The organism is Bradyrhizobium sp. 154, assembly GCF_023073875.1.
GTDB lineage: Bacteria > Pseudomonadota > Alphaproteobacteria > Rhizobiales > Xanthobacteraceae > Bradyrhizobium.
Genome location: NZ_JADPKG010000043.1, coordinates 57224 through 112467 on the forward strand (window position 1 = coordinate 57224; position 55244 = coordinate 112467).

The 55244-nt window shown below is 64.9% G+C and carries 55 protein-coding genes and 1 pseudogene (1 of these 56 cut by a window edge); 30 read left to right on the forward strand and 26 right to left on the reverse strand.

The annotated features are described in order from the left end of the window. Positions 1 to 362 precede the first annotated feature (362 nt). The 3 genes from IVA92_RS09655 to IVA92_RS09665 all read left to right on the forward strand — a co-directional run bounded on the left by IVA92_RS09655 (position 363) and on the right by IVA92_RS09665 (position 1287). Positions 363 to 569 carry a hypothetical protein gene (locus IVA92_RS09655; protein ID WP_247280809.1) on the forward strand — a complete coding sequence of 69 codons (207 nt, stop codon included), beginning with the start codon at positions 363 to 365 and terminating at the stop codon, positions 567 to 569. 90 nt (positions 570 to 659) lie between these two features. After that, complete coding sequence (locus tag IVA92_RS09660) at positions 660 to 839, forward strand: hypothetical protein (RefSeq protein WP_247280810.1); 180 nt, start codon at positions 660 to 662, stop codon at positions 837 to 839. Positions 840 to 999: 160 nt separating this feature from the next. Next, a complete protein-coding gene (locus IVA92_RS09665) occupies positions 1000 to 1287 on the forward strand; it encodes a hypothetical protein (protein ID WP_247280811.1) in 288 nt (95 codons plus the stop codon). A 38-nt stretch (positions 1288 to 1325) separates the two neighbouring features. Here the strand turns inward: IVA92_RS09665 and IVA92_RS09670 are convergent, their stop codons facing one another. The 3 genes from IVA92_RS09670 to IVA92_RS09680 form a co-directional block, all read right to left on the reverse strand. Continuing rightward, positions 1326 to 2519, reverse strand: a complete 1194-nt coding sequence (locus tag IVA92_RS09670; RefSeq protein ID WP_247280812.1) for an adenylate/guanylate cyclase domain-containing protein — start codon at positions 2517 to 2519, stop codon at positions 1326 to 1328. A 60-nt stretch (positions 2520 to 2579) separates the two neighbouring features. Continuing rightward, complete coding sequence (locus tag IVA92_RS09675) at positions 2580 to 3218, reverse strand: HutD family protein (RefSeq protein ID WP_247280813.1); 639 nt, start codon at positions 3216 to 3218, stop codon at positions 2580 to 2582. A 67-nt stretch (positions 3219 to 3285) separates the two neighbouring features. Further along, positions 3286 to 3468, reverse strand: coding sequence for a hypothetical protein (locus IVA92_RS09680; protein WP_247416072.1), 183 nt, complete (start codon positions 3466 to 3468; stop codon positions 3286 to 3288). Positions 3469 to 3776: 308 nt separating this feature from the next. On the opposite strand from IVA92_RS09680, the gene IVA92_RS09685 reads away from it, so the two are divergent. The 5 genes from IVA92_RS09685 to IVA92_RS09705 all read left to right on the forward strand — a co-directional run bounded on the left by IVA92_RS09685 (position 3777) and on the right by IVA92_RS09705 (position 7358). Continuing rightward, positions 3777 to 4082 carry a DUF2282 domain-containing protein gene (locus IVA92_RS09685; RefSeq protein ID WP_247280814.1) on the forward strand — a complete coding sequence of 102 codons (306 nt, stop codon included), beginning with the start codon at positions 3777 to 3779 and terminating at the stop codon, positions 4080 to 4082. A 45-nt stretch (positions 4083 to 4127) separates the two neighbouring features. Further along, positions 4128 to 5042, forward strand: coding sequence for a DUF692 domain-containing protein (locus IVA92_RS09690; protein ID WP_247280815.1), 915 nt, complete (start codon positions 4128 to 4130; stop codon positions 5040 to 5042). Next, entirely contained in the window at positions 5032 to 5811 is a 780-nt protein-coding gene (locus tag IVA92_RS09695) for a DNA-binding domain-containing protein (RefSeq protein ID WP_247280816.1), read from the forward strand. The genes IVA92_RS09690 and IVA92_RS09695 overlap by 11 nt, the downstream gene beginning before the upstream one ends. After that, complete coding sequence (locus IVA92_RS09700; RefSeq protein ID WP_247280860.1) at positions 5811 to 6320, forward strand: DoxX family protein; 510 nt, start codon at positions 5811 to 5813, stop codon at positions 6318 to 6320. The genes IVA92_RS09695 and IVA92_RS09700 overlap by 1 nt, the downstream gene beginning before the upstream one ends. A 225-nt stretch (positions 6321 to 6545) precedes the next feature. Beyond that, positions 6546 to 7358, forward strand: a complete 813-nt coding sequence (locus IVA92_RS09705) for a class I SAM-dependent methyltransferase (protein ID WP_247280817.1) — start codon at positions 6546 to 6548, stop codon at positions 7356 to 7358. A 28-nt stretch (positions 7359 to 7386) separates the two neighbouring features. On the opposite strand, the gene IVA92_RS09710 is transcribed toward IVA92_RS09705, so the two are convergent. After that, positions 7387 to 8940, reverse strand: a complete 1554-nt coding sequence (locus IVA92_RS09710; RefSeq protein WP_247280818.1) for a L,D-transpeptidase — start codon at positions 8938 to 8940, stop codon at positions 7387 to 7389. A 276-nt stretch (positions 8941 to 9216) separates the two neighbouring features. Next, entirely contained in the window at positions 9217 to 10653 is a 1437-nt protein-coding gene (locus tag IVA92_RS09715; protein ID WP_247280819.1) for an oligosaccharide flippase family protein, read from the reverse strand. 262 nt (positions 10654 to 10915) lie between these two features. On the opposite strand from IVA92_RS09715, the gene IVA92_RS09720 reads away from it, so the two are divergent. After that, positions 10916 to 12004 carry a glycosyltransferase family 1 protein gene (locus tag IVA92_RS09720; protein ID WP_247280820.1) on the forward strand — a complete coding sequence of 363 codons (1089 nt, stop codon included), beginning with the start codon at positions 10916 to 10918 and terminating at the stop codon, positions 12002 to 12004. Beyond that, the gene (locus tag IVA92_RS09725) at positions 12001 to 13068 is read left to right on the forward strand and encodes an endo-1,4-beta-xylanase (protein ID WP_247280821.1); all 1068 of its coding nucleotides are present in this window, start codon (positions 12001 to 12003) and stop codon (positions 13066 to 13068) included. The genes IVA92_RS09720 and IVA92_RS09725 overlap by 4 nt, the downstream gene beginning before the upstream one ends. A gap of 83 nt (positions 13069 to 13151) precedes the next feature. Here the strand turns inward: IVA92_RS09725 and IVA92_RS09730 are convergent, their stop codons facing one another. Both IVA92_RS09730 and IVA92_RS09735 read right to left on the reverse strand, forming a co-directional pair. After that, complete coding sequence (locus IVA92_RS09730; protein WP_247280822.1) at positions 13152 to 14102, reverse strand: DUF6492 family protein; 951 nt, start codon at positions 14100 to 14102, stop codon at positions 13152 to 13154. A gap of 263 nt (positions 14103 to 14365) precedes the next feature. Beyond that, on the reverse strand, positions 14366 to 17830 hold the full coding sequence (locus tag IVA92_RS09735; protein ID WP_247280823.1) for an AAA family ATPase: 3465 nt from the start codon (positions 17828 to 17830) through the stop codon (positions 14366 to 14368). A gap of 208 nt (positions 17831 to 18038) precedes the next feature. Here IVA92_RS09735 and IVA92_RS09740 point away from each other — a divergent pair. Then, positions 18039 to 18155 (forward strand): annotated as a pseudogene (locus IVA92_RS09740) (LLM class flavin-dependent oxidoreductase); the annotation flags it as partial. Positions 18156 to 18185: 30 nt separating this feature from the next. Here IVA92_RS09740 and IVA92_RS09745 read toward each other — a convergent pair. Next, positions 18186 to 19211, reverse strand: a complete 1026-nt coding sequence (locus IVA92_RS09745; RefSeq protein WP_247280824.1) for a histone deacetylase family protein — start codon at positions 19209 to 19211, stop codon at positions 18186 to 18188. 377 nt (positions 19212 to 19588) lie between these two features. On the opposite strand from IVA92_RS09745, the gene IVA92_RS09750 reads away from it, so the two are divergent. The 4 genes from IVA92_RS09750 (at position 19589) to IVA92_RS09765 (ending at position 22213) form a co-directional block, all read left to right on the forward strand. Beyond that, entirely contained in the window at positions 19589 to 19822 is a 234-nt protein-coding gene (locus IVA92_RS09750; RefSeq protein ID WP_091884042.1) for a hypothetical protein, read from the forward strand. A gap of 10 nt (positions 19823 to 19832) precedes the next feature. After that, entirely contained in the window at positions 19833 to 20009 is a 177-nt protein-coding gene (locus tag IVA92_RS09755) for a hypothetical protein (RefSeq protein WP_247280825.1), read from the forward strand. 265 nt (positions 20010 to 20274) lie between these two features. Beyond that, complete coding sequence (locus IVA92_RS09760) at positions 20275 to 21825, forward strand: gamma-glutamyltransferase (protein ID WP_247534210.1); 1551 nt, start codon at positions 20275 to 20277, stop codon at positions 21823 to 21825. Between the two features lie 148 nt (positions 21826 to 21973). Next, complete coding sequence (locus IVA92_RS09765; RefSeq protein WP_247280827.1) at positions 21974 to 22213, forward strand: hypothetical protein; 240 nt, start codon at positions 21974 to 21976, stop codon at positions 22211 to 22213. A 57-nt stretch (positions 22214 to 22270) separates the two neighbouring features. Here IVA92_RS09765 and IVA92_RS09770 read toward each other — a convergent pair whose 3' ends face one another. The 4 genes from IVA92_RS09770 to IVA92_RS09785 are packed head-to-tail and all read right to left on the reverse strand — an operon-like array spanning position 22271 to position 25727. Next, positions 22271 to 23557: an FAD-binding oxidoreductase gene (locus IVA92_RS09770; protein ID WP_247280828.1), complete on the reverse strand. Its 1287-nt coding sequence runs from the start codon at positions 23555 to 23557 to the stop codon at positions 22271 to 22273. A gap of 12 nt (positions 23558 to 23569) precedes the next feature. Beyond that, positions 23570 to 24301, reverse strand: a complete 732-nt coding sequence (locus IVA92_RS09775) for an amino acid ABC transporter ATP-binding protein (RefSeq protein ID WP_247280829.1) — start codon at positions 24299 to 24301, stop codon at positions 23570 to 23572. After that, the gene (locus tag IVA92_RS09780) at positions 24298 to 24951 is read right to left on the reverse strand and encodes an amino acid ABC transporter permease (RefSeq protein ID WP_247280830.1); all 654 of its coding nucleotides are present in this window, start codon (positions 24949 to 24951) and stop codon (positions 24298 to 24300) included. The genes IVA92_RS09775 and IVA92_RS09780 overlap by 4 nt, the downstream gene beginning before the upstream one ends. Before the next feature lie 17 nt (positions 24952 to 24968). Beyond that, complete coding sequence (locus tag IVA92_RS09785; RefSeq protein ID WP_247280831.1) at positions 24969 to 25727, reverse strand: ABC transporter substrate-binding protein; 759 nt, start codon at positions 25725 to 25727, stop codon at positions 24969 to 24971. Between the two features lie 191 nt (positions 25728 to 25918). Between IVA92_RS09785 and IVA92_RS09790 the strand changes: the two genes are divergently transcribed. After that, the gene (locus IVA92_RS09790) at positions 25919 to 26572 is read left to right on the forward strand and encodes a cupin domain-containing protein (RefSeq protein WP_247280832.1); all 654 of its coding nucleotides are present in this window, start codon (positions 25919 to 25921) and stop codon (positions 26570 to 26572) included. Positions 26573 to 26737: 165 nt separating this feature from the next. Here the strand turns inward: IVA92_RS09790 and IVA92_RS09795 are convergent, their stop codons facing one another. Together IVA92_RS09795 and IVA92_RS09800 are read right to left on the reverse strand one after the other, a co-directional pair. Continuing rightward, the gene (locus IVA92_RS09795) at positions 26738 to 28003 is read right to left on the reverse strand and encodes a D-amino acid dehydrogenase (protein ID WP_247280833.1); all 1266 of its coding nucleotides are present in this window, start codon (positions 28001 to 28003) and stop codon (positions 26738 to 26740) included. Positions 28004 to 28074: 71 nt separating this feature from the next. Further along, a complete protein-coding gene (locus tag IVA92_RS09800; protein ID WP_247280834.1) occupies positions 28075 to 29403 on the reverse strand; it encodes an aspartate aminotransferase family protein in 1329 nt (442 codons plus the stop codon). A gap of 159 nt (positions 29404 to 29562) precedes the next feature. Here IVA92_RS09800 and IVA92_RS09805 point away from each other — a divergent pair, with 159 nt between their 5' ends. After that, on the forward strand, positions 29563 to 30111 hold the full coding sequence (locus tag IVA92_RS09805) for a cupin domain-containing protein (RefSeq protein ID WP_247280835.1): 549 nt from the start codon (positions 29563 to 29565) through the stop codon (positions 30109 to 30111). 144 nt (positions 30112 to 30255) lie between these two features. Here the strand turns inward: IVA92_RS09805 and IVA92_RS09810 are convergent, their stop codons facing one another. Genes IVA92_RS09810 through IVA92_RS09820 form a run of 3 tightly spaced genes read right to left on the reverse strand, consistent with a single transcriptional unit; the run spans position 30256 to position 34059 of the window. Further along, positions 30256 to 32517: a xanthine dehydrogenase family protein molybdopterin-binding subunit gene (locus tag IVA92_RS09810; protein ID WP_247280836.1), complete on the reverse strand. Its 2262-nt coding sequence runs from the start codon at positions 32515 to 32517 to the stop codon at positions 30256 to 30258. Continuing rightward, positions 32510 to 33565 (reverse strand): xanthine dehydrogenase family protein subunit M, encoded by a 1056-nt coding sequence (locus IVA92_RS09815; protein ID WP_247280837.1) that lies wholly within the window; start codon positions 33563 to 33565, stop codon positions 32510 to 32512. Before IVA92_RS09815 ends, IVA92_RS09810 begins: the two co-directional genes overlap by 8 nt. Next, on the reverse strand, positions 33562 to 34059 hold the full coding sequence (locus IVA92_RS09820; protein WP_247280838.1) for a 2Fe-2S iron-sulfur cluster-binding protein: 498 nt from the start codon (positions 34057 to 34059) through the stop codon (positions 33562 to 33564). The genes IVA92_RS09815 and IVA92_RS09820 overlap by 4 nt, the downstream gene beginning before the upstream one ends. A 238-nt stretch (positions 34060 to 34297) precedes the next feature. Here IVA92_RS09820 and IVA92_RS09825 point away from each other — a divergent pair, with 238 nt between their 5' ends. Then, positions 34298 to 34939 (forward strand): TetR/AcrR family transcriptional regulator, encoded by a 642-nt coding sequence (locus IVA92_RS09825; protein WP_247280861.1) that lies wholly within the window; start codon positions 34298 to 34300, stop codon positions 34937 to 34939. Positions 34940 to 34994: 55 nt separating this feature from the next. Here IVA92_RS09825 and IVA92_RS09830 read toward each other — a convergent pair whose 3' ends face one another. Next, a complete protein-coding gene (locus IVA92_RS09830) occupies positions 34995 to 36260 on the reverse strand; it encodes an MFS transporter (protein WP_247280839.1) in 1266 nt (421 codons plus the stop codon). Between the two features lie 176 nt (positions 36261 to 36436). Between IVA92_RS09830 and IVA92_RS09835 the strand changes: the two genes are divergently transcribed. The 8 genes from IVA92_RS09835 (at position 36437) to IVA92_RS09870 (ending at position 43785) form a co-directional block, all read left to right on the forward strand. Beyond that, positions 36437 to 36856 (forward strand): hypothetical protein, encoded by a 420-nt coding sequence (locus tag IVA92_RS09835; protein WP_247280840.1) that lies wholly within the window; start codon positions 36437 to 36439, stop codon positions 36854 to 36856. A gap of 73 nt (positions 36857 to 36929) precedes the next feature. Beyond that, the gene (locus IVA92_RS09840) at positions 36930 to 37226 is read left to right on the forward strand and encodes a hypothetical protein (RefSeq protein ID WP_247280841.1); all 297 of its coding nucleotides are present in this window, start codon (positions 36930 to 36932) and stop codon (positions 37224 to 37226) included. A gap of 9 nt (positions 37227 to 37235) precedes the next feature. Next, positions 37236 to 38675 carry a TolC family protein gene (locus tag IVA92_RS09845; protein ID WP_247280842.1) on the forward strand — a complete coding sequence of 480 codons (1440 nt, stop codon included), beginning with the start codon at positions 37236 to 37238 and terminating at the stop codon, positions 38673 to 38675. Positions 38676 to 38688: 13 nt separating this feature from the next. Next, positions 38689 to 40023: a copper oxidase gene (locus IVA92_RS09850; protein WP_247280843.1), complete on the forward strand. Its 1335-nt coding sequence runs from the start codon at positions 38689 to 38691 to the stop codon at positions 40021 to 40023. Between the two features lie 31 nt (positions 40024 to 40054). Beyond that, positions 40055 to 40510 carry a cupredoxin family protein gene (locus IVA92_RS09855; protein ID WP_247280844.1) on the forward strand — a complete coding sequence of 152 codons (456 nt, stop codon included), beginning with the start codon at positions 40055 to 40057 and terminating at the stop codon, positions 40508 to 40510. A gap of 17 nt (positions 40511 to 40527) precedes the next feature. Then, positions 40528 to 40827 carry a copper-binding protein gene (locus IVA92_RS09860; RefSeq protein WP_247280845.1) on the forward strand — a complete coding sequence of 100 codons (300 nt, stop codon included), beginning with the start codon at positions 40528 to 40530 and terminating at the stop codon, positions 40825 to 40827. Between the two features lie 322 nt (positions 40828 to 41149). Further along, positions 41150 to 43291, forward strand: coding sequence for a flagellar biosynthesis protein FlhA (flhA, locus tag IVA92_RS09865; RefSeq protein ID WP_247280846.1), 2142 nt, complete (start codon positions 41150 to 41152; stop codon positions 43289 to 43291). Between the two features lie 293 nt (positions 43292 to 43584). Further along, positions 43585 to 43785 (forward strand): hypothetical protein, encoded by a 201-nt coding sequence (locus tag IVA92_RS09870; RefSeq protein WP_247280847.1) that lies wholly within the window; start codon positions 43585 to 43587, stop codon positions 43783 to 43785. A 307-nt stretch (positions 43786 to 44092) separates the two neighbouring features. On the opposite strand, the gene IVA92_RS09875 is transcribed toward IVA92_RS09870, so the two are convergent. The 6 genes from IVA92_RS09875 to fliI form a co-directional block, all read right to left on the reverse strand. Further along, entirely contained in the window at positions 44093 to 45310 is a 1218-nt protein-coding gene (locus tag IVA92_RS09875) for an NAD(P)/FAD-dependent oxidoreductase (RefSeq protein WP_247280848.1), read from the reverse strand. A 144-nt stretch (positions 45311 to 45454) separates the two neighbouring features. Beyond that, positions 45455 to 46414 (reverse strand): AraC family transcriptional regulator, encoded by a 960-nt coding sequence (locus IVA92_RS09880; protein ID WP_247280849.1) that lies wholly within the window; start codon positions 46412 to 46414, stop codon positions 45455 to 45457. A 255-nt stretch (positions 46415 to 46669) separates the two neighbouring features. Beyond that, positions 46670 to 47710, reverse strand: coding sequence for an anti-sigma factor (locus IVA92_RS09885; protein WP_247280850.1), 1041 nt, complete (start codon positions 47708 to 47710; stop codon positions 46670 to 46672). A gap of 77 nt (positions 47711 to 47787) precedes the next feature. After that, positions 47788 to 48333: a sigma-70 family RNA polymerase sigma factor gene (locus tag IVA92_RS09890; RefSeq protein ID WP_247280851.1), complete on the reverse strand. Its 546-nt coding sequence runs from the start codon at positions 48331 to 48333 to the stop codon at positions 47788 to 47790. Positions 48334 to 48508: 175 nt separating this feature from the next. Continuing rightward, complete coding sequence (fliJ, locus tag IVA92_RS09895; RefSeq protein ID WP_011084990.1) at positions 48509 to 48928, reverse strand: flagellar export protein FliJ; 420 nt, start codon at positions 48926 to 48928, stop codon at positions 48509 to 48511. A gap of 121 nt (positions 48929 to 49049) precedes the next feature. After that, a complete protein-coding gene (fliI, locus tag IVA92_RS09900) occupies positions 49050 to 50375 on the reverse strand; it encodes a flagellar protein export ATPase FliI (protein ID WP_247280852.1) in 1326 nt (441 codons plus the stop codon). A gap of 415 nt (positions 50376 to 50790) precedes the next feature. Here fliI and IVA92_RS09905 point away from each other — a divergent pair, with 415 nt between their 5' ends. From IVA92_RS09905 to IVA92_RS09920, 4 genes are all read left to right on the forward strand, one after another. After that, positions 50791 to 51492, forward strand: coding sequence for a response regulator transcription factor (locus IVA92_RS09905; RefSeq protein WP_016848562.1), 702 nt, complete (start codon positions 50791 to 50793; stop codon positions 51490 to 51492). 166 nt (positions 51493 to 51658) lie between these two features. Beyond that, the gene (locus tag IVA92_RS09910; RefSeq protein WP_100181150.1) at positions 51659 to 52063 is read left to right on the forward strand and encodes a DUF350 domain-containing protein; all 405 of its coding nucleotides are present in this window, start codon (positions 51659 to 51661) and stop codon (positions 52061 to 52063) included. Between the two features lies 1 nt (position 52064). After that, positions 52065 to 52457: a hypothetical protein gene (locus IVA92_RS09915; protein WP_247280853.1), complete on the forward strand. Its 393-nt coding sequence runs from the start codon at positions 52065 to 52067 to the stop codon at positions 52455 to 52457. 3 nt (positions 52458 to 52460) lie between these two features. Continuing rightward, complete coding sequence (locus IVA92_RS09920) at positions 52461 to 53621, forward strand: glutathionylspermidine synthase family protein (protein ID WP_247280854.1); 1161 nt, start codon at positions 52461 to 52463, stop codon at positions 53619 to 53621. Positions 53622 to 53639: 18 nt separating this feature from the next. Here the strand turns inward: IVA92_RS09920 and IVA92_RS09925 are convergent, their stop codons facing one another. Beyond that, positions 53640 to 54512, reverse strand: coding sequence for a protein-glutamate O-methyltransferase CheR (locus IVA92_RS09925; RefSeq protein WP_247280855.1), 873 nt, complete (start codon positions 54510 to 54512; stop codon positions 53640 to 53642). Further along, positions 54509 to 55244, reverse strand: the 3' portion of a protein-coding gene (locus IVA92_RS09930; protein WP_247280856.1) for a chemotaxis response regulator protein-glutamate methylesterase. It continues 452 nt past the right edge of the window; the window shows 736 of its 1188 coding nt (coding positions 453-1188); its start codon lies beyond the right edge, outside the window; it ends in the stop codon at positions 54509 to 54511. Before IVA92_RS09930 ends, IVA92_RS09925 begins: the two co-directional genes overlap by 4 nt.

Here is a 55244-nt window from a genome sequence, read left to right on the forward strand (position 1 = left end):
CGGCGCGCCGCGTGAGCGATCGGCCGTACAGACAATCAATGTCCGAATAGACTAACGCTGCCGCCCTGCGGGGCTCGCCGTTCACAGGTTCGGCGGGCTCCGAAATCGACGTCGTCCCGGCGGCAGGCGCTCAGGATGAGGTCTCGGTTGCGGCCAAATCTTGGGACCCGCATGGCAAGGAGCCGGCCCTCAGCGGGCGTCGCCAACCATGCAGGCCGAGCACGTTCCGTGCCTCGCAGCTGTCATATGCGATCGCGCTGTTCCCGGTGGGGAGAGATATTCCGAGGTCCCGGCTCGCATGGTTTCAGCCAATTGGCACTTCCTGCGGCAAGGCGCGTTGCAGTCCTTTCGAGGAGGTGCAGATGACCAAGGCGAAGGCTTTCGACGTGCAAAGCGCAAAGACGGAGACGCAGCCAACGCTCAATCCCGGTGACGAAGCCCCGCGGGGAACGACCGGGACCGGCGAAGATGTTTGTCCGGATTGTCACGGCAAGGGGCGCATTGACGGCGCTTCCTGCGCCACCTGCGGCGGGAGCGGGACCGTCATCCGGGCAGTTGGCGGCGCCTGACTTTGCTCCGTCAAAAGAGCCTTCTCTTCTTCATAGCAACGATCAGCCTTCACGCGTGTTTTCCGGACTCTGGACACAGCGAGGCGCGCCATGAGCAAGGAAGCCGGACTGACCCCTGACGACTTCCCGATCGAAGCCGACAAGGACAAATTGAAGACACACAAGGGCGACCCCGTCGCCTCGGCCGAGTCGGAGCAGATTGCGGACCAAATCGCCGACCGCCTGAACGAGCATGCTCACCAGGAAGAGCAGGATCGCTGGTCGGCCTAGCGGCATTGCTTCGCAGCCGACCGGGAATAGGAACGCCCGGCGTTCCCACGCATTGGCCTGCCGCCGGGGTTCCACAATTCCGGCAAATGGCGGCCTCGGCTCGACCCCCGCCCCCGGACCGCCGGGCCGGGGCTGCCTGGCTTTGCGCAAAGGAGCGGACATGAAAGCACTCGTCATCGCAGGGCTCATTGCGGCGCTCGCGTCTCAATCCATCGCGCTTGCGCAAGGCGGCGCGGGTGCGTCCAGGACCGGGTCGAGCATCGATTCGACCGGCACAGGCGGCACGACCGGAGCAGGCGCCTCGGGCCTCAATACGTCATCGGATAACAACAGCGGCGGCGCGAGCGCGCCGGCCAAGTCGTCAACGACCCGGCCAGGGGACAACGACCCCAGGCAAACCCAGGGCGGTCAGCAGGCCATGCCGAACTCCGGCTCGAACCGCAAATAGGCGCCGCTGGGTCGAATTCAGCCGGCGCCGTGCGCCGCTCACCCCTGATACGCAAACAGCTCGATCGGGTCGCTGAAGCCGCGCACCTCGTGCTGGCCGACATGCTCCAGCGCGAACTCCTTCTCCACCAGTTCGGCGAAGGCGCGCGACAGCAGCACCGTTCGTCCGAGCTGCTTCGTGAGCGCCTCCAAGCGCGAGGCCATGTTGACGGCGGGGCCGATCACGGTGAAATCGAGCCGGCTGGTTGAACCGATATTGCCGTACATGACGTCCCCGACATGGACGCCGATACCGTAATTGAGCGGCGCGCGGCTGGTCGCACTGTTCCGCTCGTTCAAGGCGGCCATGGCCTTGCGGGCTTCGGTCACGACATGGAGCAGGTTGGCGCAAGCGTCGGGCTGGCTGAGCGGGAAGATGGCGAGCAAGCCGTCGCCGATGAATTTGAGGATTTCGCCGCCATACCGTGCGATGGGTTCGGACATCGCGTCGAAATAGTCGTTGAGGAGATCGATGACGTCATCGCGCGGCCAATTGTCCGAGATCTTTGTGAAATCTCTGAGGTCGCAGATCATGATCGCGGCGCGCACCGTCGTGCCGGTACCGCGCCTGGTGGCGCCGGCCAGGATCAACTCGCCGGCATGGTGGCCGACATAGGTCTCGAGGAGCGTGCGCGCCAGGCGGTTCTTGACGCGGATCTCGCTGACCAGCGCCAACACCGGCAGCAGCTTCTTCAGGCCGGCGATATGCGTATCGTCGAACCCCCCGGGACGATCGGTGGCGAAGGTGACGAGGTGGCGCTTGCCGAGCGTGTGGTAGAGCGGCCAGGCCACATAATCGGTCAGGCCTCGCGCCCGCATCTCGTCGTAGAGCGCGTGCTTGCGGCCGAGCGAACGATCCTGCTCCAGCCGCTCGCGCACCTCGGCGGCGCCGTCAAGGATCTCATTGGCGGCGCTGCCGATGTATTCGGAGCGCTCACGAACGTCGTAGTCGACAAGTGCAATCTCCGCCTCGCGCATCCCGTCGGACCACATCATCCGCGCTCCCAGCCATTGCGGGTGATGGATCAGGATGTGAAGCGTCGACCGCTTGAGCGGGATGCCGGCCTGCTGGAGGCGGACGCACATCTGCGCAAAGATGTTATCGACGAAGCGCTCGTCGCGCGTGCCGTTGGTCAGCCAGTCGACGACTTTGTCGGCTTGCGTGGCGGGGGCGTGAATGTCTGGCGCGTCCATATCCTGCCCCTTTGAGCGGCGGTCTGCATCGGGCAGATATCGTGCTGCGGCGCGACGGCGTCAACCTGGCCAGTTGCCCGGTTTGTGCGCAGCCGCCGTTTGGGGAGGCGCCATCTCACCGACGATCCGGATCGACCCCAACACCGCCAGACCCGATGCGAGCGCGAGGCTCGACGGCTCGGTGAGTTCGACCTTCAGCGTGCCGCCATCGGGAATCGCGAAGCCCTCCCCGCCAAGACGGACGCTGCAATCGCCCCGAACCGCGTAAACCAGATGCGTGCCGGCAAACAACGACCGATCGCCGGGCGGCCCGAGCGCTTCGAGCTCGATCTCGACCGCACCACGCCGCGCCATCAGGTTCACGACCTCGACCGGACCGGCCTCAAGCTTCGTCACGATCTCGAGCTCCCCGGCGAACCGCACGGTCGTGAAAGGTTCTCGTTCATCGAATTCCTGCGCAGGCGACTTCAGCACCAGCCCGCGCCCGCCCACAACCATCTGGAGGCGGTCGATGCCGGGCATGTAGGAGAACGGACCGGGCGTAACGATTGGCGTACTGGCAAAGCGCCAGAGCAGGCTGTCCCAATCCTTCACCGGTGCATCACCGCGATGGGCATCCACGATGTCGGTGAAAACGCCGCCGCCGTTTTTCCACGGCGAGCGGGTGTAGTGTTCGGGCTTGAGCAGCGTGGTTTTCATATCCGCATCATGCCCGTGCTGGGCAGACTTTGCCAACCGGTTTGGCGGCGCGCGCTTCTGCGTCGTGCTATTTCGCGGTCAACGCTGCAACCGGACGGCATGAGACATCGGGCGCCGCGGCTGAATATTGCCGACAGCGGTCGCGCGCGGCTTCGCCGGTGAACTTGTTGGGACCAGGGCCGAGACGGCCAGGCGTGCTGACCGTTAGCCTGGCGATCGCCCGAAGCTGCCGTCCTGGATCGACGTTCATGGTGTTTCCCCTTCGGTCGGACACGGTTCCTGTCATTGCTCTTCGCTGGCTTCCGTCGTTCGTTACCTCTAGCCGGTCCAATCCGACGCGGCCAATGCTCTCCCGCTAATGTCTCAATAGCGCCAACGCATTGGATTTGAACGGCCGCCTGCCCGCTAATCCTGACCCAAGCGCGCCTTCGTGTGCCAGATCCAAGCGGTCTCACGGATTCGTGAGCAGCTTCTTAGTAACGCGGGCTGCGCGCGGAGCGAAGGAGATTATGCGCTTTCGCCTGCCAGGCGATGCCATTTCGAACAGGAGAAACTCCGATGTCTGCCAAGCACGTCGTCACGTCGATCGTTCTCGCCGGCGCGGCGTCAACCGCCCTCGCCACCCTCGCGGCCGCCGGTCCGCTGACCAAGGCGGAGGCCGATGCGGCCGTCGCCGCCAAAAAAGAAAAATGCTTCGGCGTCGCGCTCAAGGGCCAGAACGATTGCGCGGCGGGGCCGGGCACGACCTGCCAGGGCACATCCACCGTCGATTTCCAGGGCAACGCCTGGAAGTTCGTGCAGGGCGGCACCTGCACCAGCATCGAGCTGCCGAACGGCAAGAAGGGTTCGCTCAAGCCGGTCTAATGCACCGCGTCGCGCCCACGACAACAGTGAAGAGCGGAGGAGACCATGACGACGGCAATCGTGCCCGAGGCGTCTGCGGTGCCACTCCGCTACTCCGCTCCCATCGGCGGTGTTGCCGGGACGAGCTTCAAGCCCGAGCACCTCCAGGCCATCCTGAGCACGGGCCGGCAATGCGGCTTCTTCGAGGTGCATGCCGAAAACTATATGGGCGCGGGCGGCCCGCCGCATCGCGCGCTGGAGGCGATCCGCCGCGACCATCCGCTGTCGCTGCACGGCGTCTGCATGTCGATCGGCGGACCCCAGCCGCTCGATAAGGCGCATCTGGCCCGCTTCCGAGGTTTGGTAGCTCGCTACCAACCAGCGCTGGTCTCCGAACACCTTGCCTGGTCAACGCATGAGACCAGCTTCTTCAACGATCTTCTGCCGCTGCCCTACACCGAAGCGACGCTGGCTCGCGTCTGCGACCACATCGACCAGGTGCAGGACGCGATCCGCCGTCCGTTGCTATTGGAAAATCCGTCGACCTATGTCGCCTTTCGCGAATCGTCGATGAGCGAGACCGATTTCATCCGCGCCATTGCCGAACGCACCGGCTGCGGGCTGCTGCTCGACATCAACAACGTCTTCGTATCCGCGACCAATCACGGATTCTCCGCGCTTGAGTACCTCGCGGAATTTCCGCTGGCGCACGTCGGGGAGATCCACCTCGCCGGCCACGCAGAGCAGGCCGATGACGAAGGCGACCTGCTGCTGATCGACAGCCATGACGGCCCGGTCGCAGATGCCGTTTGGAAGCTATTCGAGATCGTCATCCGGCGCCGCGGTGGCGTGCCGACGCTGATCGAATGGGATAGCAAGATTCCGGACTGGCCGGTGCTGCAGGCGGAAGCCGCCGCCGCACAGGCAATCCTCGATCGCTGCAATCAGACTGCGACTGCGGGAGACCGTCATGCCACCTGAGCAGGACCTGTCCTTTGCCGCCGCCTTTACGCCGGGACTGCTGGACCCCACGCGGGCGGCGCCCGCGATCGTGGCGGGTCCGAACGGCAAGGCCGCCGGCAAGCGCTACGCCGTCTACCGCAACAATGTCACGGTGAGCCTGATCGATGCCCTCGCCGCGATCTATCCGGCGGTGCAGCGCATCACCGGTCCTGATTTCTTCCGTGCCATGGCGCGCTTCCACATCCGTAGCAGCCCGCCCACTTCCCCGCTGCTGTTCGAATATGGCCGCGAGTTTGCCGACTTCATCACACGTTATGAGTATGCGCAGACAATGCCCTGGCTTGCGGATGTTGCACGCATCGAGCGGGCGTGGCTCGATGCCTACCATGCGCAGGACGCCGCGCCGTTATCGGCCGCTGCGCTGGCGGCCTTCGCCTCGGAACGGTTGGCCGATCTCGTCTTCATCGCGCATCCGGCGCTGCGCATCGTGCGCTCGTCCTTCTCGGCAGTGACGATCTTTGCCGCCAACCGCGACGACGCACCGGTCGGGCGCATTGACGCGTCGACGCCGGAAGACGCGCTGATCACCCGGCCCGAATTCGACGTTATGGTGCGGCGCCTTCCGCCCGGCGGCGCAGTGTTTGCCGAACGTCTTGCGTCGGGCGAGCCACTTCGCGGGGCCGCCGCGTCGGCGCTGGATGCATGCCCCGATTTCGATCTCGCTTCCAACATCACCGGCCTGATCGAGGCTGGCGCATTCACTTCGCTTGCTCTCGGAGACGCATGATGATCACCGATCAACGCATGACTGCGGGAAGCGCCCTGCCATCACTTGGGTTGCTGCTCGACAAGGCCAACTCTCTGATACGGACGATTGCCGCGCCCTCGCTCGTTCAGCTCGTGCTGCGCGCGGCGCTCGCCGTTCCCTTCTGGCGCTCGGGCATTCTCAAGTGGGACGGCTTCCTCAGGCTCAACGACACCGCGGTGACGCTGTTCAGCGACGAGTTCATGCTGCACCTGCCCGGCGGGCCCTATCACTTTCCTGCGCCGGCGGTAATGGCCTTCCTGTCGGGATGTGGCGAGATCATGTTTCCAATCCTGCTGGTGCTGGGTCTCGGCACACGGTTCGCTGCGCTCGGATTATTGTGCATGACCGTCATCGTCGAGCTCACCGTGCCCGACGGCTGGCCGATTCACCTCACCTGGACGGCCATGGCACTCGCCCTCATGGCTTACGGGCCCGGTTACATCTCGCTCGATCATCTAATCTGTCGCGCGCGATCGTACGCACGATAGGACGCTGGGCGCCTTGCATCCCGCTCAACCCGCTATCGACCGCGGGCGTCTGCGCGGTGCGGCCCGCAGCGGCGGCGCGAAATCGTAGAACGGATGGCCGGCTTGGCCGACATCGCCTGGAGCGCGCCCGATGCGGAAACCGGCCTGGCTCGCATCTTTGCTGGCGCGGTGAGCTAGCGGTCCATGGTAGCTTGATCTCGCGTCTGAACCTTCAGCGAGGCAAGCATGACCGACACCGACAAGGTTTTCGCCGGCTCCGTCCCAAAACTCTACGACGAATATCTCGTCCCGATGATCTTCGCCGCCTATGCCGATGACATCGCAAGACGCGTCGCCGCGCTCTCGCCTTCCGTATTGCTCGAGATCGCGGCCGGTACCGGCGCGGTGACGCGCGCCGTGGCGGCGGCGCTGCCACGCAGCGTCCGCTATGTTGCGACCGATCTCAACGAGCCGATGCTCGCGGTTGCAGCGCAGCGTCAGGCAGACGATGCTCGCATTGTCTGGCGCCAGGCGGATGCGTTGGCTCTTGCGTTCGGCGACGCCGAATTCGACGTGGTCTGCTGCCAGTTCGGCGCCATGTTCTTTCCGGATCGCGTCAAGGGCTATTCCGAAGCAAAGCGCGTTTTGAAGCCGAGCGGCACGTTCCTCTTCAACGTCTGGGACCGCATCGAGGACAACGTGTTCGCCCACGATACAACGATCGCCTTGGCCAAGCTGTTTCCCGATGATCCGCCGCGTTTCATGGCCCGGACACCGCACGGCTATTTCGACCATGCGATCATCAGGGCCGATCTCGAACGGGCAGGTTTTGGCAGCGTCTCGATCGAAACGCGATCCGCAATCAGCCGCGCGCCAACGGCGGAATACGTGGCGATCGCCTACTGCCAGGGCACGCCGCTGCGCGGCGAGATCGAGGCAAGAAGCGGTGGCGACCTTCAAGCTGCGACTGACGCGGTCACTGAGGCGATCCGGATGCGCCATGGCTCCGGACCGGTCGAAGCCAAGATTCAGGCTCTGGTGATCACGGCGCGGCTGTAAGCCTGCGCCGCAGGCGATCTCGGCGTCCCTACCAAAAGCCTCGCTGCACCGGCTGCGTCGATTGGTAATACTGATACTGGCCTCTCCGGCGCGGATTGACCGGTTGCACGTACGGATCGCGCTGAAAGAAGAAGCCGAAGCCGTTGCCGCCATTGTCCCAGCCGTCATCGCTCGCGATCATGGCAGGCGCGGTCGGCTTGCGGGTGATGAAGCCGCCCTGCGGCTGATTGCTCAGCACCGCGACGAACTCGGTGCGATAGTTGGTCTCGCTGCTCAGCGGCTCGTCCGAGATGATGATCGAGGAGCGCGGCAACGCGGTCGGCGCGATACGATCGAGCACGTCCTGCGGGATGGTGATCCGGTCGAGCGCGGCCCTCGCCTCGTCGCCGTTTTCGATCGTGACCACGCTCCAGCGCAGGCCCGTATCGGTCCTCGCCATCGCCGTGAAGATATGCGTGCCGAGCGGCTGGTCTGGATTGCGGATCGTGACGGGGACCTCGATCCTGGTGTCGAATACCTCGCCGCCGCCATCGGGTGCCGGCTTGTGGGTGTTTCGCCGCACGTACAGCTTCTGCGTCGCACGACTGATGTAGACCGAGACCGGCTCGAGCGCGAGCTTTGCATCGGTCGCCGCCTTCACGGCGTCGGCTTTCCTGGCCGCCGCGACCTTGGCGGCCTCCTTGGTGGCGGCGACGGCCTCGCGCTTCGGCTGCGCCGCGGCCTTTGCGGCATCGAGCTGCGTCGCTGCATCCGCAGCCTTGGCGGCGGCCTTCTGCTTCAGCTCCTCGGCCTTGGTCCGGGCCTGATCGGTCTTTGCGTTCGCGAGCATCTTGTCGGCGAAAGCGAGCTCGGCGTCGGCGCGAGCCTTCTGCTGTTCCAGCTTGCGCAGCCCCGCCGGCAGCGAAGCGGCTTCTTTTGCGGCTGCCGATGCGGCCTTCTTGGCCTCGTCGGCGGCCCTGGTGGCCTCCTCCGCCTCGGCGGAGAGCTTGTCGGCACGGCTCGGCGCCGCCGCAATGGCCTCCCGCTTCGGCATGAAAAGCGAAGGGTGGGAGAACTGGGTCGGGACCGTATCGTCCGGCGAGATGATCACGCGCATCCCGATATACGTCTTGTCGAACAGATTCTCGGCAAAGCCGAACGGCATGCGCACGCAGCCATGTGAGGCGGCATAGCCGGGCAGCGGCCCGCCGTGCAGCGCGATGCCATTCCAGGTGATGCGCTGCATGTGCGGCATCCAGGCATCGTCATACATGGTCGAGCGGTGGTCCTTGTCCTTCTCGATGATGGCAAAGACGCCCGCCGGCGTCTCGCGTCCCGTGGTGCCGGTCGACACCGGCGCGCGCAGGATCCAGCCGTCGGAATCGTAGAAGGTGACCTGCTGGCTCTTGATCGACACGATCGCCATGATCGGCTCGCCGGCTACGCGCGGCGCCACCGCCTCGACCGGCTGACGGGCTTGCTTGGCAGCCGTCACCGGCGCCACCGCCGCAAACATGGCCAGCGTCGCAAGCGCAATGATCCCGGCAGGCCCCTGACGCCGCACCGCCCTGGTGGATTGCGCCGTCGTCGATCGGTTTTTCATGCCATCCTCGGTCGAACTGCCAGTCCGCTGGTGTCGGTCAAATGTCAAATTGCGATCTCTGGATTAAGAAATCGCATCCGCCTTACGTTCCGTCTGTGGCGAGATTCGGCACGTTCCCGCGACAAATCTCTCATATACGACGGTTCACATCGGCGGAAGGCGGCCTCCGGCCGAAGCTGGCCCGAAGCCGGCCCTCGATCGCTGCGGCAGAATGTCCGGCTAACATGGTTCAGCTGCACGGGACAATGCCGGGAGCGGTCAGGCTCGCCTTGGTCGCTAAACGCCCAGCGCCTTCCGGTTGAACGTTCGCAGGAGGCGCAGCGACAGCGTTCGCACGTTCGCGACGTTCATCAGCCACGCCGCGGCGGCGTAAGCGAAGCCACCGGCGAGGCTCACGACGATGAGCGACCCGAGACCAGTGCCGCCCGCTTGCGATCGCGCGATCAGGATCGCGGCCGCCATCGCCGCAGCGGAAGCTGCAACAGCGGCGAGGCGATTGAGGTCGAACGGGACCGGGTGGGCGCGATGCATCAAGAGGACAGCCACGAGGAAGCCGATCGCTTCGGTCGCGAAGGTCGCCAGCGCCGCACCGTAAAGGCCATAGCCGGCGACCAGCGCGAACATCAGGACCACACTGACGACCAGCGTGAGGAAGGACTGTGCCGCCAGCATGAAGGGGCGTTCGGCGAGTTGGAAGCTGATCTGGACATAGAACTGATTGGCGATCCCGAATAAGCGGGCGAGCACCAGGGTCGGCAGCAGCGCGGACACGCCCGCGCGGAAGTCGACGCCGACCAGCGTGCCGGCGACCTGGTCCGCCGCCAGCGCAAGCCAGACCGCGACGGGCGCAACGACGACGAGCAGCAGTTCGAGGCTTTCGGTCAGCCGCTCCCGCGTCGTGTCATTGTTTTTCTCCGACAACGACCGGAACACCAGCGGCACCGTCGCCGCGGCAACGCTGGAGGCGATCATGACCATGAACTGGCGCGGCAGGTCCGCAGCGACGCCAAAAATGCCGGCGGCATCCTTGCCGAGCAGATAGGCGACGATGAGCCGGTCGCAGGCCGAGTAGACCGCAACGGAAAGCCCGGCCAGCGTCAACGGAAGACCGTAGCGCGCCAGCTGCATGAACTGGCGGCGCTGGAAGCGTGCGATCTTGGTGCGGTCACCGACCAGATTCAGGATGATGCCGGCGAGCGAGCCGAGGCCGAATGCCGCGAGCAGCCCCAATCCACCCCAGCCGAGCCAGATCCCGGCGAGCCCAAAGCCGACGCTCGACACGCTGCGCACGATCGAGATCGCCGCGAAGCGGTAGGGCCGCAGCTTGGCGCGCTCGAACTCCTGGCCGACATCGACCGCATTGGCCATGATCGCGACGAACATGCTGGCGAGCAGCAGCTCGACGCTGACGTCGCTTCGGAACAGGAAGACCAGCGGAGTGGTCGCGCAGAGAACCGCCGCCGTGAGCGCAAAGGCGACCATCGCGGTGCCGCGAAAATCCACCTCCGCCGACATCGCCTGATAGCGGGATACCGACAGCTTGATCCAGGCGAAAAAGATCGCGCCCAGGATTCCCGCAAGGCTGATGCCGACCACATAGACGCCGTACTCCGCCGGCGTCAGCAGCCGTGTGTAGGCCGTAACCGCGAAGAACCCCACCGCCGCAGGCAGGATGTAGGCGACGAGATAAATGGAGAAATGGCGATTCAGCATGCGGACTTTGGACCGGTAGCGGCCGTGAGGATTAACGAAGCGTTAAAACGCTTGGACTTTGGTGGAGCAATCGGACGGCGCGCTGGCGCCGGCAGGATAGCCGCATAAGTCTGCAAATCGGACCGCGAATGGAGCAATCGCGCGGTTATCGCGCGTTAGCGTTAAATTTGCCCTGTCCTTGAAGGGGCCGGCGCGATCACAGAAAAGAAACAATGATATCGCAACGTCGCCCCGAATCCTCCGATGTGCTGATGTGACTGACATGGACGTTGCCGAACAAGCACGGGCGAAGCCGGCCTCTCGGCCGCATCGCGGCACCGACGCGCCGCTTGCGCCGGCAACCTCCGGCAATGCTGGCGGCGACAGGATGGTCCTCAACCTCTTCTTCGAAGAACGGGACGACCGCTGGTTTCCCGGTGACCGCCATCTCCGGCCGCTGCTGCGGCGCTTGCTGGTTGGCAAGTCCTATATCAGCGGCCAGCGGCGCGTGCTCCTCAATCTGTGCGCGGGCCTCGATCGGCTCGGCATCCGCTACCGCGTCAACGACTATCGCTACATCCAGAAGCACCCCGAGGAACTGGCCTGCATCATCGGCCGGCCGTTCGTGCTCGACTGGTTCAAGTGGAAAAACCCGCTACTGCTCGGCGTCGCCATGTACGACCACCCGATCGATGCGCCGGAGACTCTGAAGGATCTCGACGTGAAGCGCGTGCTGGTGCCATGCGCCTGGTACGCGGACATGTTCCGTCCGCACTGGCCCCATGTCGGCGCCTGGCCCGTCGGCATCGAGACCGATTTGTGGACACCAGCGCCAACCGAGCAGAAGAGCGTCGACGTGCTGCTCTACGACAAGATCCGCTGGGATTATGGGCGCTACGAGGCGGAGCTGATCGAGCCGATCCGCAGGCATCTCGAAGCAAGCGGCCGCACTGTCGAAGTGATCCGCTACGGCCATTACAAGGAACACGACTACAAGGCGGCGCTGGCGCGCTGCCGCAGCATGGTCTTCCTGTGCGAGCACGAGAGCCAGGGCATCGCCTGCCAGCAGGCGCTGTCGAGCGGCGTGCCCGTCTTTGCCTGGGATCGCGGCGGGCCGTGGCAGGATCCGAAGTATTTTCCGCACAAGGTGAGGTACGAGGGCGGCGTGTCCTCGGTCCCTTATTTCGACGCGCGCTGCGGCATGACCTTCACGGATGCGGATGGTTTCACATCCGGCTGGGCCGGCTTCTGGTCGCACGTCGCGGCGGGAGACTTCGCACCGCGCGACTATGTGTTGGACAATCTGACGCTCGAGAAAGGCGCGCTTCACTATTACGAGATCGCCGAAGCGGCGATGCAGCCTCACGCGTGACCAGGCTCGACCGACGCGAATTCTTGCTCGGCGGCGCCGCAACGCTCGCGGCGGCCGCATCGGCGTCCGCAGTGCCGGCGTCGAAACGTGCCCAGCGCCGTCGGGGCTTTGGCGCTGCGGCCACGCTCTGGGACCTGCAAGCTGATCCGCGGCTTGGCGACGCCATCAGCACCTATTGCACGCAGGTGGTGCCGGTGCTCGAGCTGAAATGGCCGATGCTGCGGCCGGATGCGCACACATTTGCTTTCGAGCGTGCCGACGCGATCCTGGATTTTGCGCAGGCGAACGATTTGACGATGCGCGGTCACGCGCTTGCCTGGTATCACGACATTCCCGACTGGACCAAGCAGATCAAGGACGGCAAGGGCGTCGAGCGCGCCTTCGTCGATCACATCGGCACCGTCGTGTCCTACTACAAGAACAAGCTGACGTCGTGGGACGTCGTCAACGAGCCGATCCCGGACAATCCGAAGAAGGTCACCGACCGGCGCGACACGTTCTGGACGCAGCATCTTGGTCACGGCTGGATTCCGCTGGCCTTCCGCACCGCCGCCGCGGCCGATCCCTTCGTCAAGCTCGCGATCAACGAATATGACATCGAATCGGCCAAGGACTCCTTCATCGCCAAGCGCGCGGCCTACCGCAACCTGATCATGGACCTGCTCGACCAGGGCGTTCCGCTTCACGCCGTCGGACTGCAATCGCATCTGCATGCCGAGCTCGAAATCGACACACACGGGCTCGCCGAGTTCGTCACCGAGCTGCGTTCCTGGGGGCTCGAGGTGCTCGTCACCGAGCTCGATGTCGACGATCAGAAGCTGGCGGGGAGCCCGGCGGAGCGCGACGCCATCGTCGCCAAGCGCGTCGACGATCTGCTGACGGCCATCTCAAGCAGCGGACCGGTGCGCTCGATCCTGACCTGGGGCATCTCGGATCGCTACAGCTGGATCAACGGCACCTTCGCCCGCAAGGACAAGCAGCCGAACCGTCCTCTGCCGCTCGACGGCGAGTTCAAGCCGAAGCCGTTCATGGACGTCATCAGCAAGTTCACGAAGGATGCTTGAGCGCGCTATCGTTTGAGCATGATCTTTGCGGAAAACCGCTGCACATTTTGCGCGAACGCCGCCCTTCGGGGTCGGATCATGTTCTAGCGCGTTTTCGGCACCTCGAATGCTGCAACCTCGCCCATAAGGTCGGGCGACAGGCTCGGCGCGCGCTGGTCGCGCGAATTCAACCGGAATACCTCGCGGATGTCGACGATCGAGGTCGACGAATAGGACTGGATGCAGAGCGCGACCTGTTCTGGCGAGGCCGCGCGCATCATCGCTTCGATGGCCGGACGGTCGAGACGCGTGTCGTCCCAGTGCGAGACCGCGATACTGTCTTCCGTGACCTGATGCGCAGCCAGGTGCGCGGGCGAGCTCGCGACGAAATGACCATAGAGCAGGTATTCGGAAAACTTCTTCTTGCGGCACAGCGCCAGGACCCAGTTCAGCCCTGTCGCAGCCTTGATGGCGCCGGTCATCGCCTGCGCGGTGTCCTTGTCCCAGACCAGCGCGTTGCCGACATAATCGTCTGCCGGAAACGAGCGCTTCTCGATACCCAGAAGCTGATCGACGGTACGGAGCCACAGGCCATGCAACGGGTGGTCGGCGCCGATCGCCTTTGGAGTAACGAAGAGCGGCGTCTTTTCGCCGCCGGCGTACTGGCCAACGTCGAACTCGCGGAAGAAGAGATTGTCCGAATCCAGGATGCAGACGCGCTGCTCCGGCGCGTTGAGAACGCCGGCGATCTTCAGGATCTGCTGGATGTGCCAGCCGTGCACCGGTGACGAGAGCAGCGAGAGCCAGACGCGCCGGCTGCTGATGAACTGGAGGGCCGGCGGGAGCGCGAGGAGCCATTTCGGCAAGTAACGCGAGGCCGGGACGATGACGCGCTTGTCGGAGGCAAACCGCTCGAACAGCGGCACGTCCTCATCGTTAACGAGAACATAATGCCGCGTGTATCCCGAGAGCCAGGTGTCGATGCTCTCGCTGAGCAGCGAAAAGCGCTCGATATCCTTGGCGTAGCTGGCGGTCAGCAGGGCAACGGAATGCATGGGCGCGCTCAAATGGGCCATCGGGCCGCAGTCATAGCCGCACTGGGAGACGCTGGAAACTCACAAACGGAATCAAGGTAAAATGAAACGAAGCATTCGCCATCCGCCTGGAACCCCGTTCAATGCCCCCGAAAGCGCAGCGGGTGCCAGTGCGGAAGCGCGCCCTGGCCCACCCCAACATTGCGATAGGCGCGAAGGTAACCCGCAGCGCGCTCGGCAAGCCGCTCCAATAGCGCGCACGCTCTGCGGCAAGATCGCTCAAGTCAGGGGGCGACCTGTTCACGAACGGGCGCGTCCGCACCGAGCTCGTTGATCAGCTGCATCGCCTGCTTCAGGTCCGGCGTGTAGATGCCCTCGCTGAACCTGCCGACGATGGGCACGAGCAGGAGACTTGCGTGCTCGCGCCTGCCGGCCTCGTGCCACAGCCGCGCCAGGCTGACGGCGGTGCGAAGCTCCCAGGACAATGCGCCCTGCTTACGCGCGGTTTCCAGCGACAGGCCGAACATATCCTCGGCCTCCCGCACCGATGCCGGGTCGCCGTCCGACAGCGTGATCTCGCCTTGCAGGCGATAGACTTCGGCGAGATAGGAGTGATCGCCGGTCCGTCTTGCGGTCGCGAGCGCGCCGTCCAGTGCCCGCAAGGCGGCGTCGCGCATCCCGACCTTGGCATAGGACTCCGCGAGCAGGCAGCGAAACCAACAGCCGGCGAGCCAGGAATCCATCGCCTCATACTCGTCGAGGCCGACGCGCATCTGGCTCAGGCCTTCGTCGGCTTCGCCGAGCTGAGCCAGCGCCCAGCCGCGCAGGATCGCCGCCTGCTGCTTCCAGTGCAGGAAATTGTGCTCGGTGGCGATGATCATCGCGCGATTGGCGTGGTCACGCGTGCCCTCGACATCGCGCAAATGCTGGCGGAGATAGGCGCCGAACACGAGAGCGAAGGCGAGCGTGAAGGGATGGCGGATCTTCTCGGCGTTCGCGATCGCCTGCTCGCTGTGCTGGCGCGCCGCGTCCGGACGGCCGAGGAACCACAGGAGATACCCGAGATAGGACAGCGAGACGACGCCGGGATCGATGCCGTGGCGCTCCATCAGACCGGAATGCAGATCGGGGCTGTAGAGGCTGATGCAGCGATGCAGATGATGCTGCGCGGCGGCAAAGCGGCCGCGATAGAGCATGGTCATCGCGATCGAGCGGTGCGCCTCGATCAGATAACCGGTCTGCTGCGCCGGCTGCGCCCGCTGGTGCAGCCGCTCGCGCTTGGCGAATCTCAACAGCTCGACGCTGAGATCGTGCGCGCGCGTGAGATCGGCGCGGATGAAATGGCACACCCAGAGCCCGCGCGTAGCGGCGAAGGCCTTTTCGTCGTCGCCGAGCTGCTGGCCGAGCTCGAGCGCGCGGATGTAGTTCTGCTCGACCTCCTGCACGGCATAGCCTTTGGCGGCGATCAGGGCGGTGCCGAGTGCGATCCGCAGCTCGAGCTCCATCTCGTCGGCGCCCTGCACGCGCGCATTGGCCTGCACGACGCTCAAGCCGCGGCGCAGATGACCGATCGCTTCCAGATTGGCGCCGCTCTTGGCCGCCTGCTTGCCGGCCTTGAGCCAAAAGCTGGCGGCACCTTCGCTCTGGCCGGATTCGGTCAGGTGATAAGCGAGCAGCTCCGGTTCGCGCTCGGTCTTCTCCGGATACATCTCGGCGAGCACCTGGGCGATCCGGGAGTGCAGCTTGCGGCGCTCGCTGTGCAAGAGGCTCGCATGCGCGGCGTTCTGGATCATCACGTGCTTGAAGGAGTAGAGCGCGTCCGGCGGATGGCCGCGGCGCATGATCAGGCCCGCCTGCTCCAGGTGATTGAGCGCGGCTTCGATCTGCTCGGCTGGCGTGTTGGCGACTGCGTGCAGCGTCTCATAGGAAAACTCGCGCCCGATCGTGGCGCCGATCTGGGCGACCCGCTTGAACGGTCCCATGCGGTCCAGTCGCGCCATCAGCGAGTCCGTCAGGGTCGCCGGGATCGCGAGCTGCCGCCACGGGCCCGACAGCACGTAGCGCCCGTGCCGCTCGGTCAGGAGGTTGGATTCCAGAACCGTCTTGGTCAGCTCTTCCAGGAACAGCGGCACGCCGTCGGTCTTGACGATGATCTCCTCGACGACCTCCTTGGGCAGCTCCCTGCCGGCAACGCGCTCGACCAGCGTCGTGCGCAGCGGCCGGCTCAGGCGGTTCAGCACCAGGGTCGTGATGTGCGAATGCGCGTTCCAACTCGGCTGGAATTCGGATCGCGCGGTGATGATGACCAGGATCGGCCGGTTCTGCACCCGGTCGACCAGCAGGTCGATCACCTCGCGTGAGGTCGGGTCGATCCAATGCAAATCCTCGAACGCGATCACCAACGGCATCTCGCGCGCAAGGCCCAGGAAGTGATTGACCAGCGCCGTGACGGTGGCATCCTTCTGCTGCTGCGGCGAAAGGTCGAGCCGCGGATAGCGGTCGCCGGTGGGTATCGACAGCAGCGCGGCAAACAGCGGCGCGACCTGCTCGATGTCGCCATGCGCCGTGGCGATCGCGGTCTCCAGGCTCGCCAGCGACAGCGCGGACGCATCCTCCCGATCGAGGCCGAGGGAGAATTTGAGCTGCTCGACGAACGGATGGAACGCCGTGGAGGTGTAGTAAGGCGAGCACTGGAGCGAGACCTGTCCATGGCGATCGCCGGATATCCGCTCGAAGATTTCCTGGATGATGCGCGACTTGCCGATACCGGGCTCGCCGAACTTGACGACGACCTGGCCGTCGCCGTCATTGGCCTGCTGCCAGCGTCCCATGAGCAGCGCGATCTCCTCCTCGCGGTTGACGAGCGGCGTCAGCCGCGTGCCCATGGCGGCGGCGAAGCGGGTCTCCATCCGCGAGGCGCGCACCACGTGCCAGGCCTGCGCTTTCTCGGAGATGCCCTTCAAGTCATGGACGCCGAGATTGCGGTAGTCGAACTTCCCCTTCAGCAGCGCTTGGGTCGATGCGGAGATCACGACTCCGTTGGGCGGCGCCAGGCCTTGCAGCCGCGCGGCGAGATTGACGGTTTCTCCGACCGCAGAATCGCGCTCTTCGGTGCCCTGCCCGACGAGATCGCCGACCACGACGAGGCCGGTCGCGATCCCGATGCGGACGGCGGGCGAGTGGCTGAGCGCACCGCGCGGCTCGATCGCGTGCGCGCTCGACAGCACCCGCACGATCTCGAGCCCGGCGCGCACCGCGCGCTCGGCATCGTCCTCATGAGCGGTCGGATAGCCGAAATAGATCAGGATACCGTCGCCGACGAAACGGGCGGCAAAGCCCTCGTAATGCTTGACCACGCGGACGCAGGTTTCGCGGAAGCTCGCAATCATGTCGCGCACGTCTTCCGGATCGAACTGAACCGATAGCGAGGTGGAATCCACCATGTCGCAGAACATGGTGGTGAGCTGACGCCGTTCCGCGCCGACCTCCGAGCGCGTTTGCGGCGGCGCCACTGCCGCCGACGGCTCCGCCGTTTCGGCCTGGAACAGCGCCGACATGGCTCGCTGAAGCCGCTTGCGATCACCGAGCGGCAATCCGAGCTCGACCAGATCGGATTCGGTCAGGTCCGCCACGACGTCGAGATCGAGACGGTGCTGCGCAAAGAGATCGGTGTAGTGGCCGAGACCGATGCCCTCGAGCCAGCGCTTCAGCCCGCCCTCCGTTCCCGTGCCCGGCTCGTTCTCCAGCATGGTGATTTCTGCCCGACCTATCGTTACGTCGAAGGGGCTATGGGGTCCCCTCAATCACAGATTTGGGGCCCGACTTCACCTCAGACTGGACGCGTTCCCTAATCCTTGGGAAGAATAGCTCAATCAGATCAGAAGGGAATGGCGTTGTCGGATGTTATCCCGATCTGACCGCGGACGAACTGCAGCGCTATTGAAGCTGCGGCGCTCTCTCGTCGGCAGCTATGAGGAGCTCGGCGCAAGATCGAAGGATTGTACGGCGACGGGATTGACCACGATCATGCTCGACATGGTCGCGGACGAAGCCGAGATGCAGCACGTCTGCTAGGTGCTCGCGGCGAGCGAGATGCTTTCAAGCTCACCGCGCCTCTTCGAATCCTGCCAGCACTGAGGTGAGGTTCGCGCCCAAAATATCCGAGAGATAGCCACCCTCCTGCACGAACACGGTCGGCAGGCCCATCTTCGCGATGGCCTGGCCGATGCGGCGGAAGCCTGGTGTGGTGACGGCCAATCCCTTCAGCGGGTCGTGTTCGGAGGCATCGAGACCAAGCGCGACGACGAGCGCGCTCGGCGCAAACGATTCGATCGCCTTGCGCGCAACGTCCAGCGCCTGCATGTAGCCGTCATCGCCGGTGCCGATGGCGAGGGGAATGTTGAGGTTGGTGCCGAGACCCGGACCCTCGCCGTGCTCATGGGCATAGCCCCACACGAACGGATAATACGCAACCGGATCGGCATGGATCGAGATCGTGTAGACGTCAGGCCGCGCGTAGAAGATGCCCTGCGTGCCGTTGCCATGATGGACGTCGACGTCGAGGATGACGACACGCTCGTGCTTCTGCCGCAGATGCGCCGCCGCGATCGCACTGTTGTTGAGGAAGCAGAAACCGCCCGCCATGTCGCGATAGGCGTGATGGCCCGGTGGGCGGCAGAGCGCATAGGTCGCATCCTCGCCGTCCATCACCATCTGCGCCGCGGTGACCGCGACGTCGGTCGCGGCACAGGCGGCCGCCCACGTGCCCGGCCCGATTGGCGCCGCCGTGTCGGCGGTGTGCCAGCCGAGCTTGCCGACGATATGGGTGGGATAAGTCGCCGCGTGGCGCACCGGATGGATATTGCCGATCATCTCCGGGCCGGAATCGCCGAGCGCCGTCCAGGCCTCCCAGGCTTCGCTCAGGAACGACAGATATTCCGGACTGTGGATGCGCGCGCGGGGCCCTTGCCCGAATTTCGTCGGCTCGACCAGCTGATGCTTGCCGTCCCTCAATCCCTTGAGCAGGCGATCGACGCGCTCGGGCTGCTCGGTGGTGCGCTTGACGAGCCCGCGAACCAGGAAGAATTGCGGATCATGGCTGCGGTGCAGCTCAGTATGGACGGCTTTCACTCGAACACTCCGTGGGGCGCATGCTCTTTGATGTGCCGCAGAGTCTTGGTCCCCGCGGCGGCCAGATGCAAGCCTCCAGGCCGGGACGACGCTATGCTTCTTGTAATCGGCAATGAACATGGTGCCGTTCCGAAGCGGATGGCATTACCGACGCTGCCTTCGGAAGGACCCATGTCGCCCCTCGACTTTCGTCGGAGGTTGTTCCATGCCGCCCAAGCGCGGTCCAGCTGATCATCACCCGCCTGTGATTAAACCTGTAACGACCTTGCAGGCGACCAATCTCCGTAAATTCCCTTACCGGGTTCGACCCGAATGTTTCGCGAATGCCTCGGGTGGTATCAATTTGCCATCCCAATCGCTCCCTACAGGAGGCGTAGATGGTCCAGGTCTACTTTCACTGCTCCAATACCGAGGGCACCCTGATCGATCGCTACGGCGCCGCCGTCTCCAATCTCACCGAGGCCCGCGACCGCGCCGCCCAGATCATGCGATCGATGATTCTGACGCCGAGCAACGAGGACTGGCGCGACTGGGTGATCCACGTCAGCGATGACGACGGCGAGGAGATTTTCGATCTTCCCTTCACCGCCATGCTCGGCAAGCCGCATTGAGGTGATGCCGATGTTGCTCCCTTCACTGAGCCTCCTTCGCCAGCCCCTGAACTTCGTCGCCATGAAATGGCAGACCCTGATCCGGGTCGCCGGCGACCCGTACCGCCCCGAGCTTCACTACATGCGCGGGCCGGGCCCGAAATGGCGTGCCAAGTATCAGGCCAGCCGGTTGAACCGCTCGCTCTGAGCGGTCGCCGCGTCGTCCTTATTCGCTGTGTCTTTCATGGCCGGGCTCGTCCCGGCCATCGACGTTCTTGGGCCGCTTGCGGGAGACCTGGATGCCCGGGCCAAGCCCGGGCATGAGGGCTTGGTAGGCGGTCGCCACCCCGCACCATCCCGCGTCTGCCTCACACCAGCCATGTCGCTCCTCGCTTTGGATGTTCTCGTTGGCGGCAGTGTGCCATTGTCCGCGCGCCTAGCCAGCCAAGACAACCGAAGACAAAGACGACATCATGCCTCACCAGTTCAGCCGCGCCCAGCACATCCGCAAACCCGCAGTCAGAGCCAAGGGCGGCATCGTCGCCGCGCAATCGCGGCGGGCGGCCGAGGTCGGCGCAGAGGTGCTAGCGGCAGGCGGCGACTGTGTCGACGCCGTCGTCGCTACCACCTTCGCGCTGAACGTGCTGGAGCCCTGGATGAGCGGCATGGGCGGCGGCGGCGCGATGGTGCTCTACCGCGCCAAGGACAATCGCTACGAAGTGATCGACTACGGCATGTGCGCACCGCAGAGCCTGCGCGTCGCCGACTATCCGATTACGGGCGAAGGCGCGGCCTCCGACCTGTTCCCTGGCTCGATCGCGGTGCCCGGCGTCGTCGCCGGCATGGAGGAAGCGCATCGCCGCCACGCCAGGATGCCGTGGAAGGATCTGGTCGCGCCCGCTGCGACGATCGCCGGCGAAGGTCTGCTGGTCGACTGGTGGACGACGCTCATGATCGCGAGCTCCGCCGCTGAGCTCCGGCGCTATCCCGCCAGCGCGGACATCTTCCTGAGGGACGGCCTGCCGCCGAATGCGCCCTGGGGCATCAAGGCCGAGACGCGGCTGCCGCAGGACAAGCTGAAGGCGACGCTGGCCCATCTCGCAGCCGCTGGCCCCCGCGATTTTTACGAGGGTGACCTCGCAAGAAGCATTGCATCCGACATCAAGGCCGACGGCGGCTCGCTATCGACGGAGGATCTCGCCGCGTTCCGCAGCCACCTGCGCGAGCCGCTGGCGATCCCCTATCGCGGCGGCAAGGTGTTTGCGACGCCGGAGCTCACTGCCGGACCGACGATGGCGCATGCGCTACGCCTGTTGCAGCAGAATCTGAAGCCGGGCGGCACACCGGACGCGGCCGCCTACGCCGAATATGCGCTGGCGCTGCAATCGGCCTATCGCCAGCGGCTGGGCGACATGGGCGATGCCGATGGCAAGCGCTCGCTCGGCGCGGAATACCTGGCGCCGGCCTGCACCACCCACTTCTCCGTGGTCGACCGCCACGGCAACATGGCCGCGGTGACGCAGACGCTGCTGTCCACCTTCGGCTCGAAATATGTCACGCCGCACACCGGCATCCCCATGAACAACGGCATCATGTGGTTCGATCCGACACCTGGCACCACCAACTCGCTCGCACCTGGCAAGCGTTGTCTCACCAACTACACGCCCGTCATCGCCGAGACCCCGGATGGCAAGCGCCTCGCGGTCGGCGCCTCCGGCGGCCGCCGCATCCTGCCGGCGGTGATGCAACTCGTCTCCTTTGCGATGGATTTTGGTATGGACCTCGATGCCGCCATCCACCAGCCGCGCATCGACGCCAGCGAAGGCCCGGTCGTTATCGGTGATGCCCGCCTGCCGGCGGACGCGCGCAAGACGCTGGCGGCGCGATTCGACTATCAGGAGACCCAGGTGCAGGCGCTACCGATGAAGTTCGCCTGCCCGAGCGTGGTGATGCGCGAGGGCGAGACCAATTCGGGCGCGGTCGAGATTTTCCAACCGTGGGCCGAAGCGGTGGTGGAAGGCTGAGCGCACGGATGCAATGTGCTAACGCGGATCGAACTGGTGCGCGATTGCGCATCTGCGCGAGCGTCACGACTTCTCCACATTGGCAGGGAACTTACCTGCCCACCGTTCGTTCATTGAACGGACAAATGCGCTCGCCCCAGTGGAGGACATGATGAAGAAACTTGCGCTCGCCGCGTCGCTGATCGTTGCAGCCGGCCTCACATTTGCCGGCCCTGCCCTGGCCAAGGGCGGTCATGGACATGGTCATGGACACGGGCACGGTCATGGCCATGGTCACGCGATGGGCCATCATCACCATGGCACGCCGCCGGGATGGTACCACGGGCGCAAGGTCGGCTGGCGCGGCATGGGCTGCCCGCCCGGCCTGTGGAAACAGGGCCGCTGCTGAACATCGGATCGAGCAAGGCGCTGCCTCGGCGGCGCCTTCTCCAAATCCCTAACCGATCTATATGCCTAACCGATCTCTCATGCGGCCCGCGATGACGGCGCTCGTCACGCCGAGCGGCCAGAACGCGTGCATCGGGATCGGCTTGATGCCCGTGATGGGCATGTCGATCTCCACCTTTGGCCCGCCGATCAGCCTGCGCGCGAGCTGTGCGCCCATCGCGGTGGAGAGCGCAACGCCGCGGCCGTTGCAGCCGAGCGAGATCAGGATGTTCTCCGCGGGCTCATGCACATGCGGATAATGATCGCCGGTGATCGCGAGCCGGCTGTTCCAGCCATGCGTCCAGGCGACGCCCTTGAGCTGCGGCCATAGCCGCTCGGCGTAGCGCATGAGGTAGGCGACGTCGTTCGGCGACTTTATCCAACGCATCGGGCCGCGGCCGCCCATCAACAGGCGGTTCTGCTGATCGATGCGGTAATAGACCGTGATATAGCCGCTCTCGTAGAGCACGGGACGTGTCGGCATGATCGAGCGCGCGACAGCGTCCGAGAGCGGCGCAGTAGCGGCGATCGAGGAAAACACCGGCACGATGGTGCGTCGAAGTGCCGGCCAGAGATCGTCGGTGAAGCCGTTGGTGGCGAGCAGGACTTTTTCGGCATGCACGATCACGCGCGGCGTCGCGATGCGCCAGCGCGTGCCGTCGCGGCGCAGCGACAGCGCCGGCGTCTCACCAAAAACCCTCGCGCCGGCCGAGATCGCCGCGCGCGCGAGGCCGCGAGCATAGCTGAGAGGATGCAGATCGCCGCCACGCGTGTCCAGCATCGCCCCGATATAGCGATCGGTGCCGGTCATCACGCGCAACTGCTCGCGATTCAGGAATGACACCGGCATGCCGCGGCGGATGCATTGCTGCGCGGTGTTCTCGATCGCGGCGGCGCTGGCCTCGTTATAGGCGGCGCGCAGCGTGCCGTTCTGCCGCGCCTCGCAGGGAATCTGGTAACGGCGGATCAATTCGTGGGTGAAGTTCGTGGTGCCGTAGGAGAAGTCGATCATGCGGCGGCCGAGATCTGCGCCGAAATCGGCCTCGATCTGATCGGGATCGTGCTTCAATCCGGGATTGGTGTGGCCGCCATTGTTGCCGGACGCGCCCCAGCCGGGCTCCTGCGCCTCCAGCACCAATGCCTCGACACCCTGCTCGGCCAGATGCAACGCCGTGGACAGGCCGGTATAGCCGCCGCCGACGATCGCGACGGAGGCGGTGTTGTCGACATCGAGCGGCGGCGTGGCGACGGGCGCGATGGCGGTGTCGGCATAGACAGAGGGCGGCAGAGGCAGGCGCGCGTTCATGGCGAACACCGATCAGAGCGGATGCAGCACACGGCGCAAAAAATCCTGCGTGCGCGGATGCTGGGGTTGGTTGAGCAGCGCCTTGGCCGGCCCCTGCTCGACGATGACGCCGCCGTCGATGAACAGCACGCGGTCGGCGACGTCGCGGGCAAAGCCCATCTCGTGGGTGACGACGACCATGGTCATGCCGTCGTCGGCGAGCTTGCGCATCACGCCGAGGACGTCGCCGACCAGTTCAGGGTCGAGGGCCGAGGTCGGCTCGTCGAACAGGATCGCCTTGGGCTGCATCGCCAGCGCCCGCGCGATCGCGACGCGCTGCTGCTGGCCGCCCGAGAGTTGCGGCGGATGCGCATCGGCCTTCTCGGCGAGCCCGACCTGGGCGAGCAGCGCGCGGCCGCGTTCCAACGCTTGCGCACGCGGCTCCTTCTTCACATACAGCGGCCCCTCGATCACGTTCTCCAGCGCCGTGCGGTGTGGAAACAGGTTGAAGCGCTGAAACACCATCGAGACCCGGGTACGGATGTTCACGATCGACGGCGCGTCGCGGTCGACCTTCAATCCCTCGACGCTGATCTCGCCGCGGTCGTAGCTTTCGAGGCCGTTGATACAGCGCAAAATGGTCGACTTGCCGGAGCCTGATGGCCCGATGATGCAGACCACCTCGCCCTTCTGAACGGAGGCCGTGATGCCCTTGAGCACCTCGACTTTGCCAAAGCTCTTGTGGACGTCATTCAGTTCGATCATCGCTTGCCGGCCCGCTTCTCGAAGTGACGGACCAGCAGGATCAAGGGAATGCTCATGGTGAGATACATCAGCGCAACAAGGGTGAACACGCTGGTGTTCTTGAACGTCGACGAGGCGATCAGCTTGCCTTGCAGGGCAAGCTCGGCGACGGTGATGGTGGAGGCCTGCGAGGAATCCTTCAGCATCATGATCATGACGTTGCCGTAGGGAGGCAGCACGATGCGGACCGCCTGCGGCAGCACAACGCGGCGCATCGTCAGCCACCAGCCCATGCCGATCGACTGCGCCGCTTCGATCTGCCCCTTGTCAATCGCCTCGATGCCGGCGCGGAAATTCTCGGCCTGATAGGCCGAATAGGCGATGCCGAGCCCGAGGATTGCGGCCTGCAAGGCCGACAACGTGACGCCGAGATCCGGCATCACGAAGTAAAGATAGAACAACAGCACGATGATCGGGATGCCGCGGATCACATTGATCAGGCTGGCGCTGAGCATCGACAGCACCTTGATACCCGAGACCCGCATCATCGCCCAGACGAGGCCGAGCACCGTCGAGAGCAGCAGGGAGCCGACCGTGACGATGATCGTCAGCGCGACGCCGTTCAACAGGATCGGGAAGAACTCGACGGCGTCGCGCCAGAAGCCTTTCATCGGCCAGCCTTCATCGATCAACCTTGCGCCTTCAGACCCCATTTATCCAGGATCTTGGCAATGGTTCCGTTGGCCTTGAGCTTCGCGAGCGAGGCGTTGATCTTGCCGAGCAGCGCGGTCTCGCCCTTGCGCACGCCAATGCCGACCGAGCCGACCGTGACGGGCTTGTAGCCGTCGACCAGGCGCACCTCGGGGAAGCCGCCCTGTTTCAGATTGTAGGCGAGGATCGGATAGTCGGCATAGCCGGCCTTGAGGCGGCCCGTGTTCACGTCGCGCAGGATGTCGGGAATGGTGTCGTAGGCTTTGACCTCGGCGAACAGGCCGGACTTCTTCAGCGCGTCAACGAAGGCGGTGCCGACCTGGGCGCCCACGGTCTCACCCTTCAGATCTTCCTGAGACGCATAGGCCTTGGTGTCGCTCTTCGGCACGACGAGGCCCTCGCCGTAAGTGTAGATCGGGTCGGAGAAGTCGACGACCTCCTTGCGCGGGGGCGTGATGAACATCGCAGCGGCGATAATGTCGATCTTGCTCGAGGTCAGCGACGGAATCAGCGCCGAGAACTGCATCGGCTCGATCTGCACGTTGAAACCGGCATCCTTGCCGATCTCGGTGACGAGATCGACCATGATGCCTTGAATGGTATTGGTCTTGGTGTCGAGGAAGGTGAAGGGAATGCCTGTCGGCGTCGAGCCGACTTTCAGCACCTGCTGGGCCGAGGCCGGAGCTGCGGCTGCAATTGCCAATGCCGCGATCGCGGCCAGACCAAAACGCTTCATCGCATCCCCCTTTGGGCCTAGCCGATGGCGGCGCTCGCGAATGTCGCCATCACACGTTGCAGGAGACGTTGCGGGCTACGCCGTTTCGGCCTATTTTCACCGATATGAAAATTTGGTCACACTTTCGCGGCTCGCGCAAGCGGTTTTCATGCACATGAAGGAAGCGGTCTGACGTGAGCGGTGGCAAAAGAATGCGCAAACCGGCCGCGAGGGCGGCGAAGAAGCTAACGGCCAAAGCCAGCACCAAGGCTGCCATGAAACCGGCCGAGCCCGCGATGGACGTCGCGGTTGGCCGCCGCATCAGGGATCTCCGGCACGTCAGGCAGTTTTCGTTGGAAACGGTCGCGGCGCGCACCTCACTTTCGATCGGCTTCCTCAGCCAGATCGAGCGCGGCATGTCGTCACCCTCGCTGCGCGTGCTGGCGACGCTCGCAGACGTGTTCGGCGTCGGCATCGCCGCACTGTTCGGCGCGAGCCCGAGCGCCGACGGCGGATCGGACCAGGTGGTGACGCGCGGGCTTCAGCGGCCCGAGCTGAAGCTCTGGCGCTGCGGCGTCTCAAAGCAATTGCTGAGTCCGGCGAGTGCCGACAACAAGCTCAATCTGTTCCTGGTGCATCTGGAGCCCGGCGGCTCGACGGGCGACGAACTCTACACCCATGATGGCGAGGAGGCCGGGCTCGTGCTCGAAGGTGAGATGATGCTGACGGTAGACAGCGAGACGTGGTCGCTGAAGACCGGCGACAGCTTTCGCTTCGCGAGCCGCCGGCCGCACCGGTTTTCCAATCCTGCGCAGGATGCCAAGGCCGTGGTGCTGTGGGTGAATTGCGTGACGGGGGCGGGGTAAGCCCCGTGTTTCGCCTCTCTCGCCGCACTCGGCGTTGAGAGAAATGAGCCGCGCCGCCTCCACATCGTCATTGCGAGGAGCCCTTGCGACGAAGTAATCCAGAGTGTCGCCACGGAAAGATACTGGATTGCTTCGCTGCGCTCGCAATGACGAGCGGATGGAGCTTCACCCAAACCGATGCGCGTACCGGTCCACCGTCAGCGCGCTGACGTCGATGTCCGGCTTCCGGCCCGACAGCATGTCGGCGAGCACGCGCCCCGAGCCGCAGGCCATGGTCCAGCCGAGCGTGCCGTGGCCGGTGTTGAGGTGGAGGTTGGCGTATTGCGTTGGGCCGATCACGGGCGGGCCGTCCGGCGTCATCGGGCGCAGGCCGCTCCAGAAGGTCGCCTTGGCGAGATCGCCGCCGCGTGGAAACAGGTCGGTCAGCGAATGATCGAGCGTGGCGCGGCGTGCATCGTAGAGCTTGCTCGAATAGCCGGAGATTTCGGCGGTGCCGCCGACGCGGATGCGATTGCCGAGGCGGGTGATCGCGACCTTGTAGCTCTCGTCCATCACGGTGGATTCCGGCGCGCCGGAGGCGTCCTTGATCGGCACCGTGATCGAATAGCCCTTCACCGGATAGACCGGGAGCGAAATGCCGAGCGGAGCCAGGAGCCGCGACGACCAGCTTCCGAGCGCGAGGACGTAAGCGTCTGCCTGCAACAGGCCGGCACTGGTCGCGACACTGCTGACCCGCGCGCCGTCGGTGACGATGCGATCGATGCTCGTGTTGAACATGAAGCGAACGCCGAGCGCCTCGGCATGCTTGGCCAGCGCCTGCGTGAACATGTGGCAGTCGCCGGTCTCATCCTGGGGCAAGCGAAGCCCGCCGACGAACTTCTCCTTCACGCCGCCGAGCGCCGGCTCGACCGCGATGCAGCCCTCGCGGCTCAGCAACTCGAAAGGCACGCCGTACTGCTTGAGCACGGCGATGTCCTCAGCCGTGCCATCGAGCTGCGCCTGATAGCGGAACAGCTGCAGCGTTCCCTGCGAGCGTTCGTCATACTGAATACCGATGTCGCGGCGCAGATCGCGCAAGGAATCGCGGCTGTATTCCGCGATCGGGATCATCCGGCTCTTGTTGACCGCATAGCGCGCGCTGGTGCAGTTGCGCAGCAGCTTGAGCAGCCAGACCCACATGACAGGATCAAGCTTCGGCCGGATCACCAGCGGGCCGTGCTTCATCAACAACCACTTGACGGCCTTCACCGGCACGCCTGGGCCGGCCCAGGGCGAGGAATAGCCGGGCGACACCTCGCCGGCATTGGCGAAAGAGGTCTCCAGCGCCGGCTCCGGCTGGCGGTCGACGACCGTCACCTCATGACCAGCACGCGCAAGATAATAGGCAGAGGTGACACCGATGACACCGCTGCCGAGGATCAAGACTTTCACGCTTCGTCAAACTCCCGCGGCATCACGCGCGCCGCTGCAAGAAGAAACTCCGTGAACCGCGGGAGCAATTATCAGGCCACCTTCTTGATGGCATCGCCGAGGATCGAGACCATCTGGTCGATGTGGCTCTTCTCGACGATGAGCGGCGGCGACATCGCGAAGCTGTCGCCGCTCATGCGCAGGTAAAGCCCGGTGTTGAAGCAGTCGACCATCACGTCATAGCCGCGCGCGCCGATGACGCCGTCGCGCGGCGCGAGCTCGACCGCGCCCATCAGGCCGCAATTGCGGATGTCGACGACGTTCGGCAGCCCCTTCAGCGAATGCAGCGCATCGCGCCAATATTCGGCGATCGACGCGCCGCGCGTGAGCAGGCCTTCATCCTTGTAGATGTCGAGCGTCGCGATGCCGGCGGCGCAGGCGGTCGGATGCGCGGAATAAGTGTAGCCGTGGAACAGCTCCATCTGGTTCTCGGGGCCGACCATCAGGCCGTCATGTACCTTGCGGCTCGCGAACACCGCGCCGCAGGGAATGGTGCCGTTGGTGATGCCCTTGGCCGTCGTCATCAGGTCCGGCGTGACGCCGAAGAAGTTGGCGGCAAACGGCGTGCCCAGCCGGCCGAAGCCGGTGATGACCTCGTCGAAGATCAGGAGAATGCCGTGCTTGTCGCAAATCTCGCGCAGGCGCTGGAGATAGCCCTTCGGCGGCGGCAGCACCGCAGTCGAACCCGGCACCGGCTCGACGATGACGGCGGCGATCGTCTCGCCACCGTGCAGGCCGACAAGGCGCTCGAGATCGTCGGCAAGCTCGGCGCCGTGCTCAGGCTGATCCTTGGCGAAGGCGTTGCGGGTGAGATCGTGGGTGTGACGGATATGGTCGACGCCCGGCAGCAGGGTGGCGAAGGCGCGGCGATTGGCGACCATGCCGCCAACCGAGGTGCCGCCGAAGCCGACGCCGTGATAGCCGCGCTCGCGGCCGATCAGGCGGGTGCGGCTCGCCTGACCGTTGGCGCGGTGATAGGCCAGCGCGATCTTCAGCGCGGTGTCGACCGACTCGGAGCCGGAGTTGGTGAAGAAGACCCGATCGAGGCCCTTCGGCGCGATCTCGGCGAGACGCTCGGCGAAATCGAACGCCAGCGGATGGCCCATCTGGAACGACGGCGCGAAGTCCAGCGTCATGAGCTGGCGCTCGACCGCAGCCGCAATCTGCTTGCGGCCATGGCCAGCATTGACGCACCACAGGCCGGCGGAGCCATCGATCACCTTGCGGCCATCGACGGTGGTGTAGTGCATGCCCTCGGCCGAGGAGAACAGGCGGGGCGCCTTCTTGAACTGACGGTTGGCCGTGAACGGCATCCAGAACGAGTCGGTCTTGATAGTGTTCGGAATCTGATGAAGGGTCACGGCCGCGCTCCTTTGCTGACCTGCCAGCAGAGCCACGGCTTGCAAAGCGCAACAAGTCCTTTTCTGATCAGCTGCAAGCCATTGATTTAATTGGAGCTGCCGGTCCATATTTGCGCGATCCGCAACACTTGCAACACGGACCAAGGCAAGGACGAAGGCATGAGCGTCGACATCGGTGGACGGCTGCGATTCATCCGGGCGCGCAACAAGCTGTCGCAGCGTGAGCTGGCAAAACGTGCCGGCGTCACCAATTCGACGATCTCGCTGATCGAATCCAACCAGATGAACCCCTCGGTCGGCGCGCTCAAGCGCATCCTTGACGGCATCCCGATGGGGCTCGCCGAGTTCTTCGCGCTGGAGCCGGAGTCGAGGCGCAAGATCTTCTACCGCGCGGAGGAACTGACCGAGGTCGGCAAGAAGCCGATCTCCTACCGGCAAGTCGGCGACAATCTGTTCGGCCGCAGCCTCCAGATCCTGAAGGAGCGCTACGAGCCCGGCAGCGACACCGGGCGCGTCCACCTCGTCCATGACGGCGAGGAAGGCGGCATCGTGATCTCCGGAAAGCTCGAAGTCACCGTGGAGGACGAGCGGCGCATCCTCAACCCGGGCGATGCCTATTATTTCGAGAGCCGCCGCCCGCATCGCTTCCGCTGCGTCGGCGGCAAGCCGTGCGAAGTGATCTCGGCCTGCACGCCACCGACGTTCTGATACGGGCGGTTCGCCCCCTCTCCCGTTTGCGGGAGAGGGTTGGTGAGAGGGTGTCTCCGCCGAAAGATTCTCTCTGCGGAGAAAGCCCTCACCCGGCGCTTCGCGCCGACCTCTCCCGCAAGCGGGAGAGGTCAAGAAGAAGCCTCAACGCTGCGTCAGCAACTCCTCGATCCGGATCGGGAAGCGGCGGACACGCACGCCGGTCGCATGCCAGACCGCGTTGGCGACCGCGCCGGCGCTGCCGGTGATGCCGATCTCGCCGACACCCTTGATGCCCAGCGCATTGACGTGGGGGTCATGCTCCTCGACCGTGATCACGTCGAGCGGCGGCACGTCGGCATTCACGGGGATGTGGTACTCGCCGAGATTGGCGTTCATGATGCGGCCGGTACGGCGGTCGGTGATGGCCTCCTCGTGCAGCGCGAAGGACAGACCCCAGATCATGCCGCCGAACAGCTGGCTCTGCACCATCCGCGGATTGACGATGCGTCCCGCCGCGAAGGCGCCAACCATGCGGGTGACCCGGACCTGACCCAGCTCGGGATCGACCTTCACCTCAGCGAACACCGCGCCGTGGGCATGCATGGCGAATTCCTCCAGCGCCGCAGGGTTCGGCGCGCCGGTGCCGCGCGCCTCGACCTCGGAGATGCCAGCGCGGGCCAGGATCTCGGCATAGCTCTCGCCACGGCTTTCGTCGTCGCGTCGAAACAGCTTTCCGTCGCGCGCAACTACGCCGGCATTGCCGGCGCCGAACAGCGGCGAGCGCTCGTCATTGGTGGCGAGATCGGCGAGCTTTGCAATCACGGCCGCCCCGGCGCTATGGATCGCCGCACCCGCGGTCGCCGTGTGCGCCGAGCCACCAGCGATGCCCGCGTCGGGCAGGTCCGAGCTACCGGCCTTGAATTCCACGCGGTCGATGTCGAGCCCGAGTTCGTCGGCCGCGATCTGGGCCAGCGCGGTCCAGGCGCCCTGCCCCATGTCATGCGCGCCGATCTCCATGGCGCCGGAGCCATCACGGCGGATCACCGCGCGCGCTTCGGCCTGGAACATCAGCGCCGGGAAGGTCGCGGTGCCCATGCCCCAGCCGACCAGCAGGCCGGCACCGTCGCGCATCTGCCGTGGCGGCAGCGGACGCTTCGCCCAGCCAAACCGCGCCGCGCCCTGCTCGTAGCAGGCGCGCAGCGCCTTGGACGAGAACGGTTTTCCGGTGATCGGCTCGACCTCGGCATAGTTCCTCAGGCGGAAAGCGAGCGGATCCATGCTGCAGGCCCAGGCCATCTCGTCGATCGCACTTTCGAGCGCGATCGATCCCGTCGCCTCGCCAGGCGCGCGCATGAACAACGGCGTGCCGGTGTTGACGCGGACCGCGTCATGTGTGGTGCGGATTGCAGGCGCCGCATAGAGCGTGTGCGAGGCATCGGCCGCGGGCTCGTAAAAATCATCGAACGTGCTCGATACGGTTCTGGCGTGATGATCGAGCGCGGTCAGGCGCCCCTCGCCGTTCGCGCCGATGCGCAGCCGCTGGCGCGTCGGCGCACGGTGACCGACCGGGCCATACATTTGCTCACGGCGCAGCACGAGCTTGACCGGCCTGCCGACCAGCTTCGCCGCCATCAAGCCGAGGATCTGCGGACCGGTCAAGAATCCCTTCGACCCGAAGCCGCCACCGAGAAAGGGGCTGCGGATGTGAATCTTCTCGGGCGCGAGGCCGAACAGCTCGGCGACGCGCGCGCGGGCCATCACCATGGCCTGGCTCGGCGTGTCAATGGAGAGTGTATCGCCGTCCCAATGCGCCACGATCGCGTGCGGCTCCATCGCGTTGTGATATTGCGGCCTCGTCTCGTAAACCGCGTCGATCTGCTTCTCGGCAGAGGCAAGGCCCGCCTCGACATCGCCGTGGTGATGCGCCGCGGGGTTGCCGACGCCGACCACCGGCGGCACGAAGCTTTCGCCGGCGTCGAGGCCGACAAGCGGGGGCAGCGTCTCGTATCGCGGCGCCAGCAGCGCCGCGCCTTCCGTTGCGGCCTCCAGCGTCTCCGCGATCACGACGGCGATCGGCTGGTTGGCGTAGCGGACCTCATTGCTCTGCAACACCTCCATCCGAAACACGAACGGGTTGGTCTTGATGTCCGGGTCGATCGCGAGCGCTGGCTTGTGGTCGGGGGTCATGACGTCCACGACGCCGGGATGGCGCTTGGCGGCGGCGACGTCGAGCGAGATCACGTGACCCCGCGCGATACTGGCCACGGCCATCACCGCAAACAGCATACCGGGCGGATGATTGTCGGCGGCATAGGTCGCTCGCCCCGTGACCTTGAGGACGCCGTCACGGCGCGTCAGCGGTTGGCCGATATTCGAGCCGTGGCGCAGATGGGCGGGCGCACTCGTGAGATTGAGCTCAGGCATGGACGGCTCCGGAAGTCGAAGCAAAGGGAGAGGCCGGCAGCGCCGGCAGGCGCGCGGGCGTGCCCGCCGCGGCCAGGGTCAACGCGCGCACGAGAATACGGCGCGCGAGCTCGATCTTGTAAGCATTGTCACCGGACGGCTTTGCATCAGCGAGCGCGCGCCAGGCGGCGTCCCGGAAGGCGTCGGCCGTGGGCGCGACACTCCTGAGAACGTCCTCCGCGGCGCGGGCACGCCAGGGCTTTGCCGCGACGCCGCCAAGCGCAAGCCGCGCCTCGGCGATCTTGCCGTTCTCGATCCGCAACGCGGCCGCAGCCGATACCACGGCAAAGGCATAAGACGTACGCTCACGAACCTTGAGATAGCGCGCATGCGCGGCAAAGCTGCGCGCCGCAGGCGGCAGGCGCAGCGCAATGATGAGGTCGCCGGGTTCGAGCGCCGTATCGCGCTCCGGGGTGTTGCCGGGCAGGCGGTGCAGTTCGTCGAGCGCGATCTCGCGCCGGCCGGTCCTGCCCTCGATCTCGACAACGGCGTCGAGTGCGACCAGCGGGACGCAGAAATCGGACGGATGCGTGGCAATGCAGCTCTCGCTCCAGCCGAGCACGGCGTGACTGCGGTTCTCGCCGTCGCGGGCGTCGCAGCCGCGGCCGGCCTCGCGCTTGTTGCAACGGCTCGCCGTGTCATAGAAATACGTGCAGCGCGTCCGTTGCAAGAGATTGCCGCCGACCGTGGCTGCGTTGCGCAACTGCGCGGATGCACCGGAGAGGAGCGCTTCGGCGACCGCGGGATACGATCTCGCGAATTCGGAATCATGCGCGAGATCGGCGTTGCTGACGAGCGCGCCGACGCGCAACGACCCGTCGGCGAGACGTTCGATCCGATCGAGTCCATCAAGATGCGTGACGTCGACGAGACGATTCGGACGGCTGACGCCGCCCTTCATCAGATCGAGCAGATTGGTGCCGGCGGCGAGATAGACGGCGCCCGGCTGGGCCGCGGCGGCAATGGCCTCGGCAACCGTGCCGGGCCTGACATAATCGAACGGCTTCATGCGGAGCGCCTCTGATTGGATTCGTCCATGCGTGCTTGTGCGTCAAGCACGGCATCGACGATGCCGGCATAGGCGCCGCAGCGGCACAGATTGCCGCTCATGCATTCGCGGATGCGCTCGGGATCGTTGCCGGCCTGCGCTTCACTCATCATGCCGATGGCGCTCATGATCTGGCCGGGCGTGCAGAAGCCGCACTGGAAGCCGTCGTGGGCGATGAAGGCGGCCTGCACGGGATGAAGCTGGTCGCCGCGCGCAACGCCTTCAATGGTGAGAATGTCGGCGCCATCATGACTGATGGCGAGCGCGAGGCAGGAATTGATGCGCTTGCCGTCGACGAGAATGGTGCAGGCGCCGCACTGGCCGCGGTCGCATCCCTTCTTGGTTCCGGTCAGATGGAGGCGCTCACGCAGAAGATCGAGCAGCGTGACGCGCGGGTCGTCGAGGTCGAAGTCGCGCCGCACACCGTTCACGGTGAGGCTGATGGAGTGGTTCATACAAGGCTCCGATCAGATTTGGTCATGAGTCATCGCGCAGCGTGCCACCGCCGTGGCCGCGGCCGATACACATCGGCCAGGCGGGAGCCGGGCCAACACTCGAGGGAAGATACGGAGGCACCCTCCGCTTAACAAGGGCCGTCGCGAAAATATTGGAATTCGTCAAAGCCCGTGCGCAAACAAGGCGATGCAGCTAGCCAGGGTTCAATCTAACCAATTCGTGATCTACACTGCCGGCATGGACGACCAGACCGACCAGACCCGGAAGCCCCGCGCCGATGCCGTGCGCAATCGCGAGCGCGTGCTCGAAGCCGCGAAAGCCGTGTTCAGCGCGGGCGGCCCGGAGGCGAGCCTCGAAGCTGTGGCAAAGCGTGCCGGCGTCGGCATCGGCACGCTCTACCGGCATTTCCCGACACGCGAGGATTTGTTCGAGGCGGTCTACCGCCGCGAGGTCGAGCAGCTCAGCGAGCTCGCCGAGCATCTGCGAAGCGCCAACGATCCGGTCGACGCGCTGCGACGGTGGCTGCGCTCAGCCGTCGAATTCGTTGCCACGAAGAAAGGCATGTCGGCCGCGCTAGCGCTGACCTATCAGAGCTCGTCGGAGCTCGCCGCCTTCTCGATGGAGCGGCTGACCAAGGCGATCGGCTCATTGCTCGACCGCGCCGTCGCAGCCGGTCAGATGCGCGGCGATGTCAGCCCGGAGGACCTGCTCAGGGCCCTGATCGGCATGTGCTACATGCACGACCAGCCCGGCTGGCAGTCCTCGGTGCTGCGCATGCTCGATGTGTTCGTGGACGGGCTGCGGGTGCAGCCCCGCACCAAGGCCAGGACGCGCGCCGCCGCCAAACCCGCGAAGCCGGGCGCAAAGCGCAAGCGATAGCCGACAGCGGCTACAAGATCACCGGAGGCTCGCTGCTGAAAGCTGGACAGGAGGCCTAAGTCGCAAAGCCCGGGCCAGCCTTTGTCGCGTTCATCCGCGAGCGGATCAGCAGCAACACGACGATGCCGATGTTCAGCGCGTTCCACGCCACGCCGTTCGCAAACGCCGCGGCATACGAGCCGGTGGCATCGAAGATGACGCCGGACACCCAGCCGCCGAAGGACATGCCAAACACGGACGCAAAGATCACGATGCCGACGCGCGTCGCGGCTTCGCTCGCCGGCATCGCCTCGCGCACGATGATGGCATAGCTCGGCACGATACCACCCTGGAACAGGCCGAACATCGCGGAGATGAGATAAAGCGAGGTGAGGCTGTCGAAAAACAAATAGAACACCAGCGCAAAGCCTTGCGCCAGCGATCCCACCAGCAGCGTGCGGATACCGCCGATCTTGTCGGCGAGATAGCCCGAGCCGATCCGGCTGACGATGCCGCAGCCCATCATCAGCGACAGCATCTCGGCGCCGCGCGCGACGCCATAGCCGAGATCGCCGCAATAGGCGACGATATGCACCTGCGGCATCGCCATGGCGACGCAGCAGGAGATGCTGGCAATCGAGAGCAGCACCGTCAGTGTGTTGGTCGACAGCTTCAGATCGACTTGGGGCGGCGGTGCATTGGCGTGATCGCGGATATGATCGTCGCCCATCTGCGCGCGGAGGACGAGGACGAGAAGTGCCATCGTGCTCGCGCAGACGATGCCGATGCCGATATGGGTATAGCGCCAGCCGGCGGTCTGTGTGCCCCAGCTCACGATCGGCGGCCACATCGTGCCGGCGACATAATTGCCACTGGCGACGATGGTCACGGCTAGCCCCCGATAGCGCTCGAACCAATGCGAGGCTTCCGCCATCAGCGGCGCGAAGGTCGCGGAGGTGCCAAGGCCGATCAGGAAATACGCCGCCACGAACTGCCAGAGCTGAGTTGATAAGCCCGCGAGCACATTGGCGACGCCGAGGAAGGCGATGCTGATTGCCATCGCGGGCACGATGCCGAACCGGTCGGTGATCTTGCCGGCGATCACGCCGCCCAGCCCGAAACCGAACATCATGAGCGTGAAGGCCAGCGACACCGCGCCGCGTGTGGCACCGAATTCCGCCTGCACCACGGGAATCACGACCACGACCGCCCACATGCCGACGGCGCCGATCGAGCCCATCACAAGCGCAATCGCGAGCCGCACCCAGGCCTGACGGGAATCAGGCGTGAAGGAGGCCGGTCTCTGTCCTGGGTGATTTGGCGCAAGCACGGTCGGGACCATGTTCGCTGGACGCTTTATGGTCAAGCATCGTGGCGCGATATTGGGCATGCGCGGTGCACTGCGGTAAGAAGGAGCTTGGCGAAGGCGCGTTTTGTCATTAATTTGCAATCAGCGTGTGCAACACCGCCGCGCGGGGAACTTAACGACGCAATATGTTGCTGCGATTGACACGATCGATGCGGATCAAGCTGGGGCGCTTCGTTGCCTTGGCCTATCTGTTCTGCGTGGTCGCGCCGGCAGCAGGCCTCGCCTGGAGCAATGGCCCGGCGCCCTGCCTGGATGAGGCCGTGCTGGCTGACCTCGTGCCGGCGCATCATCAGATGGCGGCCAGCCACGCCCATGACGGCACCTCGCATCACCACGCCGGATCACATACGCATCACCAGACCGCCGAACAGGACGCGCCAGCCTCGCATCATCATGGCGGCAAGGGAACAGTCGGGCCCTGCTGCGCGATGATGTGCGTGAGCGCGCTGCCGGCCGATCTGCCCAGCGTGGCCAAGCCGCTTCTGCCTGTCTCCGCCTGTGCACCCGAGATCGTGGCGATCCTGCACAGCGCAGCGCCGCCCCTGCACTACCGTCCTCCCATCGCCTGATCTGACGCGACGGCATCAGGTCGAGCGCATCCGCGCGCGCGCCTGTGGTCTTACGACAGATCAGGGATGAATCATGCTTACGCTTTCCGGGGCGAAGTCCGCGGCAGCACTCGCTGCGCGTGGACGACACTTTCGACACGATTGGCCGCTGCTGGCCTTGGCGCTGGTCTTGGCCGCATTGGCGTTGTCCGGCTGCATGCCGGCAACGATACCCGTCGCCAGTGCGGACCCTGCCGATCCCGCGGCCAAGGTCGCGTCTGTCGGCTATCGGTCGACGATTGCGCCCTACACGAGCCTGCGGCCTGCGGCGCCGGCCCCATGGCGCGGCCGCAACGACGCGGTCACACCGCAGCCAAAACAAGAACAGTAGGAGCGCGCCATGATACATCATCTCGCGCGCCCCCTGCTCGCTCTCGCCGCGCTCGGCCTTTGCGCGGCCGGTCTTGCCGGCTGTGCTGCGTTCTCGCCCGACAGCGGCATGACGACAGTCTCGGAGCTGACGAATCAGAGCATCAACAAGGACGTCGCCTTCGTGCGAACAACCGAGGGCGCCGGCGCGGTTGACGGGCGCGTGCGCCAATTGCTGTCGCGGACATTGACCGCAGATGCTGCCGTGCAGATTGCGCTGCTCAACAACAAGGGATTGCAAGCGGCCTATAACGAGCTGGCGCTCGCCGAGACCGATCTGGTCGAGCAGAGCCTGCCGCCCAATCCCGTGTTTTCGATCTCGCGGATCTCAGGCAATGGCGCCAGCGAGATCGAGCGCCAGGTAGTCGGCGATATCCTTGCGCTCGCCACCCTGCCGTTCCGCTCCGACATCGCGCGCGACCGCTTTCGCCAGGCCCAGTTGCGCGCCGCACTGGCAACGCTGCGGCTCGCCGCCGACGTCCGCAGCGCTTATTGGCGCGCCGTTGCCGGCAACGAGATGGTGGTGCTGCTGACCGACGCGAAAGCGACGGCGGAATCGACCGCACAGCTCGCGGTCAAGCTCGGTGAGACCGGCTCACTCAACAAGCTCGACCAAGCACGCGAGCAGGTGTTTTACGCCGAGACCACCGCCGACCTCGCCACTGCACGGCAAACGACGGCAAGCGCCCGCGAAAGGCTCGCGCGCCTGATGGGGCTGTGGGACGGCGGCCTCGACTTCCGCCTGCCCAACCAATTACCGCCGCTGCCGCGACGCCCGCACGCGTTGCCCACGATCGAAGCCGACGCGGTCGCACATCGCATCGACTTACAGATCGCGCGGCTGGAGCTGACAGCGCTGGCGAAGTCGCTGAACCTCACCGAGGCGACGCGCTTCGTCACCCTGCTCGATCTCGCCGGCATCTCCCGCCGCACCCGGGATCCGGAAGGCCCCCCGTTTCGCGAGCGCGGCTTCGACGTGCAGTTCCAGATTCCGCTCTTCGACGGCGGCGAGGTGCGCGTGCGGCAGGCGGCGGAGATCTACAACTTCGCCTTCAACCGCCTCACCGAGCGCGCCGTCAATGTGCGTTCGGAAGCACGCGACGCTTATCGCATCTATCGTTCCAGCTACGACATCGCCAGCCACTACCAGCGCGAGATCGTCCCTTTGCGAAAAATCATCACCGAGGAGATGCAGCTGCGCTTCTCCAGTATGCAGGTCGACATATTTGCGCTGCTCACCGAGGCACGGCAGCGCCTCGCGTCGCTGCGCGGCGCCATCGACGCCAAGCAACGATTCTTCCTCGCGCAGTCCGGCTTGCAGACCGCCGTCAATGGCGGCGGCTCCCCTGCAGCCGGCAGCGACAATCCAACCACCATCGCCGCGGCAGCGCCTGCCGATGGCGGCCACTGAGATGGAGGCCAGCATGTTTTCCCGCCGAGGATTTTTGGGCACTGCCGCGCTCGTCAGCGCCTCCGCGATTCAGGGCCGCGTCCAGGCCGCTTCGATTCCGGAGGCTGCGCATATGGACAAGGTGGTGATGCAGCCGCCGCTGCATCCGATCAGCGGCCCGGACTATCGTCCCGTGGTCACGCTGAACGGCTGGTCGCTGCCGTTCCGCATGAACGGCGATTGGAAGGAATTCCATCTCGTCGCCGAGCCCGTGGTGCGCGAATTCGCCGAAGGCATGAAGGTGAATTTGTGGGGCTATAACGGCCAGTCGCCGGGCCCGACCATCGAGGCCGTCGAGGGCGACAAGCTCCGCATCTTCGTCACCAACAAGCTGCCCGAATACACCACGGTGCACTGGCACGGCATGATCATTCCCAGCGGCATGGATGGTGTCGGCGGGCTGAACCAGCCGCATATCCAGCCGGGAAAAACCTTCGTCTATGAGTTCGAGATGAAGAAGAGCGGAACCTTCATGTATCACCCGCATTCCGACGAAATGGTGCAGATGGCGATGGGCATGATGGGCATGGTCGTCGTGCATCCGCGCGATTCGAGCTTCCGGCCCGTGGACCGCGATTTCGTCTTCGTGATGAGCACCTATCGCGTCGATCCCGGCACCTACCTGCCGCAGGTCAACGAGATGACCGACTTCAACATGTGGACCTGGAACGCGCGGGTGTTTCCCGGCATTGATCCGCTGCCGGTCAGGCTCGGCGACAAGGTGCGCGTGCGCATCGGCAATCTCAGCATGACCAATCATCCGATCCATCTGCACGGCCACAGCTTTGCCGTGACCTGCACCGACGGCGGCTGGATTCCCGAGAGCGCGCAATATCCGGAGACGACGACGGACGTACCGGTCGGCGCGGTGCGCGTGTTCGACGTGCTCGCGGACAATCCCGGCGATTGGGCGTTCCATTGCCACAAGTCGCACCACACCATGAATGCGATGGGCCATGACGTGCGCAACCTGATCGGCGTATCGCGCAAGGATCTCGCCAAGGCCGTCGGCAAGCTCGCGCCCGACAGCATGGCGATGGGCTCGACCGGCATGGCGATGGGCAACATGGAGATGCCCGCGCCCGACAACACGCTGCCGATGATGACCGGTACCGGCCAGTTCGGGCCGATTGAGATGGGCGGAATGTTCACGGTGATGAAGATTCGCGAGGAGCTCGCACGCGACGACTATCGCGATCCCGGCCCCTACCAATTCCCGAAAGGTACCGTCGCCTATGAGGTCACGCCGCCGGCCGCAGAGCCGGCACGACAAAAATCAGGCAGTCCGCCAATGAAGCACAAGATGTGAGCGTTCGATGAATCACCAACTGGAGACGACGATGAAGAAAACGATCAGGCTCGCCCTGGCGCTGACCGCGCTCTCGGCCGCGCCGGCTCTTGCCCACGACAAGCACGGGCACGGGGCCTTTTCGGCCGGCGAGCCCGGCAATCCCAACAAGCCCGCGCGCACCATCGAGATTCTGATGAACGAGATGGACTACACACCCGCCAGGATCGAGGTCAAACGGGGCGAGCAGATTCGCTTCGTCCTGCGCAACGTCGGCAAGGAGGACCATGAATTCCTGCTCGCGACCACCAAGGAGAATCTCGCCCATGCGGTGGAGATGAAGAAGCATCCGCACATGCAGCACGACGATCCGAACGGGGTGCGTCTCGCCCCGAACAAGACGGCCGAGATCCTCTGGAAGTTCAGCAAGGCCGGCACGTTCGAATTTTCCTGTCTGATTCCCGACCACCGCGACTACGGCATGGTCGGCCACGTCACCGTGAAGTAACGAAAAGGGAGACTGCCATGAACCGCATCATCCGTATCACTGCTGCGCTGGCGCTGACGTTAGGCGGTGCCACTGGAGCCCTGGCGGCCGGCGCTTCGATCAGCGGCGAGGTCAAGAAGATCGACGAGGGCGCCGGCAAGATCACGCTCAAGCACGGCCCCGCGAAAAGCCTCGGCATGGAGGAACCCATGACCATGGTCTACCGCGTCAAAGATCCCGCGATGCTGAAGCAGGTGAAGGTCGGCGACAAGGTGACCTTCGAGGCCGAGGAGGCCGCCTCGGGTTACTCGGTGACCAAGATGGAGAAGTGGAAGTAGGGGCGGCTTTCTCTCTGCGTCATTCCGGGAGCGGCTCGAAGAGCCGAACCCGGAATCCCGAGAATTCCGGGTTCGATGCTCCGCATCGCCCCGCAAATGACTCCCAAAAACCCCTCGCCTCGCTCTTCCGCACCCTCCGTTAACACTTTGCTAACCATACACCGGGCAAAAATTGCCGGGTGAAGTCGAGTGTCGTCAGCCGCGTAGAACGGGAGCCCCCGTGGACGCCAGTGCGGTGCCTCACTTTCGGAACGGCGGCCCCTCGGCCGCTGCGCAGACGTTTGGGGCGCGCGGACGGCAGTCGCGCGGGGAGGCAGCTACCATGGTCGATGTCACCGCGGGACAAGGCGTAGGCGGGGCAAGGCCCGGGATCCCCTCCGTCTCCGAAATCGTCAACGTCCTCAAGCGCGGCGATATCGCGCTGGCGCTCGGCATCCTCACCATCCTGGTGGTGCTGATCCTCCCCCTGCCCGCGATCGTGCTGGACCTGTTCCTGGCGATCTCGATCACGCTCTCGATCCTGATCCTGATGACGTCGCTGTTCATCCAGGCGCCGCTGGAATTCTCCGCCTTCCCGACCATCCTGCTGATCTCGACCATGCTGCGCCTGTCGCTCAACATGGCCTCGACCCGGCTGATCCTGTCGCACGGGCACGAGGGCACGGCTGCCGCCGGTCACGTCATCGAGGCCTTCGGCAGCTTCGTGATGGGCGGCAATTTCGTCATCGGCATCATCGTCTTCGCCATCCTGATCATCGTCAACTTCGTCGTCATCACCAAGGGTTCGGGCCGCATCGCGGAGGTCGCCGCCCGCTTCCACCTCGACGCCATGCCCGGCAAGCAGATGGCGATCGACGCCGACCTCTCCGCCGGCCTGATCGACGAGAAGGTCGCCAAGGAGCGACGCAAGGAACTGGAGGATGAGAGCGGCTTCTTCGGTGCCATGGACGGCGCCTCCAAGTTCGTGCGCGGCGATGCCATCGCCGGCCTGCTGATCGTCTTCATCAACGTGGTCGGCGGCATGATCATCGGCGTGGCGCAGCAGGGCATGTCATTCGCCGACGCCGGCCGCAGCTACACGCTCCTGACCGTTGGTGACGGCCTCGTCACCCAGGTGCCGGCGCTGATCGTCTCGACCGCGGCCGGCCTGCTTGTCTCCAAGGCCGGCGTCTCCGGCGCCGCCGACAAGGCGTTGATGAAGCAGTTCTCCGGCTATCCGCAGGCGCTGGCCATGTCCTCGGCGGTGATGCTGGTGCTAGCCGCGCTGCCGGGCATTCCGACCCTCCCCTTCCTCGCGCTCGGCGCCGGCGCCGGCGCGCTCGCCTGGCAGGCGCGCACCAACAAGAGGATCAGCATCAAGGCCGAGGAAGCCGCCAAGGCCGCGCCTGCTCCGGGCACGCCGGGTGCGCCGGGCGCGGCTGCGGCCGAAGAGCCGATCTCGGCTGCGCTCAAGATCGACGACCTCAAGATCGAGCTCGGCTATGCCCTGCTGCCGCTGGTCAACGGCCCCGATGGCACCGACCGCCTCACCGAGCAGATTAAGGCGCTGCGCCGCTCGCTCGCGGTCGAGATGGGTTTCGTGATGCCGGCGGTGCGCATCCTCGACAACGTCCAGCTCGAGGCCAACACTTACATCATCAAGATCAAGGAGGTCGACGCCGGCACCGGCAAGATCTGGCCGAACCAGTTCATGGTCATGGACCCCGGCGGCAGCCAGGTGCAGGTGCCCGGCATTCACACCACCGAGCCGACCTTCGGCCTGCCTGCGACCTGGGTGGACGCCAGCTTCAAGGAAGAGGCCTCGCTGAAGGGCTATACCGTGGTCGACGCCGCAACCGTGCTCTCGACCCACCTCACCGAGCTGCTCAAGGCCAACATGTCGGACCTGCTCTCTTATGGCGAGGTGCAGAAGCTGCTCAAGGAGCTGCCGAAGGAGCAGAGCGAGCTGGTCAAGGACATCGTGCCGGGACAGGTCACGGTCTCTGGCATCCAGCGCGTGCTGCAACTCCTGCTGGCCGAGCGCATCTCGATCCGCGATCTCTCGACCATCCTCGAAGGCATCGCCGACTCGCTCGCCTTCTCACGCAATCCCGCGACCATGGTCGAGCATGTCCGCGCCCGGCTGGCGCGGCAGATCTGCGCGCAGAACACCTCCTACAACGGCTATTTGCCGCTGATCGCGCTGTCGGCACGCTGGGAACAGGCATTTGCCGAGTCGATCATCGGCCAGGGCGAAGAGCGCAGCCTTGCGATGCAGCCCTCGAAACTGTCGGAGTTCATGACCGCCGTGCGCGAGGCGTTCGAGCGCGCCGCCCGCGAAGGCGAGGCGCCGGTGCTGGTCACCTCTGCCGCAATTCGTCCCTTCGTCCGCTCCCTGGTGGAACGGTTCCGGGCACAGACGACCGTGCTGTCGCAGGCCGAAATCCACCCTAGAGCGAGGTTGAAAACAGTCGGAAGCATCTGATTTGGCTCAAGAAGCCGCGTGTTTTTTGGCCACATGCAAATGGTTTTTGAGTTCTTGGCTGCTTGTGGCCCAAAAGCCGAAAAGGCGCCTCACAGGTAATTACATCGTTGAAATAATTATATAATCGCATGACCAACGATCGCTTTTGATCGCGACCTTTCACGTCCTGTCACGCTCTTGTGATGGCCTCTTGGGAACGAATCCTCCCAATACTAGGTTGTTGGGCACCGGAAGCATGAACCTGCCTGAATGGGCTGGCGACTACTTCGGGTAGATGGCGGCAGGAGGCTTCCATGAACCACTCGATCTACAGCGCAGACCGCGCGACCCATCTGAAGATTGTGGTCGTGGCCCTCGTCGCAGGGATCGTGGTGGCCGGCCTCGGCATCACGGCACGCACGGGTTCGGATGAAGGCCTGACCCAGAGCGCCCGCGTCATCAAGGCCGGCCAGCCGGTCGTGATTACCAGTTCGAACGCGTCCCTCGTTCGCTAAGGAGACCTGACGAGTTTTGTGAATTCACGCGGCTCTTTACCAGCCCCCCAAAGTCGCCACGTGGATATGTAGACGACCCCAACCCCAAGTCGACTACAGAAAGCGCCCGCCCCCCACGGGCGCTTTCTCATGTCTGAGGTATGTTGCGGAAAATGAATTCGGCGCGGATGTAGCCAGCGATACCACGACGGTCACAATTGCGATTCCCCGCAAAGGCGGACAATCCAGTGCGCCGCGGACGGCTCGTTTTCCATTCCTTTTGGAATACTGGATCACCCCTTCGCGGACGATGACAGTGCGCTTGCGGCTACCGCGCCCGGTACGTCGGCGGCGGCGTCTGCACCGTCGGCGCCGCGGCAGCGAAGAGCTCGTCCCTGCTGCCCGTGAGCGGCGGATAGATGCGCCTGCGGTTGATCGTCTCCTTGGTCACTTTCGCGGCCGCGCCGGTGGCGCGCACCTCACGATTCCAGCCTTCCGTGTAGAGCGCGCCCCAGGTGCCGAGATCGAGCACGGTCACGTACCAGTCGATCCGCAACGGCAGCATCGGCAGACCGGCGAGATCAGCCACCACGTTGTGACCGGCGAAGCGGCCCATGGGGCGCGCGAACTGGCAGGACATCACGGTCGGATGCAGCCCGTCGATCACGCTCGAGGCAACGTCGCCGGCCGCGAACACACCGCCGACATCCGCAACCCGCATGAAAGGATCGACCAGGATGCGCCCGAGGCGATCGCGCGCGTCCGGAAAGCTCGCCGCCAAGGGGCTTGCACGGAGCCCGGCACACCAGATCACCGTCTGCGCCGAAATGAACTCGCCCGAACTCAGGCGCATGCCGGCAGCCTCGACCGAGACGACGCGCACACCAAGCCGCATCTCGACATCGAGCGAGGCCAAGGCCGTCTCGATCACGGGACGCGCCTGCGCGCCGATGGTGGCGCCGACCGCTGGATTGGGATCGACGAGGACGATGCGGCGGCTGCCGCTGATGCCCGCACGCGTCAGCCTCGCGGGCATCTCGGCCGCGACCTCGATGCCGGTGAAGCCGGCGCCGACCACTACCACCGTCGAACGCCCCGGCGCCGGCACGCTGCGTCCAAGCGAGACGAGATGATCCTCGAGGCGGAGCGCCGCGGCATAGGTATCGACGTCGAAAGGGTGCTCGGCAAGGCCTGGAATGTCGGGACGCATCACCTCGCTGCCGAGCGCCAGCACGAGGCGGTCATAGTCCAACCTCTCCTCACCGCCGCTCGTGACCAGCGAGATTTCACGTCGTGTCGGATCGATGGCTTCAACTTCGCCGATGCCGTGGCTGACGCCGATCGGATCGAGCAGTTGCGGCAGCGGTAGCGCGACCTCGCCGAGGTCGGCCTCGTAATTGCGGACGCGGATGTTGTGATAGGGATTGCGGTCGACGAGACGGATATCGATGTCGCTGTTCGCGCCGATCTCGTCGCGCTTGCGCGCAGCGCCGATGGCCGCCCACAGGCCTGCAAACCCGGCGCCGAGCACGACGATACGCGCCATGTCCGCCTACTGCGCTTTCCCAACGGCCGATACGAGCGACCGACATGCGGATCGAGCGATCCGCCGCAGCCAGATATAGCGCATTCGGCCGCCTTGACCAACTGCGGCAGCATTGACGCGCCGGACAAGATTAGACCGGCCGGATCACGCCTCGCGCAGTTCCGACGGCGTCGCGCCGAAGCGCTTGCGGAAGGCGCGATTGAAATAGGACAGATCGGAAAAGCCTGAGGAATGCGCGATGTCGCTGATCTTGCGCGTCCTGGCGCGGGGATCGCAGAGCAGTTTGCGCGCCTGGAGCAGGCGCTGCTCCAGCACGAATTCGGTGAAGGTCGTGCCGGCCTGCTCGAACAGGCGCTGCGCCTGGCGCGGGCTGAGGCCCGAGCGCGTCGCGATCTCGGACAGGCAGAGATCGTTGCGGCCGAGCGCCGCCATCACGTCGGCGCGCATGAGATCGAGACGGGCCGCCGCATGCCCGCGTCCGCGCGCAAGGCTGGCATGCTCGGCGTCGGTCCCGAGCAGAAGACCGACGAGATCAATCATGTGCTGCGCGGTCAGACGCTGCCCGACCGCATCGAGATGCGGCGCCTGATTGGCGGCGAGCGCATGGTAGCGGAAGATGGTCTCGGCGACCGCGCCGTCGGAGAGCACCTGCGACAGCTTCTCCTCTGCGCGCGGATTGATGTCGAGCAGCGCGCGGCGCGGCATGCGGATGGTAGTGAAGCGCTCCTCGTCGGTGTGGCCGACAGTGCCGGTGATGCTCATGTCGGCGAGCACCATCTGCGCCGGCGCGAGTTCGACGGTGTGACCGTTCTGCCCGACGCGGACGCGGCCCGCATGTCCGGCAATCAGGACGACATCGTCGCGGCCGTCGGCAAGGTGGCTCTGCGTGCGTGAATATTGTGCGGAAGCGCCTTCGGGAATGGCGAGCGCGATGTTGTCGACGACGCTGACCTGGAGCCGGCAGTCGATGCTGTCGCCCCGGCTCGGCGCGATATCGAGGCCGCAGGACCCGAAGACCCGCTCGCGCCAGTGCTCGAACTCCGGACCGTGCGGCAGCCCCGCATATTGGTGAATGAAGATGCCGGGAGCCTTCACTGCATCCATCTGATTTTCTCACCCTCTCCGGCATCGCGCTCAGCGGCGCCGCCTTCAAATTCTGGGCATTTGACGCCGCCAAGTGCAGCCAGGTTCAAATCGGGCGCGGGAATCGGCGGGACTTGTCGGATTACGACGACAGGATGGACCGTGGCGACAGTTTCTGCTGGTAGCTCGGAGCAGAGCGGAATGCCGGACAGTGGTCGTCCGGATTGCGCTCCATCCGGGCCACGACGCTCTTCGCCAGGACGATGAAATGTTGGGCTACTTCGCCGGCTGCGCCGGCGGCACGGTTTCGATCAGCTTGCCGGAAAACACCGGCGCCGAGGTCGGCTGGCCATTGGGCGAACCGCCGGCCTGCTCGACCGTGACGGCGTAAGTCGCGCCGTTGACGACGTCGAAATCGTAGGAAGCCAGCAGCGGACGCGCGGTGAAATCGCTAGCACCGATCACGCCGAGCGAACGCGGGCGCGGCAGCTTGTCGGAGATCAGCCAGAGCTCGAAGCTCTTGCCGGGCTCCGGGGTCGCGCCGACCTTGCGGACCGTGAAATTCCGCGTCGCGCCGTCGATGGTGAGAATGAAGGCGGGGCCGCCGCCCTGGCCCTGCAGCAGCGCGACATATTGCGCGGAGGGGGCGAGCGGCGCGGCCGGTGTCTTCACTTCCACAGTCTGGATGCGCGGCGCGGGACGCAAGGCACCCGGCAACGCATCAGGGAGGAATATCTGAAGCGACAGCGCCACGAGCAGCGCGGCCGCAAGCGCGCCGACGGCGGATGCGATGTTGCGCCAGCGCTTCACGCGCCCCTCGATACGGATCACATTGCCGTCCTCGACGGCCGGCGCCTGCGGCGCGCGGCCGACGTTGAGATCCGGAGCATGGACCTGCGGCATGAACTGCGGCGCGATGTCCGGAATAGCGTCGGGCTCGGCACGCGATGTCTGCGGCTGCTCCGCTTCGGGATGCTGCGGCTCCGGGGACTGCACGCCGGCCGTCGACGATTCCGAAGAGGCAATGTCCAGCGAAGGCAATTCCGGTATGGGTGGCGGTGCAGCCTCGACATGCGGCTCCTGCGCAAGGGTCGTGCGCGCGATCTCGGACCTGATGTTCTCCCACACGATCGGGCGCGGCTCGACCAAGCCGACCATCTGGTTGAGCGCGCCGAGCCGGAAGGCCCAGGCCTGCACGATATCGGCGAACGCCTTGTCCACCGCCATCATGGTCTCGACCTGCACGCGCTCGTCGGCGTCGAGCGTACCGAGCGCATATTCCGCGGCGAGCGCGATATGGTCCTCCGTGTAGGCCATCACTGTCCTTCATCTCTCCCCATTGGGGAGAGGTGGACAGTCGTTGCCGCGCTGGTACCTGCCACTCTCATCATCCACTAAAGCCCGAGGCACTCCCGGATATCCAGCATGCTGCGCCGCAGCCACGTCTTCACCGTGTTGACAGGCGCAACGAATTTCTCCGCCAATTGCTCACGGCTCCAACCGTTGTAATAGGCGAGAAGCACGAGCCGCTGGCGGTCCGGCTCGAGCCGGCCGATACATTCCAGGAGCCGTTTCAACTCCTCGGTCATCTCCCTCCGCGCCAGCGGATCAGGACTATCGGCCGCCACCTCCATCGCCTGAGGCTCTTCCTCGATGGAGACTTCCGACTTCTTGCGCACAACGTCGATCGCGCGGTTGCGGGCGATCGACGCCATCCACGTGATCGGCGAGGACATGGCCGGATTGAACTGGCCGGCGCTGTTCCAGATCTTGACGTAGGTCTCCTGAATGACCTCCTCTGCGAGATCCTGCCGGCGCAAGATACGGAGCACGACGCCGTAAAGTTTCGCGCGCGTGGCGACGTAGAGCCGCTCGAATGCGGCCTGATCGCCCTTCGCCACCGCCTCAATCAGCCCGACCAGCTCTGCTGGCGTCAGCATTCAGCCCCCCACCGCCCGTCGCTTTCCGCGCAAGCCCAGGCACGTCGCTACCATAGCGCGCGACAAACCTGACCACCAAGAGGCGCCGCGCCTCCACTGTGGACAGCAAATATGAAAACCCGGACCTTGCGGTCCGGGTTTGGCAGATTTCTCGGCGGTCGGGCTGCTGGCGCCGTTAGGCGACGGCGCCGATGCGGGCGCGCATCAGGCCGATGCTGTCGAGGTCGGCCTGCTCGCGGGCGTTCTCTTCGGCGCGCTCGCGGGCCTGGTCACGCTCGTCGAGGAGCTCGACCTTCTTCAACTCCTCGAAGGCTTCGGCCAATGCGGCCTTGGCTTCGTCGAGTTGGCCCTTGAGCTCGTCGGCCGAGCGGGTCAGGTTCTCGCGGCGCTGGATCGCAGCCTTGGCATAGGTCGGGTAGGCGAAGTGCGAGGGATCGTTGATCCCGGCGCGCTCCTGCTCGGTTTGGATCTCGCGCTCGAGATCAACCGACATCCGCTGGAAGTCGGCGATCATGGTCTCGATCTGGGTGACCCGGCGGCGCTTCTCGTCGACCTGAAATTTCTTCAGGCGAATGAGGGTATCACGTGACTTCATCGACTCGTACTCCCCAGAAGTCCCCTCGCTGCACGTGGGACGGCACCGGTCTCCCCACAGGCCCGATTGCGGCCAAGACCGGCTCTGCTACTCTGTGGGATCGGATGATGACCTGACAAAGTTAGCGTTCCGTTTCCAAATCACCCAGGATTTGCGCCAACTGGCGATAGCCGTCCGCGAGTGATGCATTTTCGTCCTTGCGCTGGCGGAGGAAGGCCTCGAGCGGCTCGTGCAGGCGGATCGCTTCGTCGACCTCGGGGCTGGAGCCGGCCCGGTAGGCGCCAAGCCGGATCAATTCCTCCATGTCGGCATAGGTCGCCATCACCTGTCGTGCCCGCTGGATGGTTGGCCAGAATTGCGGATCGGCCGATTTCGGCATGGTGCGGGAGACGGATTTGAGGATGTTGATGGCGGGGTAGCGACCGCGCTCGGCGATCGAGCGCTGCATCACGATATGGCCGTCGAGGATACCGCGGACGGCGTCCGCAATTGGCTCATTATGATCGTCGCCGTCGACCAGCACCGTGAAGATCGCGGTGATGGCGCCCTCTCCCAGTCCGGGTCCGGCGCGCTCCAGGAGTTTGGGCAATTCGGTGAACACGGTCGGCGTGTAGCCCTTGGCAGTCGGCGGCTCGCCGGCGGATAGACCAATCTCGCGCTGGGCCATGGCAAAGCGCGTCACCGAGTCCATCAGGCAGAGCACGTCCTTGTCCTCGTCGCGAAAATACTCAGCGACCGCGAGCGTCAGATACGCCGCCTGGCGGCGCATAAGCGCCGGCTCGTCCGAGGTCGCCACCACCACGACGGAGCGCGCAAGGCCCTCCTCGCCGAGATCGTCCTGCAAGAATTCCTGCACCTCGCGGCCGCGTTCGCCGATCAGCCCGATGACGCTGACCGCCGCATCGACGTTGCGCGCCAGCATCGACAGCAGCACCGACTTGCCGACTCCGGAGCCCGCGAAGATTCCCATGCGCTGGCCCCGGCAGCAGGTGAGAAAGGTGTTCATCGCGCGCACGCCGAGGTCGAGCGGGGCGCCGACGCGCTTGCGCGAATGCGCGGGCGGCGGCGTATTGCGGAACGGCATCGGCGAGGAACCTTGCGGCAGGGGCCCCTTGCCGTCGATCGGCTCGCCCAGCGCATTGACGACGCGGCCGAGCCAGGCCGCTGACGGCCGCACTTGATTGGCGGCATTGGCGATGACCGCCTTGCAGCCGCGGCGCACGCCGTCGAGGCCGGCGAACGGCATCACCACGGCATTGTTGCCGGAGAAGCCGATCACCTCGCAGGGGATCGAGCGGTTGGCACCGGTCTCGATCACCAGCCGCGCACCCACCGACATTGCGTGAATGGGACCAGCCACCTCGACCATGAGGCCGCGCACGCCGACTACACGGCCGTAGATGTTGACGCCGTCGATGTCGCCGATCTGTTCGGCCAAAGCCTTCATAGGTGGGCCTTCATGAGGTGCGCGCCTTCGTCGTCCGGGGCTTCAAGGTGAAAACCTTAAGTTTCGCCATATTTCTGAACGGCGCTTAACTTCGTGTTTACCCGCATCATTAATCATTGCGTCACTGTCTTTGAGACTGAGCGTGACTTCCCTTCAGAAGAAGACTGAGTCGCGGGAGTCGGTTAGGCCCGTCTCTTAAAGTGGAGCTTGAACGGAATCGGGTGACGAAAGCTGCTTCGCACGCAAGACCTTAGGGCGATTCGACAAAAATTGCACCGGGGGGACTTGCGTTCCAGAATCAGAGTTTGTTAACCATCTGTTGTCAGGATCCGAATCAGTTGTTCAAAGGCGTTTTGTTGAGTGCCGCGAATGCGGCCGACCTGACGCCCAGGAGCGGCGACTATGGGGAACTGGCATGCGCGTTTTGCTGATTGAAGATGACAGCGCCGTCGCGCAGTCGATCGAGCTGATGTTGAAGTCGGAGAGCTTCAACGTCTACACGACCGATTTGGGGGAAGAAGGCGTCGATCTCGGTAAACTATACGATTACGACATTATTCTCCTCGACCTCAATCTGCCCGACATGTCCGGCTACGACGTGCTCAAGCAGCTCCGGGTCTCCAAGATCAAGACACCCATTCTGATCCTCTCCGGCCTCGCCGGCATTGAGGACAAGGTCAAGGGTCTCGGCGTCGGCGCCGACGACTACATGACCAAGCCCTTCCACAAGGACGAGCTGGTGGCCCGCATCCACGCGATCGTGCGCCGCTCCAAGGGCCATGCCCAGTCGGTCATCCAGACCGGCGACCTCGTCGTCAACCTCGACACCAAGACGGTGGAAGTCGGCGGCCAACGCGTGCATCTGACCGGCAAGGAATATCAGATGCTGGAGCTCCTCAGCTTGCGCAAGGGCACGACCCTCACCAAGGAAATGTTCCTCAACCATCTCTATGGCGGCATGGACGAGCCGGAGCTGAAGATCATCGACGTCTTCATCTGCAAGCTCCGCAAGAAGCTCGCCAACGCCTCCGAGGGACGCAACTTCATCGAGACCGTGTGGGGCCGCGGCTACGTGCTGCGCGAGCCGCACGAGGCCGACGAGCGCATCCCGGCCTGATCCTGGTTTACGTCGCGAACCCTCGGGCTCGCTCCTCCCAGCCTGAACCCCGCCGCAAATGGCGGGGTTTTGTTTTTTGGGGACGCCAAGGCGCCTCATCGTCCTCCCGACATTGAACCGCTATCCTTTCTCCGCCGACGAATGGTCGCTGCACGATGGGGGAACGATGATCCTGCAATCACTCGCCGGCCTGCCCGCCTTCCTGGTCTATTTCTGCACCGGGCTGATCGCCATCGTGGCCTATCTGTTCGTCTACACGCGCATCACTGCGCATAACGAATTCCAGCTCATCCGCGACAACGAGCCGGCCGCGGCGATTGCGCTCGGCCTCAGCCTGCTCGGCTTCGTGGCACCGCTGGTCAGCGCCATCGCCCATTCGGCCAATGTGCTCGATTGCCTGATCTGGGCGACGATCGCACTGGTCGTGCAGGTCATCGTGTTCTTCCTCGTGAAGGTCCCGGTGCCGAACCTGTCGGCGCGGATCTCTGCCGGCGAGCTTGCCCCGGCGATCTGGCTTGGCCTGTCCTCGCTCGCCGCGGGCCTGCTGAACGCCGCCTGCATGATCTACTGACATGGCCGACAAACCCTCCAAAAAGGAGTTCGGCAAGCGCCGGCAAGTGGCCGAGCTACCGCCTCGGAGGCCGCCGGTGAAGCGCTCCGGCCATGTTGCACTGCTGGTGATGGGCACGATCGCGGTCGGCACCACCGCCTACACGATGATGCCGCAGACCTGCGAGCCGCCTCCGCCCGGAACGGAAGCGCCAGCTCAGGCGAGCACCCCGTGCAGCAGCCGAAGCAGTTCCTCGAGCGGTGGCAGCAGCTCGCGTTGGTCGTCGCGATCGAGCTTCTTCAGCAGCGATTCCTCGAGCCATTCCTCGTCGGGAACGTCGTCCGAGTCGGGCTCCGGCAGCGTGAGCCGCGGCGGCTTCGGCTCGTTTGGCCATGGCTTTTCAAGCGGCGGCTGATCCATGCAACGCATCGTCTGTCTCGAGCGCAACGACTGGCGAGAAACCGCAGCGCAATGCGGTTTCGTCTTCCACACCATCGACGGCGAACGCTATTGGGACGAGCGCGCTTATTACAGCTTCACCCTCGACGAGATCGAGCGCGACATCGAGACGCCGACCGGCGAGATCGAGGCGATGTGTCTGGAGCTTGCCGGCCGCGTCATCGGCGACGAGCGCTACCTGCGCAGCCTGAAGATTCCGCGAGCATTTTGGACCTTGATTGCCGAGAGCTGGGAGCGCGACGACCGCAGCCTCTATGGCCGGCTCGATCTCAAGTTCGACGGCGAAGGTCCGGCAAAGCTGCTCGAATACAATGCGGATACGCCGACTTCGATCTTCGAAGCCGCGGTATTTCAATGGACATGGCTCGAGCAGGCGATCGAACGGCGCATCATTCCGTCGCGTGCCGACCAGTTCAACTCCATCCACGAGCGGCTGATCGCCGCGTGGAAGGAGATCGCCGCCGGCCGCCACGTCCATCTCACCGGCATTACCGGCAATGAGGAAGACGCCGGCACGCTGGCTTATCTCGAAGACACCGCGCGCCAGGCGGGGCTCTCGACCAGGCTGCTCGACATCGAGGCGGTCGGCTGGCGCGATGATGGTGGCGGCTTCGTCGATCTCGACGATTGCGATATCGGGCTGGCCTTCAAGCTCTATCCCTGGGAGTGGATGTTCCACGACGCCTTCGGCGCCAAGCTCAAGGACGCACCGACGCGCTGGATCGAACCGCCGTGGAAGGCCGTGCTCTCCAACAAGGGAATCCTGCCGCTGCTGTGGGAGATGTTTCCGAACCATCCCAATTTGCTGCCGGCCTTCTTCGAGGATGATCCTCGCGCTGCTGAACTCGGAACGTCCTATGTGCGCAAGCCGCTGCTGTCGCGTGAAGGCGCCAATGTCACGCTTGTATCTGGCGGCATGCCGCTCGACGCGCAGGCGGGCCCTTACGGCGCCGAAGGTTTCGTGCGGCAGGCGCTATCACCGCTGCCGAACTTTTCAGGCTTCTATCCTGTGATTGGAAGCTGGCTGGTGAACCACGAGCCGTGTGGCCTCTCGATCCGCGAAGACGAGAGCCCGATCACGGGCAACCGCTCGCGGTTTCTGCCACATGCGATATTGTGAGGCGTATGACAGATGAGATCACCGCGCCGCAGCCACCTTCAACGACGGCGGCATCAAACCGCCCATAGGGCGGCCGGAGCGCAAGGGGTTGAGCTGGTAGAGACCGCGGCGATCGGCGATGGGGCGGAACGCATCGGAGATGCCGATGACGGATTCGGCGGCGCCAAGCAGCAGCGTGCCGTCGGCCGCCATGCCCTTCGCCATCCGCTCGAAGATCACCGCCTTGGTGTCCTGGTCGAAATAGATCAGCACGTTACGGCAGAAGATCACGTCGAACGTGCCGAGATGGGAGAAGTCCTGCAACAGATTGAGCTGGCGGAACTGCACCATCGATCGAATGTCGGGATTGAGCTGCCAGACGTCCCCGACTTGCGTGAAGTGTTTCACGAGGAGCTGAATCGGCAGGCCGCGCTGCACCTCGAACTGGCTGTAGATGCCGGCTTTGGATTTCTCCAGCACCTCCTGCGACAGATCGGTGGCGACGATCTCGATACGCCAGCCGGCGAGCGCAGCACCCATCTCCTTCAGGCACATCGCGATCGAATAGGGCTCCTGCCCCGTCGACGATGCCGCTGACCAGATCCGGAGTGACCTGCGCGCCGCGCGCGCCTGGACCAGACCTGGAATGATCGTCTCGCGCAAATGGTCGAACGGGATCTTGTCGCGGAAGAAGAAGGTCTCGTTGGTGGTCATGGCTTCGACCACGTCGGTCGCGAGCCGGCCGTCACCATTCCTGATCTTCAACACGAGATCGGGAATGCCCGATAGGCTCGCCTTGCGGGCCAGCGGCAGCAGCCGGCTCTCGACCAGATATTGCTTGTCGGCCGACAGGTCGAGACCGGAGCGCTCCTTCAGGAACTTGCGCAAATATTCGTAGTCAACCGGCGTCACGAGCGGTCCCCCGCGAACAGACGATTGACCTTGGCGCCGATCTGGTTGAGCGGCAGGATCGCCGCGCAGATGCCGGCATTGGCGGCCGCGCCCGGCATGCCCCAGACGACGCTGGAAGCCTCATCCTGCGCGATGACACTGCCGCCGGCAGCGACGATGTCCTTGCCGCCGCGCATGCCGTCGGAGCCCATACCCGTCAGGATCACGGAGAGGATGCCGCCGTGCCAGATGTCGATGGCGGAGGTGAAGAGCGGGTCGACCGCAGGCTTGCAGAAATTGACGGCGGGGCCGTCGTCGAGCGCGATCACAGTGTCGGTGCCGCTGCGCACGACGCGCATGTGCTTGCCGCCGGGCGCCAGGTAAATCCGTCCCCGCTTCACCGGCTCGCCGTCGATCGCCTCGGCCGCCGGCTTGCGGCTCGAACGCGCCAGATGCTCGGCAAGAATGGTGGTGAAGGTCGGCGGCATGTGCTGGGTGATCAGCACCGGGACGCGATCGATCACCGGGCCGAGTTCGGTGACGAGCGCCATCAGCGCCTGCGGACCGCCGGTTGAGGAGCCGATCAGCAGCACCTTTGGCGCCTGGGTCGAGAACGGGCGCGTGGCCGGCGCTGCCGCCGACGGCGCGGCCGAAGCCGGCGCGGCGGACCGCGCGACGGCCGGTGCACGTACAACCGGCGCGGGGCTCGCGGGCGCCAGCGGCGGACTCGCAACCGTGGACCTCCTGCGCAGG

What these genes read in the sequence shown, in the direction of transcription:
- IVA92_RS09870 (WP_247280847.1), top strand. Translation starts at nt 43,585, where the DNA reads ATGAACCACTCGATCTACAGCGCAGACCGCGCGACCCATCTGAAGATT.
- IVA92_RS09705 (WP_247280817.1), top strand. Translation starts at nt 6,546, where the DNA reads ATGACCGACACCGACAAGGTTTTCGCCGGCTCCGTCCCAAAACTCTAC.
- IVA92_RS09695 (WP_247280816.1), top strand. Translation starts at nt 5,032, where the DNA reads ATGCCACCTGAGCAGGACCTGTCCTTTGCCGCCGCCTTTACGCCGGGA.
- IVA92_RS09660 (WP_247280810.1), top strand. Translation starts at nt 660, where the DNA reads ATGAGCAAGGAAGCCGGACTGACCCCTGACGACTTCCCGATCGAAGCC.
- flhA (WP_247280846.1), top strand. Translation starts at nt 41,150, where the DNA reads ATGGTCGATGTCACCGCGGGACAAGGCGTAGGCGGGGCAAGGCCCGGG.
- IVA92_RS09670 (WP_247280812.1), bottom strand. Translation starts at nt 2,519, where the DNA reads ATGGACGCGCCAGACATTCACGCCCCCGCCACGCAAGCCGACAAAGTC.
- IVA92_RS09750 (WP_091884042.1), top strand. Translation starts at nt 19,589, where the DNA reads ATGGTCCAGGTCTACTTTCACTGCTCCAATACCGAGGGCACCCTGATC.
- IVA92_RS09820 (WP_247280838.1), bottom strand. Translation starts at nt 34,059, where the DNA reads ATGAACCACTCCATCAGCCTCACCGTGAACGGTGTGCGGCGCGACTTC.
- IVA92_RS09720 (WP_247280820.1), top strand. Translation starts at nt 10,916, where the DNA reads ATGGACGTTGCCGAACAAGCACGGGCGAAGCCGGCCTCTCGGCCGCAT.
- IVA92_RS09915 (WP_247280853.1), top strand. Translation starts at nt 52,065, where the DNA reads ATGGCCGACAAACCCTCCAAAAAGGAGTTCGGCAAGCGCCGGCAAGTG.
- IVA92_RS09885 (WP_247280850.1), bottom strand. Translation starts at nt 47,710, where the DNA reads ATGGCCTACACGGAGGACCATATCGCGCTCGCCGCGGAATATGCGCTC.
- IVA92_RS09855 (WP_247280844.1), top strand. Translation starts at nt 40,055, where the DNA reads ATGAAGAAAACGATCAGGCTCGCCCTGGCGCTGACCGCGCTCTCGGCC.
- IVA92_RS09910 (WP_100181150.1), top strand. Translation starts at nt 51,659, where the DNA reads ATGATCCTGCAATCACTCGCCGGCCTGCCCGCCTTCCTGGTCTATTTC.
- IVA92_RS09830 (WP_247280839.1), bottom strand. Translation starts at nt 36,260, where the DNA reads ATGGTCCCGACCGTGCTTGCGCCAAATCACCCAGGACAGAGACCGGCC.
- IVA92_RS09760 (WP_247534210.1), top strand. Translation starts at nt 20,275, where the DNA reads ATGCCTCACCAGTTCAGCCGCGCCCAGCACATCCGCAAACCCGCAGTC.
- IVA92_RS09735 (WP_247280823.1), bottom strand. Translation starts at nt 17,830, where the DNA reads ATGCTGGAGAACGAGCCGGGCACGGGAACGGAGGGCGGGCTGAAGCGC.
- IVA92_RS09860 (WP_247280845.1), top strand. Translation starts at nt 40,528, where the DNA reads ATGAACCGCATCATCCGTATCACTGCTGCGCTGGCGCTGACGTTAGGC.
- IVA92_RS09665 (WP_247280811.1), top strand. Translation starts at nt 1,000, where the DNA reads ATGAAAGCACTCGTCATCGCAGGGCTCATTGCGGCGCTCGCGTCTCAA.
- IVA92_RS09775 (WP_247280829.1), bottom strand. Translation starts at nt 24,301, where the DNA reads ATGATCGAACTGAATGACGTCCACAAGAGCTTTGGCAAAGTCGAGGTG.
- IVA92_RS09765 (WP_247280827.1), top strand. Translation starts at nt 21,974, where the DNA reads ATGATGAAGAAACTTGCGCTCGCCGCGTCGCTGATCGTTGCAGCCGGC.
- IVA92_RS09655 (WP_247280809.1), top strand. Translation starts at nt 363, where the DNA reads ATGACCAAGGCGAAGGCTTTCGACGTGCAAAGCGCAAAGACGGAGACG.
- IVA92_RS09780 (WP_247280830.1), bottom strand. Translation starts at nt 24,951, where the DNA reads ATGAAAGGCTTCTGGCGCGACGCCGTCGAGTTCTTCCCGATCCTGTTG.
- IVA92_RS09675 (WP_247280813.1), bottom strand. Translation starts at nt 3,218, where the DNA reads ATGAAAACCACGCTGCTCAAGCCCGAACACTACACCCGCTCGCCGTGG.
- IVA92_RS09790 (WP_247280832.1), top strand. Translation starts at nt 25,919, where the DNA reads ATGCGCAAACCGGCCGCGAGGGCGGCGAAGAAGCTAACGGCCAAAGCC.
- IVA92_RS09700 (WP_247280860.1), top strand. Translation starts at nt 5,811, where the DNA reads ATGATCACCGATCAACGCATGACTGCGGGAAGCGCCCTGCCATCACTT.
- fliJ (WP_011084990.1), bottom strand. Translation starts at nt 48,928, where the DNA reads ATGAAGTCACGTGATACCCTCATTCGCCTGAAGAAATTTCAGGTCGAC.
- IVA92_RS09840 (WP_247280841.1), top strand. Translation starts at nt 36,930, where the DNA reads ATGCTTACGCTTTCCGGGGCGAAGTCCGCGGCAGCACTCGCTGCGCGT.
- IVA92_RS09755 (WP_247280825.1), top strand. Translation starts at nt 19,833, where the DNA reads ATGTTGCTCCCTTCACTGAGCCTCCTTCGCCAGCCCCTGAACTTCGTC.
- IVA92_RS09770 (WP_247280828.1), bottom strand. Translation starts at nt 23,557, where the DNA reads ATGAACGCGCGCCTGCCTCTGCCGCCCTCTGTCTATGCCGACACCGCC.
- IVA92_RS09810 (WP_247280836.1), bottom strand. Translation starts at nt 32,517, where the DNA reads ATGCCTGAGCTCAATCTCACGAGTGCGCCCGCCCATCTGCGCCACGGC.
- IVA92_RS09685 (WP_247280814.1), top strand. Translation starts at nt 3,777, where the DNA reads ATGTCTGCCAAGCACGTCGTCACGTCGATCGTTCTCGCCGGCGCGGCG.
- IVA92_RS09920 (WP_247280854.1), top strand. Translation starts at nt 52,461, where the DNA reads ATGCAACGCATCGTCTGTCTCGAGCGCAACGACTGGCGAGAAACCGCA.
- IVA92_RS09815 (WP_247280837.1), bottom strand. Translation starts at nt 33,565, where the DNA reads ATGAAGCCGTTCGATTATGTCAGGCCCGGCACGGTTGCCGAGGCCATT.
- IVA92_RS09825 (WP_247280861.1), top strand. Translation starts at nt 34,298, where the DNA reads ATGGACGACCAGACCGACCAGACCCGGAAGCCCCGCGCCGATGCCGTG.
- IVA92_RS09835 (WP_247280840.1), top strand. Translation starts at nt 36,437, where the DNA reads ATGCGGATCAAGCTGGGGCGCTTCGTTGCCTTGGCCTATCTGTTCTGC.
- IVA92_RS09850 (WP_247280843.1), top strand. Translation starts at nt 38,689, where the DNA reads ATGTTTTCCCGCCGAGGATTTTTGGGCACTGCCGCGCTCGTCAGCGCC.
- IVA92_RS09880 (WP_247280849.1), bottom strand. Translation starts at nt 46,414, where the DNA reads ATGGATGCAGTGAAGGCTCCCGGCATCTTCATTCACCAATATGCGGGG.
- IVA92_RS09785 (WP_247280831.1), bottom strand. Translation starts at nt 25,727, where the DNA reads ATGAAGCGTTTTGGTCTGGCCGCGATCGCGGCATTGGCAATTGCAGCC.
- IVA92_RS09690 (WP_247280815.1), top strand. Translation starts at nt 4,128, where the DNA reads ATGACGACGGCAATCGTGCCCGAGGCGTCTGCGGTGCCACTCCGCTAC.
- IVA92_RS09905 (WP_016848562.1), top strand. Translation starts at nt 50,791, where the DNA reads ATGCGCGTTTTGCTGATTGAAGATGACAGCGCCGTCGCGCAGTCGATC.
- fliI (WP_247280852.1), bottom strand. Translation starts at nt 50,375, where the DNA reads ATGAAGGCTTTGGCCGAACAGATCGGCGACATCGACGGCGTCAACATC.
- IVA92_RS09875 (WP_247280848.1), bottom strand. Translation starts at nt 45,310, where the DNA reads ATGGCGCGTATCGTCGTGCTCGGCGCCGGGTTTGCAGGCCTGTGGGCG.
- IVA92_RS09730 (WP_247280822.1), bottom strand. Translation starts at nt 14,102, where the DNA reads ATGCATTCCGTTGCCCTGCTGACCGCCAGCTACGCCAAGGATATCGAG.
- IVA92_RS09710 (WP_247280818.1), bottom strand. Translation starts at nt 8,940, where the DNA reads ATGAAAAACCGATCGACGACGGCGCAATCCACCAGGGCGGTGCGGCGT.
- IVA92_RS09715 (WP_247280819.1), bottom strand. Translation starts at nt 10,653, where the DNA reads ATGCTGAATCGCCATTTCTCCATTTATCTCGTCGCCTACATCCTGCCT.
- IVA92_RS09680 (WP_247416072.1), bottom strand. Translation starts at nt 3,468, where the DNA reads ATGAACGTCGATCCAGGACGGCAGCTTCGGGCGATCGCCAGGCTAACG.
- IVA92_RS09845 (WP_247280842.1), top strand. Translation starts at nt 37,236, where the DNA reads ATGATACATCATCTCGCGCGCCCCCTGCTCGCTCTCGCCGCGCTCGGC.
- IVA92_RS09805 (WP_247280835.1), top strand. Translation starts at nt 29,563, where the DNA reads ATGAGCGTCGACATCGGTGGACGGCTGCGATTCATCCGGGCGCGCAAC.
- IVA92_RS09890 (WP_247280851.1), bottom strand. Translation starts at nt 48,333, where the DNA reads ATGCTGACGCCAGCAGAGCTGGTCGGGCTGATTGAGGCGGTGGCGAAG.